The following is a 56,636-nucleotide window of genomic DNA, read 5'->3' as shown; positions in this document are numbered from 1 at the left end:
GCAAAAAATTTTTAATTTTTAATAAAATGCGGGTTTTACCAAAGCTGAAGGGCGCAATCCCCTCCACCATACCTTTTTGGGGGGGTTTGGGAAGGGTTTGTAGCCCTCCACGTGTTTAAACCCAGTTCTGCTTAAAAACCAAGAGCAGTATTGGGTGGGTTGGCGGGGAAGTGTGGGTTCGGGGGCACGCGTTAAACCAACAGTCCCCCGCCTTCGACAGGTTCACGCGGCTGTTGGCAACAGCTGCTGTTGGTGGGTGCCGACCGTTGGTCGGCACGAATGAATTGATTCGACATCTGACAGAAAAAACGTGTCGACCAAGGTCGACACCTACCAACAGCCGCGCGACTCAGTAGATCCACGCCATGCGTGGATGATTCATTCGATATCTGACAGATGTGCCGACCAACGGTCGGCACCCACCAACAGCAGCTGTTGCCAACAGCCGCGTGAACCTGTCGAAGGCGGGGCACTGTGGGTTCACGGCGTCCCCGCGAACCCACAGTGCCCCGCCATCCCACGGAATCCTGCTCTGGCTTTTGACGCAGACGTGGCTTGAAGCAGGTGCAGGGCTACAAGCCCTGCCGAACCCCCCCCACTACGGTAGGGTGGAGCGGATGCCGCGCTGCAGCTTGGCTAACCCGCGCATTTGATTACACTTGAAACTTGTTTGCCCACGACTCCGGACACCCACCCATGAAGCTTGGTTCTTTGAAGGAAGGCGGCCGCGACGGCACCCTGATCGTCGTCTCGCGTGACCTGCGCCTCGGCGTCCGCGCCACCGGCATTGCCGCCACCCTGCAGCAGGCCCTGGAAGACTGGAGCCACATCGCCCCGCGCCTGAACGCCCTGTACGAATCACTGAACGCCGGCGACGCCGATGGCGTGTTCGACCTCGACCCGCAGGCCCTGGCCGCGCCGATGCCGCGCGCCTATGAATTCGTCGATGGCAGCGCCTACCTGCCGCACGTCGAGCGCGTGCGCCGCGCCCGTGGCGCCGAGGTGCCGGAAAGCTTCTACACCGACCCGCTGATGTACCAGGCCACCAGCGCCGGCTTCCATGGCCCGCGCGACGCGGTCAAGGTGGTCAGCGAGGAGTACGGCATCGATCTGGAAGCCGAGATCGTGGTCATCACTGATGACGTGCCGATGGCCGCCACCCCGGAACAGGCTGCCGGCCACATCCAGCTGGTCGGCCTGGTCAACGATGTGTCGCTGCGCAACCTGATCCCGGGCGAACTGGCCAAGGGCTTCGGCTTCCTGCAGTCCAAGCCGCGCTCGGCGCTGTCGCCGGTGTTCGTCACCCCCGATGAGCTGGGCACGGCCTGGCAGGACAGCAAGGTGCACCTGCCGCTGCTGACCCACGTCAACGGGAAGTGGTTCGGTGCGCCGGAAGCCGGCGTGGACATGCAGTTCAACTTCGCCCAGCTGGTCGCGCATGCGGCCAAGACCCGTCCGCTGGGCGCCGGCACCATCGTCGGCTCGGGCACCATCGCCAACGAGGACACCAGCAAGGGCGCCTCCTGCTTCGCCGAACAGCGCGTGGTGGAAACCCTGCGCGACGGCAAGCCGAGCACGCCGTTCATGTCCTTCGGCGACGTGGTGCGCATCGAGATGCTCGACGCCGCCGGCAACAGCATCTTCGGTGCGATCGAACAGCGCATCGAGCAGGCGGCCAGGCCCTGAGCGTGGAGGCGGCGATGGACATCCTGGTTGACGACGGCCCGGTCGACGACGGCCTCGTGCTGTTCACCTACTGGCGATCCAGCGCCGCCTACCGCGTGCGCATCGGCCTGCAGCTGAAGGGCCTGGCCTGGGAGGGCCGGCCGGTGCACCTTGTGCGCGAAGGTGGCGAGCAGCATGCCGACGCCTATGCCGCGCTCAACCCGCAGCAGCTGGTGCCCACCCTGCTGCATGACGGGCACACGTTTACCCAGTCGCTGGCGATCCTCGAATACCTCGATGAGCGCTATCCGCAGGTTCCGCTGCTGCCGGCCGATGCGGTCGGCCGCGCGCGGGTGCGGTCACTGGCCCAGCTGGTGGCCTGCGACATCCATCCGATCAACAACCTGCGGGTGATGCAGTACCTCGAGCGTCGCCTGGAAGCACCGTCCGACGCGCGCACACAGTGGACCCTGCACTGGATGGCCGACGGCTTCGCGGCAATGGAAGCGATGCTCGCGGGCAGTGCGGATACCGGCGTGTTCTGCCACGGCGACCGCCCCGGTCTGGCCGACATCTGCCTGCTGCCGCAGCTGTACAACGCGCACCGCTTCGGCCTGGACCTGGCGCCATACCCGACCCTGCGCCGCATCGAAGCGGCCTGCCAGGCGCTCGACGCCTTCGACCGCGCGCGCCCGGAAAACCAGCCCGACGCCGCCTGACACGCCGCTTCGCTCGCCGGGCATGGCGCGGCGCTACCGGTCGGGCGTCGGTTGTAGCGCTGGGCCACGCCCGGCGGATTCCGCGTCGTCCGCCCGCAAACGGGCCAGGTCATCGCGGAACAGCCGGTAGGCCTCCTCACGCCGGGCGTCGTCGCCTTGCCGCAGCACCCACGCCGGGTGCACGGTGGCATAGCCACGGGTGCCGTCTTCCAGCGTGTGCCAGCGTCCGCGGTCGCGTGACAGCTGGAAGCCCGCGCCGAACACCGAGGAAGCGGCGGTGGCGCCCAGGCAGACGATCACCTGCGGCCGCACCCGCGCGATCTCGCCCAGCAGCCACGGCTGGCAGGCCCGCACGTGCCGGCTCTCGGGGCGCTTGTGCAGGCGCACCTTGCCGCGCCGCTCGTGGTGGAAGTGCTTCACCGCGTTGGTCAGGTACAGCGTGGCGCGGTCGATGCCGAGTTCGGCCAGGGCCCGGTCCAGCAGCTGGCCTGCTGGACCTGCGAATGGGCGGCCGCAGAGATCCTCGGTATCGCCGGGTTGTTCGCCGATCACCATTACCCGTGCATCGGCCGGCCCTTGCCCGAACACCACCTGGGTGGCCGGTTCCCACAGCGGGCACTGCCTGCAGCCGGCGGCTTGGGCACGCAGCGCATCGAGGCTGTCCGCGCTTGATCCCGGTGATGGCAGCACCGCCGGTCGCTGCGGAATCTTCCGCTGCGGGGCCTGCGCGGGACGGTCGTGCATTTCCTGCACGCGGTCGGCCGCATCGCGCACCAGCCCCGGCAGCAGCTGCGCTTCGGGCAGGTGGCGCCAGTACCGCGCCGGCATCTCCTGCAGCATCATCCGGGTGTTCAAGCGGGCGGGATTGAAGATGCTGGCGTAGTAGGTCTGCCACAGCGATTCGCGCGCATCCTCGGCCGGGGCATCTTCGCGACGGGCGCCGGGCCCGAAGGCCAGCGCCTCGCCATCCCAGTACACGCTGCGGCCGGGGGTGAGGATGGCCCAGCGCATGCCGGCGAAGCGGCGCGCGAAGAATGGCGCGACGCGCTCGACGATGTGATGGTCCGGCTCGAACCATGCGATGAAGGCATCGGTCTGCCCGGGCACTTCGCGGAAGCGCACGAAGGCTTTCATCTTGTGGGTGTCGCGGCGCACCGCCTGGGCCAGTGCCATCGCCCGCAGCACGTCCGCATCGGCCGGGTTGGACAGCACGCTGCGCTCGCCGTGGGCGATGCGCCACAGCAGCCGGTACAGCAGGGCCAGGCGCTGCGGATCGCGATGGCACAGGCAGGTTGCGGCCAGCTCCATGAAATCGCGCGGCACGCTGGGCGCGCTGGCGTCGGCGGGCAGGGGAGCCCCCTGCACCGATGGCGCATCCAGCAGCGAGGCGTCGCTGCCTTCCAGCCAGTCCAGCTGCGCCGGTGCCACGCCACGTACCAGCGCCTCGCGGGCGGCATCGCGCCAGGCGTCCAGGGACCACGGCGGGTCCACCCGCAGCGACCAGCGCTGCGCGTCAGGCGGCGGGTGGGGCATCAAACAGAGAGCCCTGTCGTGGCGGCGGGGCCAGCTGCGCGCGCAACGCCGCCGGATCATCCAGCGCCTTGCGCGGGTGGTGGTCGGCCAGCAGCACGAACGGCAGCAGCTTGCTCATCGGGGCCTTCAACCGGGCCACGTCGGCTACCCGCAGGCGGCCATGCCGGCGCGCCATCAGCACCCGCTTCACATTGCGCACGCCGAGCCCGGGCACGCGCAGCAGCAGCTCCTTCGGCGCGCGGTTCAGATCGACCGGGAAGCGCTCGGGGTGGCGGATCGCCCAGGCCATCTTCGGGTCGATGTCCAGGTCCAGCATGCCGTCCTGGGTGGTATCGGTGATTTCCTCAACGCCGTAACCGTAGAAGCGCAGCAGCCAGTCGGCCTGGTACAGGCGATGCTCGCGCTGCAGCGGGGGCGGCTGCAGCGGCAGCTGACGGCTGGCATCGGGAATGGGGCTGAAGGCCGAGTAGTACACCCGGCGCATGCGGTAGTTGCCGTACAGTGCGTCGGCACTGGCCAGGATCTGCTGGTCATTGGCCCCGTCGGCGCCGACGATCATCTGCGTGCTCTGCCCGGCCGGGGCGAAGCGCGGCGGGCGAGGGCGTGCGCTACGGGTGGCCGTTGGCGCGACCACGGCCGGCGCCTTGCGTGCTTCCTTGGCTTCCTCGATGCGCCAGCGCAGTTCGCCCATCGCGCCGCGGATCGAGTGCACAGTCTTTTCCGGCGCCAGCGCACTCAGCCCGGCCTCGGTCGGCAGTTCGACGTTGATCGACAGGCGGTCGGCGTAGCGACCGGCGCTGGCCAGCAGCTCGGGCGACGCCTCGGGAATGGTCTTGAGGTGGATGTAGCCGGCGTAACGGTGTTCCTCGCGCAGCTGCCGCGCCACTTCCACCATCTGTTCCATGGTGTAGTCGGCAGTGCGGATGATGCCACTGGAAAGGAACAGCCCCTCGATGTAGTTGCGCTTGTAGAAGTCCAGGGTCAGCGCGACCACTTCGTCCACGCTGAAACGCGCCCGCGGCACGTTGCTGGACACGCGGTTCACGCAGTAGGCGCAGTCGTAGACGCAGAAGTTGGTCAGCAGGATCTTCAGCAGCGACACGCAGCGGCCATCCGGCGTGTAGCTGTGGCAGATGCCCATGCCTTCGGTGCTGCCGATGCCGCCGCTGGCGCGCGAGTCGCGCTTGCCCGCGCCGCTGGAGGCGCAGGAGGCGTCGTATTTGGCGGCGTCGGCGAGGATGGCCAGCTTGCGGATGGTTTCCATTGAGGAAACCTACGGACAGGCGGTCTCATTGGATGAGACGGCCGCTTAACGCTTCAGGTTCACGCCGGGCACGGCCCGGCGCTACCTTGGGGAACGGGCATGGCCCGGCATTATCCGGGGGAACGGGCGTGGCCCGGCATTATCCGGGGAAACGGGCGGCGCCCGGCGGTTCCGGTAGCGCCGGGCCATGCCCGGCGTCGGTGCGGCTCAGAAGCCGTGGGTGATGCTGGTCTGGGTGGGCGAGGAGAAATCCGCGTACGGATCGTGCTCGCCGCTGCCACCTTCGGACAGGCGGAACTTCAGGGCCAGACCGTCGCGCGAGTCGGCCGCGCGCAGCGCTTCCTCCTGCTCGATCACCCCGGCCTTGGCCAGGCGGAACAGGCACTGGTCGAAGCTTTCCATGCCTTCCTCCAGCGACGACTCCATCGCCGCCTTGATCTCGTGCACCTGGCCGCGGCGCAGCAGGTCGCGGATCATCGGCGTGTTGATCAGCACCTCGGTGGCCGGCAGGCGACGGCCCTCCTTGTTCTTCACCAGGCGCTGGCTGATTACCGCACGCAGGTTCAGCGCCAGGTTCATCAGCACGTTCTTGTGCGCGCTTTCCGGGAAGAAGTTGAGGATGCGCTCGATGGTCTGGTCGGCATTGTTGGAGTGCAGGGTGGCCAGGCACAGGTGGCCGGTCTCGGCGAAGGCGATGGCCGCCTCCATCGTCTCGGCATCCAGGATCTCGCCGATCAGGATCACGTCCGGCGCTTCACGCATCGCGTTCTTCAGCGCGTTGTGGAAGGCATGGGTATCCAGGCCGACCTCGCGCTGGTTGACGATCGACATCTTGTGCTTGTGCAGGTATTCGATCGGGTCCTCGATGGTGAGGATGTGCCCGGTGGTCGTACTGTTGCGGTGGTCGATCATCGACGCCAGCGAAGTGGACTTGCCCGAGCCGGTGGACCCCACCACCAGCACCAGCCCACGCGGGGTCATGATGACGTCCTTCAGCACCTGCGGCAGGTTGAGCTCTTCGATGCTCGGAATCCGGCTGCGGATGGCGCGGATGACCATGCCGACCTCGCCCCGCTGCTTGAACACATTGACACGGAAGCGCCCGGCATCGGCCAGGGCGATGGCCATGTTGAGTTCCAGCTCGCGCTCGAACTGGGGCACCTGGCCCTCGTCCATCAGCGAATAGGCGATTTTCTTGACCATGCCCGGCGGCAGCCCGGTGTTGCCGAGCGGGTACAGCTTGCCCTCGATCTTGATGTAGACCGGCGCACCGGTGGTCAAGAACATGTCCGAAGCGTTCTTTTCGGTCATCAGCTTCAGGAAGTAGCCGATATCCATTGCGAATTTTCCCCAACGAAACTGCCGGCGCCCGTTGCAAGCACGGTGTCGGCTTGACGACAATGGCCGTGAACCGAAAACCGGTACGGCCTCCCCAATGAAACGACTTAGCTTCGCACGAATGCGCCACAGCCTGTATGTGATGGCGTTTGCATTCGCACTCTCTGCTCCCGTCTGGGCGCAGGACGGCGCACAGGAACTGGCCCAGGCCCGGCAGGCGGTGGACAAGGCCACCCAGGCCGACGCCGACCAGTACGCCCCGGACCTGATCGGTCTGGCCCGCCAGGGGCTGGAGCAGGCCCAGCGCGCCGCCGGCGACCGCCGCGAGCGCAAGAACGCCCCGGCACTGGCCCTGCGCGCCGCGGCCGACGCCGATCTGGCCCGTGCCCGCAGCGAGGAAGCCACCGCCACCGCCCAGCTGCAGCTGCGCCGCAACGAGGTCAACCAGCTGCAGCGCCAGCTGTCGACCGGGGAGGACCGCCGATGAAGTCGATCTCCGCCTTGGCCCTGGCCACCGCGCTGGCACTGCCGGCCCTGGCTGTCGCCGCCGACAACCCGATGGTCGGCCAGCTGAGCCAGCGCCTGAGGAACATCCAGGCCAATCCCGACACCGCCGAGCTGGCCGCCTTCGAGCGCATGCAGGCCCAGCAGGCCATCGCCGCCCTGGACAAGGCCAAGCGCCGCGACCAAGAACTGGCCACCTACCTGGCCGAGCGCCGGGTCGAGATTGCCGAAACCAGCGTGCGCGCCGCCCTGGCCGCCCGCGAGGTCGACCGTCTGGACCGCACCCGCAGCGACCTGCTGATCGAGGCCAGCCGCCGCGACGCCGCCCGCGCCCGCCAGGAAGCCGAGCAGCTGCGCATGCAGGCCCAGATGCAGGCCGAGGAGGCCGAGCGCCTGCGCCAGGCCGCCGAAGCCGAGACCCTGGCCCGCCAGGACGCCGAGAACGCCCTGACCAGCGTGGCCGGCAAGCAGCAGCAGCGCCTCAGCTCGGCCCAGCAGAACGCCGCCAAGCTGGCCCGCGAAGAAGCCGAGCTGGTGTCCGGGCAGAAGCTGCCGGGGTCGAAGTTCGATGCCCGCGGCGAGGTTTTCACCCTCGGTGGCGATGCCTTCGGTGCCGGTGCGGCAAGCCTGTCCGGCGGTGCGAAGAACCAAGCCAAGGCCTTGGCCGAATACCTGAACATCGGCAAGAAGGGCCGGGTCCGGATCGAGGCCTATGACAGCGCCAATGGCGTCGGCCAGAAGCGCGCCGAAGCCCTCCGCGATGCGCTGGTCTCAGCCGGTGTCGCCAGCAGCCGGATCCAGGTCAGCGGCAAGAAGGCGGCGTCCACCAAGGCCCGCTCGGCCGAGGTCATCATCGCCCCGTAATTACTTGAATTCGTTTGTTTTTCGTTGCTTTGAGCATTCAGCCTGAACCCCGCCCCGGCGGGGTTCGGTCTTTTTGTCGCGGGGGTCTTGTACCCGGCCCGGAGCAGGCGTAGGGTCAATCGTCCGGGACGCAATGCCGCGGACCGGACGATGGGAGGGCCGGGCCGATGAAAGCAGGGCGCGAACCGCAGCAGACCGACATGCGCAGGCCAGTGCAGCAGGTGGTTGTGGGCACCCATGTGGAAATCGACCGGCGCTCCTCCATGAACAACGCCCCGTGCCTTGCGGCAGGGACGTTCGTGTATCTGTCGAAGGAGGTCCATCATGTTTGAAGATCAGCCCCAGAGCGAGATCGACGCCCGTCGCGCGCGTGATCCGGAGTTCCGGGCACTCCATGACCAGCACCGCAAGTTGAACAAGAAGTGCATGGACGCGGAGCTGGGTGTACTCCCGATCGATGATGTCACCCTGGGTCGCATGAAGCGCGAGAAGCTGCTGGCCAAGCAACGCCTTATGCGGATGTACGAAACACCGCTCGCAACGACGTCCCCCACGCACTGACGCTCCGGTCGCGCCGGGAACGGCGTGACCCCGCCAAGGCACCACAGGCGGTGGTGCCTTGGCGCGCAGGCAACGGCCTGCACCCGTGCATACTCTCAGCCCACCGATGCGGGCGGTACCGGTCTCCTCGTCGATCCGGGGCCGTCCGCATCCCCTTGGGCGTTCAGCCGAGCATGGGCTCGGCTCTACAAAGACTCAGCTGGTGGGTGCCGGCCGTACCGTGGTGGGTGCCGACCGATGGTCGGCACGCCCACGGCTCCTGACTTTCGCAGCCATCCGGCGGATAATCATCTGTCCGGCCCAGCGTGGCGCGAAGCGAAGTTTCCGAATGCCCATCCATTCCTCCGTCCTCGAACTCATCGGCCAGACCCCCATCGTCAAGGCCCAGCGCCTGGATACCGGTGTCTGCGAGCTCTACCTGAAGCTCGAGAACGCCAACCCGGGCGGATCGATCAAGGACCGCATCGGTCTGTCGATGATCGAAGCAGCGGAACAGCGCGGCGACCTCAAGCCCGGCGCGACCCTGGTCGAAGGCACTGCCGGCAATACCGGCCTGGGCCTGGCACTGGTGGCGCAGCAGAAGGGCTACAAGCTGATCCTGGTCGTGCCCGACAAGATGAGCCGCGAAAAGATCTTCAACCTGAAGGCGATGGGCGCCGAAGTGCGCCTGACCCGTTCGGACGTGGCCAAGGGCCACCCGGAGTATTACCAGGACCTGGCCAAGACCATCGCCGACCAGACCCCGGGCGCGTACTTCATCAACCAGTTCGGCAACCCGGACAACCCGGCCGCGCACGAATTCGGCACCGGCCCGGAAATCCTCGAGCAGATGGGCGGTGACCTCGACGCCATCGTGTTCGGCTGCGGCAGCTCGGGCACCATGACCGGCCTGTCGCGCGCCTTCGCCACGCTGTCGCCGAAGACCGAGCTGGTGCTGGCCGATCCGGTCGGCTCGATCCTGGCCGAGTACATCAACGACGGCAACCTGAACGACAAGTCGGGCAGCTGGCTGGTGGAAGGCATCGGCGAGGACTTCCTGCCGTCGATCTCCGACTTCAGCCGCGTCAAGAAGGCTTACGCGATCACCGATGCCGAGAGCTTCCACACCGCCCGCGAGCTGCTGGGCAAGGAAGGCATCCTCGGTGGTTCGTCCACCGGCACCCTGCTGGCAGCGGCCCTGAAGTACTGCAAGGAACAGACCACGCCGAAGAAGGTGCTGGTGCTGGTGTGCGACACCGGCAACAAGTATCTGTCGAAGATGTACAACGACTACTGGATGCTGGACAACGGCTTCCTGGAGCGCCCGCAGCACGGCGACCTGCGCGACCTGATCCTGCGCCCGTATGGCCAGCGCGACACTGTCGTAATCGGCCCGAACGACCTGCTGACCACTGCCTACCAGCGCATGAAGCTGTATGACGTGTCGCAGCTGCCGGTGATGGACGGCGACCAGCTGGTCGGCATCGTCGATGAAAGCGACGTGCTGCTGCATGTCTATGGTGACGAGGCCCGCTTCCGCGATCCGGTCGCCACGGCCATGGTCAGCAAGCTGGACCGCCTGGACGTGAAGTCGCCGATCGAGGCCCTGCTGCCGGTATTCGACCGCGGCCAGGTGGCCATCGTGATGGATGGCGGCACCTTCCTCGGCCTGATCACCCGCATCGATCTGCTGAACTATCTGCGCCGCCGCGTGCAGTAACGCGACGATCCGCGGAATTCGCGCATTCATATTGGTCTATCCGCGTCAAAATCCGTTAAGGCGGCGCTGATAGACTCCCGATCCTTTGACGGCGCCGTCACCGGCGTCCTGCAGGAAACGACATGTCCAACCCTTCTTCGCCCGACCGCGCGCTGGCCCTGGCCACGCTGGCCATCCATGGCGGCCAGTCGCCGGATCCGAGCACTGGCGCGGTGATGCCGCCGATCTACGCGACTTCGACCTATGCGCAGTCCAGTCCGGGCGAGCACCAGGGCTTCGAGTACTCGCGTACGCACAACCCGACCCGCTTCGCCTATGAGCGTTGCGTGGCCTCGCTGGAAGGCGGTACCCGTGGCTTCGCCTTTGCTTCGGGCATGGCGGCGACCTCCACCGTGATCGAGCTGCTGGACGCCGGCAGCCACGTGGTGGCGATGGACGACATCTACGGTGGCAGCTTCCGCCTGTTCGAGCGCGTGCGCCGCCGCACGGCCGGCCTGGATTTCAGCTTTGTCGATTTGACCGACCTGTCGGCCTTCGAAGCGGCGATCACGCTAAACACGAAGATGGTCTGGATCGAGACCCCGACCAACCCGATGCTGAAGATCGTGGACATCGCCGCGGTGGCCGCCATCGCCAAGCGCCATGGCCTGATCGTGGTGGTCGACAACACCTTCGCCTCGCCGATGCTGCAGCGGCCGCTGGAGCTGGGCGCGGACCTGGTGCTGCACTCGGCCACCAAGTACCTCAATGGTCACTCGGATATGGTCGGCGGCATGGTCGTGGCCGGCGACAACGCCGAACTGGTCGAGCAGATGGCCTTCCTGCAGAACTCGGTGGGTGGCGTGCAAGGCCCGTTCGACAGCTTCCTTGCCCTGCGTGGCCTGAAGACCCTGCCGCTGCGCATGAAGGCGCACTGCGCCAACGCGCTGGCCCTGGCCCAGTGGCTGGACAAGCACCCGGCAGTGGAGAAGGTGATCTACCCGGGCCTGCCTTCGCACCCGCAGCATGAGCTGGCTACCCGCCAGATGAACGGCTACGGCGGCATCGTCTCGATCGTGCTGAAGGGCGGTTTCGAGGCGGCCAAGCGTTTCTGCGAGAAGACCGAGCTGTTCACCCTGGCCGAGTCGCTGGGCGGTGTGGAAAGTCTGGTCAACCACCCCGCGGTGATGACGCATGCCTCTATTCCGGTGGCACGGCGTGAGCAGCTGGGGATCAGTGATGCGCTGGTAAGGCTGAGCGTGGGCGTGGAGGAGCTGGGGGACCTGCAGGTGGATCTGGAAAAGGCGCTTCCGGTACATGAGTAACGAGGCCGACCGTTTGACACGCCGTCAAGGCGCCAGGCCCGGCCTGCGCCTGCTCAACCTGTCGGCCTGGATCAGGGAGCAGCGTGTACTGCAAGTTGTCTACCGCCAGCTTCCTCCGCGATGGCGCAACTGGGCGTCGTCCTTGCTCGCGTCGCGCGCGAGTGCAAGCGCCCGGTTCCCGCGCACTCCACGCTGGGATCTGGGTCTGGAGCGCGTCGCTTACCACTCTGTCAGGATGCCGGCAAAGGCGGATGGTCCGGGTCTCAACCTGTTGGGATACATGCGTGGCCAATTTGGCCTGGCTGAAAGCGCTCGCCTGTATGCACGCGCATTGATCGATTACGGCGCGGATGTCGCGCTGTACGATATTGACCTGGCGCTTCCGCATGGCTGGGAAGATGGCAGCCTTGACGCGTGGATAGGCACGGATGCACCGCACGAAGTGAGCATCATCTTCGTCAATCCTGACTATTTGAAGCCGGCCCTGGAGCAGATCGGTGAGGCAAGACTGCGTGGCCGTTATCTGATCGCCTGCTGGTTCTGGGAGCTGGAGAAGATTCCCGACGAGTGGCTTGATGCTTTGGCCTTGGTAGATGAAATCATGGTGGCTAGCGAATTCGTTGAGGATGCTTTCCGACGCGTCACCGAAAAACCCGTGCTGCGCGTCCCCCTTCCATTAAGTGCTCTACCTGACAGCGGCCTGCAGCGTCAGGACTTCGGCTTGGAGGAGGGGAAGTTCACTTTCCTCGCTACCTTCGATTTTAACTCTTGGATTGAAAGGAAAAACCCATTCGCGGTTCTGTCGGCCTTTCGCGCCGCGTTCCCTGCAGATCGGGACGATGTCCGCCTGCTGGTGAAATCGAGTAATGGTTTCCGCCATCCGGAAAAGTTCCGGAAGTTGCTGAGTGCCGGTGAGGGAGATGACCGCATCATTATCCGCGATGACGTCATCGATCGTGCCCATCTGAACGCCCTGCAGCGTTGCTGTGATGCCTATGTGTCTCTCCACCGTGCAGAGGGTTTTGGCCTCGGACTTGCGGAGTGCATGGCGCTTGGCAAGCCTGTCATTGCGACGGGCTGGTCTGGAAATCTTGAGTTCATGGATTCCGAAAGCGCACTGCTGGTGGAATTCCGCAGGATACCTGTGAGGGAGGGGGACTATCCCCACCCCGACGGGGCTGAGTGGGCAGAGGCAGACGTTGGCGCCGCCGCTACTGCCATGCGGAAACTCGCCGACGATCCTGTCGCGGCCTCGCGGCTGGGTGCGCGAGCGCGGACGGCCGTGCTCGCGCGCCTGTCGCCTGAAAATGCGGCGCGCATCATCCTGAACAGAGTCCGGGAAATCAAGGCAGGAATGAACAAAGTAGGTGAGAACCATGGGTGACATGATGCGCTCGATATGGGCATACCGTTTTTTCATCCTTTCCTCGATCCGCAGTGACCTGAAGATCCGGTTCCTGCGCAGCAAGCTTGGCACCATGTGGATGATCATTCATCCGCTGGCCCAGGTCCTCATTTTTGCGCTTATTCTTTCGGAAGTGCTCTCCGCCAAGCTTCCGGGAATCGACAACAAGTACGCCTACGCGCTTTACCTCATGGCGGGCACCCTGGGCTGGACATTGTTCGCCGAGACGATCACGAAATCAGTCAGCCTGTTCATCGACAACGCGAACCTGATGAAGAAGATGGCATTCCCGCGCATCTGCCTGCCCATCATCCTCGCTGGCACGATGCTGGTGCAGAATGCCTTGCTATTACTCGCCATTTTTCTGGTCTTTGCGGCGCTGGGGCACTTTCCCGATGCGCATGCGCTCTGGTTGCCGGTACTGATCCTGATCACTCTGCTCCTGTCGCTCTCGCTGGGCACCCTGCTTGGTGTGTTCAATGTGTTCGTGCGCGATATCGGGCAGGTCGTCCCTGTCGTGCTGCAGGCACTTTTCTGGTTCACTCCCATCGTCTACAGCTTGGAGATCCTGCCGGCCAGCACACAGGCCTGGTTCCGTCTGAATCCGCTGCACCCATTGATAGCGAGCTATCAGAACGTTCTCGTCTATGGTCGCGACCCCTACTGGAGTGACCTGGGGTGGCTGGCGCTGGCTTCGGTCATCATGGGCGTGGCGGCGCTTGTGGTCTTCCGCAAGGCAAATGCAGAAATGGTGGACATGCTATGAGCGGCGAAATCTTCGTCTCCGGTGTCGGCAAGGCATATCGTCATTGGGGCAGCGAGTGGAAGCGCTTTGCGAAATGGTTTGGAGCGAACCCCAAACCCGACTCTGAAACTTGGGTGCTTCGCGGCATCGATTTCGAGGTTGCCCGCGGTGAAGCGGTAGGTATCATCGGGCAGAACGGCGCAGGCAAGAGCACGTTGCTGAAGCTGGTGACCGGCACTGCGCGTCCGACTGAGGGTGAAATCCGCTTGACTGGACGGGTGGCCGCCATCCTTGAGCTCGGCATGGGCTTCAACCCGGAGCTGAGTGGGCGCGAGAACGTCCGCCATGCCGCGGGGCTGCTCGGTTTTTCGGGGGAGGACATCGAGCGGATCGTTCCGGAAGTGGAGAAGTTCGCGGAGATCGGATCCTATTTTGATGAGCCAGTGCGTGCTTATTCAAGCGGTATGCAGGTCCGTGTCGCCTTCAGTGTTGCAACCGCGACCCGCCCGGACATTCTGATCGTGGATGAAGCGCTGTCGGTGGGCGATGCTTATTTCGTCCATAAGTGTTTCCAGCGGATTCGTGACTTCCGTGCCGCTGGCACCACGCTGTTGTTCGTCTCGCATGACCCAACGGCCGTACAGGCGCTTTGCGACCGCGCCATCCTGCTCGTCGCCGGCAAGAAACTGCTCGATGGAGAGCCCCGTGAGGTGTTTGATTACTACAATGCCCTGATCGCCGAAAAAGAAAACAGCAAGCTGCTGACCGTGCGGGAAGAGGGTGGGCCGGTGCAGACGGTCTCAGGGACGGGTGAGGCAAGTTTTGGGTCGATCACTCTGCGTAATTCCGCTGGCGAGGCCGTTGAATACGTGGGTGTTGGAGAGGCAGTGTCACTGGATGTCGCGGTTGAAATACATGAGCCGATCGACAGGTTGGTGTTTGGTTACATGATCAGGGATCGGCTCGGGCAGCCGATTTATGGCACCAACACGCATTACACGGAGCAGGTCCTTGGGGACCTGTCGCCGGGTCAACGTATCCGCTTCAGCGTATCGTTCCATCTCAACCTGGGACCGGGCAGTTATTCCGTTTCGGTAGCCTTGTCGAGCACTGAAACCCACCTTGTGAAGAATTTCCAGTGGCGTGATCTGGCCACGGTTTTTCAAGTTGCCAACATCACCCATCAGCATTTCGTCGGTTCAGCCTGGTTGCCATCACGCATTGAATGGCAGGAAGAGGCTACCGACGGTGCAATTGAAGTGAGGACCATGGAATGACGTCTCCGCACGAGATGAAGGCAGGGGCTTTGATGCAACAGGTGCGTCACGAGCTCGCAATGCGATCGGCCCAGCGCAGCGGCGATGCGCAGCAAGGCCGGGAGCAGGCGCCGCATTGGTCGCCGGACAACGCGCAGATCGCCGATAAGCATCAATACACGCTGCAGGAACTGCTGCAATACGAGGATGTGGACTTCGTCGATAATGCTTACCGTGCAATGCTCGGTCGACCGGTCGACCAAGATGCATTGGCCATGTATACGCAGCGGCTGCGTGATGGCAGCATAACCAAGCTTGAGGTGCTGGGCGCCCTGCGCTGGTCTCGCGAGGGCGAGCAGCGCGGTACCCGCATCCATCGGCTGCGCCTTCTGTGGACACTGCAGCGTTGGAAGCGTAAGCGTCTTGTGGGTCCTGTCATCGAATGGGCCCATGCGGCCATCCGCCTGCCGCGCGCGGCCCGCACCGAGTCGCTGAATCACGCCCACAGCGTTCGCGAGATCCAGCGGATTGGTGAGCTTCTGAATGAAGTTTCGAGCCTCGCCAGTAGCCGCTGCACTCAACTCGAGCGTCAGTTGGGGGAGGTCACGATCCAATTGCAGTTGGCCGAGTCCCGTTCCGGAGTGCGCGATGAGGCGCAGGACGCGCGCCTTGCTTCGCTTGAACTGATCGTCCAATCCGAGTTCGGCCCGGAAGTGCTCCAAGCGACGGCGGCCGGAGTGGACCCTGCTGAACCCGCTAGCGTCCGCAGGCCCAGCATGTTGGTGAGGATGAGCCTGCTGGAGCAGCGACTGGAGGATGACGCGGCAGAACTGCGGCAGTTGAGGGGGCAGCTGGACATGGCAAGGGCATTCGCTGGCGAGCACGAGCAGAGGCTTGAGGCGCTGCGGGTAACTGTCGAGGAAAGTGCTGCGGCGAGGCGTGATCATTACACCCGGTTTGATTTTGACATCAGTGCGATCAATGCACGGCAGAGCCGCGATGAGGATCGCTTGGACGCGCTGGAGCAGGGTGGGAGGCTGCAAGCTGAGCTTGCGCCCTCCTCCGTCAGCACGTCCGGTGCCCTGCCCGGTCCGGAGGCGCAGGGTACTGTGAAGCCGGCATCGGACATGGATGTGATGTACGCCGCGCTGGAGGATTCATTCCGTGGTTCGCGCGACTTGGTCAAGGAGCGTGTCCGCCCCTATCTGAATGAGGTCGAACTCGTCTGTGGTGCCGATCCGTCGAGCGCGCTGGTGCTTGATATCGGCTGTGGTCGCGGGGAGTGGCTCGAGCTGGTTCGCGACGCCGGCTACCCGGGGCGCGGGATAGACATGAATGGAATGTTCGTCCAGACCTGCCGCTCGATGGGATTGGATGTCGTTCACGGCGATGCATTTGAAGTCCTGCGGAAAATGCCACCGGGCTCTGTCTCGGTAATCACCTCGATGCACCTCGTCGAGCATCTTCCATTTGAAACGATGATTGCTCTGATCGATGAATGCCATCGCGTTCTTCGCCCTGGCGGCATGCTGATTCTGGAAACCCCCAATCCAGAGAACCTGAGCGTTGGTGCTTTCTCCTTCTACATGGATCCGACCCATCGCAACCCGATCCCCCCTGACCTGTTGTTGTGGCTTACACGCTCCCGTGGCTTCGCCGACGTGCGAATCGATCGACTTACCCAGGCGCGCGACGTCGTGTTTCCGGAGCTGCTGGACGAGAGTCAGCCGGGCTCCCAGTCGATCAACCGGATCCTCGAACAGTTCAGGGCGCCACTGGACTACGCAGTGATCTCGCGGAAAACCTCGTAAACGGACTCTGTCTGCTCTGCGGCAGTTGGATCGACGAATGCTGGATGTGTTTTCATTCCATGCACGATGTTGTTGCTCAGGCTTGTGTCATTCGCTTGGGGAACCCCGTGTGGAAGCGGTAGGCGTCAAGTGCAGGACGAAATGGCCAGGCGAATGAAGGCGGTCGCGCACCAGCAGTGGCATCGGGTGTCCGGCACCAATCAACTAGGATGTACATAATGCGGATAGCATTGGATTTGCAGGCATGCCAGACGGCATCCCGCCATCGCGGCATCGGTCGCTACACGCTTGATCTTACCGGCGCACTGTTGTCCGGCGGCCAAGGTGTCGATTACTCCATCGGCCTCGACGGCACGTATCCGCGCGAAGCGAATGAAGTGATGGCTGCCCTGGATGGGCGTCTGTCGCGAGACAAGTGGTCGCGCTACTACTACGCCGGTCCGACGCAGCCGCATGGGCATCCTGCCGACTGTCTCCGGCCTGCTGCGGAGGTGCTCTGCATGAACCACTATGCCGGTCTCGCGCCGGACATCGTGCATGCGAACAGCCTGTTCGAGGGGTTCGTGGAACATGCAGGCGGGGTGGCGGGCCTGGCCCAGGTGCCAGGCGCGATCAGCTCGGTGACGGTCTACGACTTCATTCCGCTGGTCTTTTCCGAGCAATACCTGGACAACGCCAGTTATCGCTCATGGTATCAAGCCCGCCTTCAGGCCCTGCAGCGGTTCGACGTCATGCTCTGCATTTCAGAGGCTACGCGCCGGGATGCGATGCGTCTGCTGGGTATCCCCGCCGAACGGCTTGCGGTAATCCATGCTGGTGTTGGCAGCGAGTTCACTGCCAAGGCGTTGGGGGCTGCGGAACGTGAGAACCTGCTCAAGCGCTTCGGAATCAGTGGCCGTTTTGTGATCTACACGGGCAACGGCGACTTCCGCAAAAACCTGATCGGCGCCGTCGATGCGTTCGCGAGGATTGCGCCATCCGAGCGCAACGGCGTGCAGTTGGTTCTTAACCAAGTCGGTGACGAACAGGCGTTGCGTGCCTTCGCACAGCATGCGGGTCTGTCGGCGAATGATCTGGTCATCACCGGCAAGGTCAGTGATGCGGATCTGGTTGGCTTGTTCAGGTCGTGCGAGGCGTTCTTCTTCCCGTCGTTGTATGAAGGGTTTGGCTTGCCTGTACTTGAGGCCATGGCGTGTGGTGCGCCGACCATCTGTGCCGACAACTCGAGCCTGGGCGAAGTAATGGCGCGCAAGGACGCAACATTCGATGCGTCCGATGCTGAGGGGGCGGCGCGCCTGCTGGGTCGCGCACTGAATGACCAGCAATACCGTGGTGAGCTGCGTGAGTTCGGCATCAAGAGGGCCGCGGAGTACACATGGGATCGTTCTGCCGCGCTGTGCGAACAGGCGTGGCGTGAGGCAATGGAGCGGAAGGCAAAGGCGCTGCGCGGGCCGCGCATGGGGCAGGGAGTCCGCCAGCGTATTGCCATGGTTACGCCGCTGCCCCCGCAGAAGAGTGGTATCGCGGACTACGTTGCCGAGCTGCTGACCCCGCTGTCCCGTTATGTCGACATTGATCTCTACACCGATGCGGATCTTGCCGAAACCGGTGATCTTCGTTTCAGATACAGGATCCATCACTGGCGCGATCTTGAGCGCAGTGCGGGACGCTACGCACATATTGTCTACCAGTTCGGAAACTCGCCCTTCCATATGCACATGGTGGAGCTGCTGCGGAAGCATCCTGGGCTGGTTGTCCTCCATGATGTCTATCTCAGCTCCATGTTCTGGTACATGGAGAGCCATGGCGGATATCCCGATGCGTTCAGGAAGGCGCTGCTGACGTCCCATGGCAGATCCGCCCTGGAGGTCCTGAGGGCGCAGGGGCCGCTCGAGGCAAGAATGCAGTTCCCTGCATCGCTCGGGGTCATCGAGGGCGCCGCCGGCATTCTCGTTCATTCCGCACATTCGGCCGAGGTCGTTGATTCGTTCTACCCAGGCGCCTCCCGGGCGATGATCACGCGCGCGCCGATGCCGTTGCGCCTCCCGGAAGACGTCGGCCAGGAAGGAAAGTCGCTCGCACGAACGGAGCTTGGAATCACGCCTGCCGAACAGATGATTGTCAGCTTCGGTTTCATGGCCGACACCAAGCTGAATCATCTTTTGCTCGATGCGGTCGCCTGCCTGCCCGCGGAGCGCCGGGCCGATGTGCGCCTTGTCTTTGTCGGTGGGGGCGACGGTGGCGAGTACGGAGAGCGCATCCAGCGGAGGATCCAGCAGCTGGGCAATGACGTCCGCGTAGAAATCACCGGGTTCGTCGCCGAGGACACCTATCGACGCTATCTGGTCGCGGCCGATGTTGCCGTCCAGCTCAGGGCGGAAAGCCGTGGGGAGACCTCCAAGGCTGTATACGATTGTATGGCGTATGGTGTCCCCACCATCGTCAACGACTACGCTGGGTTCCGTGAGCTCTCCCCGGTGGGGGTGCGAAAAGTGTCTGCCCAGCCAAGCATCAGCGAGCTTGCTGATGCCTTGTCCTTGCTGCTGTCAAGTGAAGCAGCCTGCAGGTCGTTGGGAACCGGCGCCCGTGGGGAAATCCGCCGTCATCATGATCCTGATCTGACCGCCAGAACGTACATGGATGCGCTCTGGTCGTCGGGGCAGACAGTCAAGGTGCGAAACGGCAGTCTGTTGGCCAATTGTCTGGCGGACGTGTTCGAAGAGGCCTCTCCAACAGACCGTGAGTATCACGCGCTTGAAACGTCGGTAGCCAGCACGTTGCAGGCGCGAGGCACTCCGCGTCTGTTCCTGGACCTTAGTGAAGTCGTCCACTCCGACTACGGCACTGGTGTACACCGCGTGGTGCGCAATCTGGCCCGCGAATGCCTGCTTGGCGAACAAGCCACCCGGTTCGTAGTGCACCCTGTAGCGCATGTGGCTGATGGCACGATGGTGTCGGCTGAATCATTCACCCGTGACGTGCTCGGCGTGCCCGACGCAGGCCGCAGCCCAGTGTCAGATATGCGGGCAGGTGACGTCCTGTTCCTGCTTGACTCGGCGTGGGACAAGACTGAGCGCTTTGAACACTCGATCGCAAATACGCATCGTGCAGGGGGGCGCGTGGGAGCAATGGTCTATGACCTCATTCCCCTGCGCCATCCGCAGCACTGCGTGGATTTCATGCCGGCGGTGTTCGAGCAGTGGTTGCGCTACGTCGTTCTCAACTGCGACGTGCTTGTCTGCATCTCCCGTGCCGTGGCAGATGACCTGCAGGCGTGGATCCGGGAAGTCGCGCCCGAGCAGCGCAGTGGCCAGCGCATCGGGCACGTCCACCTGGGCAGCGATCTGGTCGAGCAGGGGGCTAAAGCTGAGCCTTCGCGGGTAGTCCGCAACGCGTTTGCGAAACCTGCCGTCCTGATGGTCGGCACGGTGGAGCCGCGAAAAGGTCACGGACTTGCCCTTGACGCCTTCGAGCTGGCGTGGAAGCGCGGCTCCAGCATGGTGCTGGTGATCATCGGCAAGAAAGGCTGGAACGTGGAGGCCTTGGCGTCCAGGTTGCGTGACCATCCCGAGGCGGGCAAGCGCCTGCTTTGGCTTGAGAAAGTGAGCGATGCCGACCTCGAGCATGCTTACGCCTCTGCCGTGGCGCTGCTGCAGGCATCGTCCGCTGAAGGCTTTGGCTTGCCGATTGTCGAGGCAGCCCGGCACGGCGTGCCCCTGCTGCTCAGTGATATTCCGGTGTTCCGCGAAGTGGCCAGGGAGCATGCAGCGTATTTCACGCTGGATGGTCCTGAGTCACTGGCAAGGCTGCTCGTTTCATCGCTTCCGCCGGCGGCCCCAGTCGACCTTGGCCTGACGTGGTCCGAATCGGCGTCCAAATTCATGCGGCTGCTGCTTAACGGGGGATGGGACTACTGACGCGGGCCTTCGGCAGGCAGTTCCTGCTCGAAAACCCGCCTCGGCAGATGGCGGCAATCCGGCCCCGAATCCGGACGCGGCAGATGCGGTATGATCAATCGTCTGTCTGGCCCGAAGAGAGACGGGTCGGTGTGGGTCGCTGCGAAGACAGTGCGGGACGCACAACTTTCTTAACTAACCGAGTAGAGTGGCAATGAGCATCAGGAAGGCAATCATCACGGGCGTTACCGGTCAGGACGGTGCTTACCTGACCCAGTTGCTGCTTGAGAAGGGCTATAAAGTCTATGGAACGTATCGGCGTACGAGTTCGGTAAACTTCTGGCGGCTGGATGAGGTGGGTGTCACCAACCACCCCGATCTTGAACTGGTCGAGTATGACCTGACGGATCTTGGCGCATCCTTGTCAATGGTGCAGCGGATCCAGCCGGACGAGATCTACAACCTTGCCGCACAGAGTTTCGTTGGTGTCAGCTTTGATCAGCCGAGCACCACGGCCCAGATTACCGGGGTTGGCGCGCTCAATTTGCTTGAGGCGATCCGCCTCGTCAATCCGAAGATCCGTTTCTATCAGGCCTCGACGTCGGAAATGTTCGGCAAGGTGCAGGCCGTTCCGCAGATCGAAGAGACTCCTTTCTATCCCAGGAGTCCCTACGGTGTAGCAAAGCTCTACGCCCATTGGATCACCGTCAACTATCGTGAAAGCTACGATATTTTCGCTTCCAGCGGCATCCTCTTCAATCATGAGAGTCCGTTGCGCGGCCGTGAGTTCGTCACGCGCAAGATTACCGACTCGGTAGCCAAGATCAAACTGGGGCAGCTGGACGTGCTGGAGCTTGGAAATCTGGACGCGAAGCGCGACTGGGGTTTTGCCAAGGAATACGTCGAGGGCATGTGGCGCATGCTGCAGGCCGATGAGCCTGACACGTTTGTCCTCGCAACCAATCGGACCGAAACCGTGCGTGATTTCGTCCGCATGGCTTTCAAGGGGGCAGGCATCGACGTGGAGTTCAAGGGACAGGACATCGACGAAGTTGCAGTGGATGCATCGACGGGCAAGACCGTGATGCGGATCAACCCGAAATTCCACCGCCCTGCTGAAGTCGATCTCCTGATCGGCAATCCGGAGAAGGCCGAGCGCATTCTCGGCTGGAAGCCGCAGACGACGCTTGAACAGCTTTGCCAGATGATGGTTGAGGCGGATCTCAAGAGGAACGAGCGTGGATTCTCGTTCTGACCTGGAAGGCAAGCGTGTTCTGGTCACTGGAGCGTCCGGCTTTACCGGACGCTACATGGTTGCGGAGCTGCGCGCCCAAGGCTGTCAGGTAATTGGCCAGGGGTCACGACGTGGCCCTGATGACCTGGGGCAGTTCGTAGAGGCTGATCTCAGGGACGAGGCTGCATTGACCGCAGCTGTCAGCGCCGCCCGTGCTGACATGGTGGTGCACCTTGCTGCCGTCGCCTTTGTTGCGCACGGCAATGCAGAGGATTTCTACAACGTCAATCTGCTGGGTACGCGAAATCTGCTGTCTGCGCTGGAACGTTGTGAACATCCGATAGAGAAGGTCCTGCTGGCAAGCAGCGCAAATATCTATGGCAATCGTTCTTCAGGAACGTTGGACGAGAGCGCACCCCCCTCACCTGCGAACGACTATGCCGTCAGCAAGTTGGCCATGGAGCATGTCGCGGGGCTCTGGCGGGAAAGGTTGCCTATTGTCATCACGCGGCCCTTCAACTACACCGGTGTCGGCCAGGGGGGGCAGTTCCTGGTGCCGAAGATCGTTTCCCACTTCGCTCGCCGGGCTCCAGTGATGGAACTTGGCAACATCGAGGTATCGCGCGATTTCGGCGACGTGCGGGCGGTGGCGCGTGCCTATCGGCAACTTCTGCAGTCGTCTGATGCAGTCGGTCAGGTCGTGAATATCTGTACCGGGGTTGGCCATACGCTGGCACATATTGTCGAGCTTTGCAGTGCGCTGAGCGGGCACTCGCTGGAGGTGCGGATCAATCCGGCATTTGTTCGTGCAAACGACGTGAAGGTCTTGGTCGGGGACAACCAGCGGCTGCTGCGCCTGATTGGCGGCTGGGACACGCCCCCACTGGAGCAGACGTTGGAATGGATGCTGGCGGCAGCAGCCGCTGAGTAACGCGCGGAACGCTGTTCATACCATACCTGGTTTAAAATAAATCCAATCTACTGGGCAGCACGACTGCGGCTAATGCAGTGCTCGGGCGCCACTCCCTATTCCAAGGACTGCATCAGACATGGCTCACGATCAAAAACGCGTACTGGTAACCGGCGGCGCCGGTTTTCTGGGATCTCACCTCTGTGATCGCTTGATTGACGCAGGGCATGATGTGCTCTGTGTGGATAATTTCTACACCGGCAGCAAGGCCAACGTCGACGGCCTGCTGAAGCATCCGCGATTTGAGCTTATGCGGCATGATGTGACCTTCCCGCTGTATGTCGAGGTGGACCGTATCTTCAACCTTGCATGTCCGGCATCTCCTGTGCATTACCAGCACGATCCGGTTCAGACGACCAAGACGAGCGTGCACGGTGCGATCAATATGCTGGGTCTCGCCAAGCGGGTGGGCGCACGCATTCTTCAAGCCAGCACCAGCGAGGTCTACGGCGATCCGGAGATTCATCCGCAGGTGGAAGGTTATTGGGGACGAGTGAACCCGATTGGAATCCGCAGCTGCTACGACGAGGGCAAGCGCTGTGCCGAGACGTTGTTCTTCGACTACTGGCGCCAGCATCAGCTGGAAATCAAGGTCATGCGTATCTTCAATACATACGGCCCGCGGATGCATCCGAATGATGGCAGGGTGGTGAGTAATTTCATCGTCCAGGCGCTGAAGGGCGAGCCGATTACGATCTACGGTGATGGTACGCAGACCCGCAGCTTCTGCTATGTCGATGACCTTGTCGAGGGTATGTTGCGGTTGATGGATAGTCCGGCTGATTTCACCGGCCCGGTGAACATCGGCAATCCCGGCGAGTTCACCATGCTTGAACTTGCGGAAACGGTGTTGCGGCTGGTCGGCGGAACCTCCAGCATCGAGTATCGCCCGCTGCCCTCCGATGACCCGAAGCAGCGCCAGCCGGATATCCGCTTGGCCAAGGCGACCTTCGACTGGGAGCCCAAGGTCGGCCTCGAGGATGGCCTCAAGGAAACTATCGCCTACTTCCGCCATCGTTTGCAGGGGTGAGAGTGAAGATGATGCGGACCGTCGTGGTGATGCCCGTGTACGAAGATGTGGAAGCATCTTCGATACTGTTTCGGAACCTGGCAGCCAGCCAAGGGTTGGATGCCTACGTCGTGGCCGTTGATGATGGTTCAGTTCGACGCCCACTGGATGTGTCAGCCATTCAGGCGGCTGGTTTGGAAGGCGTAGTCATACGCCTGCGTCGCAACGTCGGGCACCAGCGCGCGATTGCGATTGGCCTCAGCTACGTCGCCGAGACATTCGGCGACGACGTGATCGTGGTGGCCATGGATTCTGATGGCGAGGATACACCGGAAAGTATTTCCCAGCTTGCTGAGGGACTTGCGTCCGATGAGGTTGACGTCGTCGTGGCCACGCGCAGAAGTCGTGTGGAGTCGCTCAAGTTCAAGGCGTTCTATGTCGTCTACAAGTGGCTGTTCTCGCTGCTCAGTGGTCGGCAGATCAGCTTCGGCAATTTCATGGCAGCGAAAATGCCGGCAGTCCGTCGTCTGGCTTCCATGCAGGAGACGTGGACTCATGTAGCTGCATCAGTGCTGAGTTCCAAGCTGCGCATCCAGACATGCGCGCTTGACCGCGGCTCGCGTTATGCCGGTCGCAGCAAGATGAACTTCGTGGGGCTTGCCCTGCACGGCTTCCGTGCCTTGATGGTATTTGCCGAAGACGTGCTGGTGAGGGTGGGGATTGCGTGCACCCTCGTGGCAGGGCTTTCCGTCGTCGGCGGGATAACTGCATTGCTGCTCAAGGCATCCGGGTTTGCAACCCCGGGCTGGTTCTCGCTCGCATTCGGAATCCTGCTGCTTGTGTTCCTGCAGACTGCGGCGCTTACTCTGATCATCCTGCTGCTGTCAGGCATGCTGCGCAGCGGCGGGGTGCTGGGTACGGGCAGCTACCATGAATTTGTGGAAGAAGTGCGTCATGCCCGCCGCTGCTGACGGCGTGCTTGGCGGGCAGGTAGTGCGCTATCTGATAAATGGCGTCGTTGCAACCGCCGTCCATTATGGTGTGCTGCAGTTCAACATTGAAGTGCTCCACGTTCAGTTGGCGAGTGTGGCCAACGCCATTGCAGCGGTATTCGGCATTACGGTCTCATTCATCGGCAGCCGTTACTTCGTGTTCCGGGGCCAGCAGTCGAGCGTCGTCAGGCAGGGTGCGCACTTCGTCCTGGTCTACGTGCTCATCGCACTTCTGCACGCCGCTGTCATGTATGTCTGGGCCGATTACCTGGGCATGGACTACAGGATCGGCTTTCTGCTGGCCACCGGCATGCAGATGGTGCTGAGCTTCCTCGTCAATAAATTCCTGGTATTCAAATGAACAAGTACCTGCGCGCATTTCTTGCGACCGCGATCTTCATCGTTGCATTGCTGCTGATCTATTACATACACATGCGTTACCTGAGGGTCAACGTAGTGCTGTATGCCAGCATCCTGGATGCACTGGTTGCGCTCGTAGTGGTCTTTGCCGGTCTGCACCTGCTGAAGTGGTTCCGTGATTTCAGCCGACTCGAACTGATCCAGTTGGGGGCAATTTGGCTTCTTGGCGGCTATCTGTTCGCGATATCCGTTCCCACCGTGATCGATCGATCGCTTTCGTTCTACATTCTGGAGAAGCTTGACCAGCGCGGCGGCGGTATTCGCGAAGATGCATTTAGGCAGGTGTTCACCGAAGAGTATGTCCGGGAGCATCACCTGGTCGAGGTCCGCCTGACCGAACAGCTGCAGTCCGGGACGATCGAGATTCAGTCCGGTTGCGTGAAGCTCACTCCGCGCGGTAAGCGTCTGGCTGGCTTCAGCCGTTTCTATCGTCAGAACCTCCTGCCTACGCACCGTCTGCTCATGGGTCAATACACCGACGCCCTGACCGATCCCTTCAGAAACAGCCGAATGTCGTCAGACTATCGGTGCCAATAAGCAGCCGGACCGAACAGTATGTCGATCTCCGATCCTCCCGCAAGCGCACGGCCGTACGCTACTGTTGCCTCGCGTTGGTTGCCGCCCCTGTTTCTGTTCGCCGTGGGGTTGATCCTGGTTCCGTGGGCGCATACATGCCAGTTGTCCTGCGTACCGGGTGACATGGCAGATGCTCGATTCAACGGCGTGGTACTGGAGCACTTCTATCGTTGGTTGATCGGGTTGGATGCGAACCTGCTCAGTCCTTCGTTCTTCTATCCAGTCCCTGGAGCACTCACGTTCTCCGACAACCACTGGGGAACGGCCTGGATCTACTCTGCGTACAGGGCGCTGGGTTGGGATCGTTACCAGGCATTCGACCTCTGGTACCTGACAGGGTTCGTCGCGAACTATGTGGTGTGCAACGTTGTCTTCCGTCGGATGCACTTTTCGCCCTTGGCTAGTGCGGTTGGGGCGTTCGCCTTCACCTTTGCCATGCCGGTCCTTGCCCGGCACGGCCACGCTCAGTTGACTTACCGCTTCCTGATGCCGGTTGCGCTGTTGTTGTGGCAGCGTTTTTCTGCCGACGGACGCTGGCGCTGGATCGCCGGGCTGGCCGTTGCGGTGGTCGCCCAGTTCTACATCTCGATCTATCTGGGATACTTTACCCTGCTGCTGCTTGTGGCGTGGTGCTTCGCCCAATGGGCGATCGAAGGCGTGGGTCCGCGTCGGTGGATGGCTCAATGGCTGCAATGGAAGCAGCCATCCGTTCGCCGTGAGCTGGTCCTGGTGGGGATTACCCTCATGGCTGCGGCTGCAGCGATGATCGTGCTGATGTATCCCTACCTTCATTATTCGAAGTTGTATGGATTCGGCCGTGGGGTTGACGAAGTTCTGTCATTGCTTCCAAGGCCGCAGAGCTACCTCTTGGCGGACTTTTCCGCGCTCTGGCATGTTCCAAGCAGCTGGATCGGGCACGACGTTCCGATGCGCCACGAGCAGCAGATATTCTTTGGTGTGGGCATACTGGGATTGGCAGCGCTGGGCCTGCTGCGATCCAAGTCAGGTGTGCGCTGGGTTGCCGCTTCGTCTGTCCTGATACTGGTGCTTCTCACGCTGGCGGTTGGCGGCCGTTCGTTGTATCTGCTGCTGGCTGAGCTGCCGGGAATCGGCTCGATCCGGGCCATGGCCCGGATCGGCCTTGTGCTGGTGCTGCCGCTATCACTGCTGGTGGCACTGGGGATCGAGTCCGTCCGTACCAGCGCACTGCCGTGGAAGATCGTCGCTGCGTTGTTCGCGCTGGTGATGGTGGTGGAAGCCGCAACGCTGCGCACCGACAAGTTCGGCAGGGAGCAGGCGATCGAACGCATCGAGGCACTCCGCCACCAACTTCCCCTTACGCTGCCGGAGCATGCCATCCTGTTCAACCCGGCTGGACCGGAGGTCAACCCCTCCGTTTCCGAGCTGGATGGTGTCATTCTGGCGCAGGAACTCGGTAGGCCCACCCTGAATGGCTATTCCGGCAACATCGCACCGGGATACCAGGCGCGAGACGGTATCGCGCCCTGCGTCCAAGCCCTGTATCGCATTACCGCTGGCACCAGCAACGAGGCAGTAGCCGCGGCGGATAAGGTGGCTTTGGGTGTATTGGAGAATATCGTCGTGATTGATCCGCTGTCCTGCACAGTGCACGCCGGTGAGGTACTGGATCTGGCCAATGCTGCAGGCGTGTCCATTCAGGTTACGTCCATGCGCAAACATGCTTCGGGCGGTTATCTGGTATCAGCACGGGTAACCAACAATACCGCGGTGGCTTTGAATACCCAGGCTGGGCTTCCCCAGCCGCTGCGGCTTTCCTGGCAACTTTTCCACAACGGCGCTGCCCTGGATCCGGGGGCGTGGTCTTCGCGTGTTGAACTTGGCGGCTCTGGGATCCTCGCGCCAGGGGAGGTGCGTGACGTATCGTTCCTGATACCAGAGGCCGCTGCGGGGCAGCAGATCGGGATCAGTGCAGTGCTTGAGGGCCGAGCGTGGTTGCATGATCACGGTCTCGTTCCCACCACGGTTCCTGTTGGTGACAATGAACGCTCCATGCCAGTTCACTGATATCGCGCAAGCCGCCCGAGCGCTGTGCTGCCAAGACGATGAGTCGGCGACGGCCCGAGAACAGCCTACTGCGAGTGCGGCCTGCCGAGTTACGAGCTACTACATGATGATGTCAATCGAGGCACGATGAAAATTGCAATCGCCGGTACCGGTTATGTTGGCCTTTCCAACGGTGTGCTGCTCGCCAAGCACCACGAGGTGGTCGCCCTCGACCTGATCGCAGAAAAGGTCGAGAAGCTCAACCGGGGAGAGTCACCTATTGTGGACGCGGATATCGAGAAGGCGCTTGCCGGTAGGCAACTCAACTTCCGGGCCACGCTCGATCCGCGTGACGCGTACGAAGGGGCTGCGTTCGTGATCATCGCGACGCCGACCGACTATGACCCGGTCACCAACTACTTCAATACGCGTTCGATCGAGTCCGTCATCGCGCAGGTCCTGGAGATCAATCCGGCGGCGACGATGATCATCAAATCGACGATTCCGGTAGGCTTCACCGCAAAGGCGCGCGAGCAGTTCGGGACCCGCAACATCATCTTCTCGCCGGAGTTCCTACGTGAGGGTCGTGCGTTGCACGATAATCTCCATCCTTCCCGTATCATTGTGGGCGACCACAGCGAAGCGGCGAGGAGCTTTGCATCGCTGCTGCAGGAGGGGGCGGAAAAGAAGGACGTGGCGGTACTGTTTACTGATTCCACCGAGGCCGAGGCGATCAAACTGTTCGCCAACACCTACCTGGCCATGCGCGTTTCCTACTTCAATGAGCTGGATACCTACGCACAAACCCACGGGCTGGACAGCCGGCAGATCATCGAAGGGATTTCGCTCGACCCTCGGATCGGCGATGGCTACAACAACCCTTCGTTCGGTTATGGCGGTTACTGCTTGCCGAAGGATACCAAGCAGTTGCTGGCGAATTACCAAGCCGTACCGCAGAACCTGATCCGGGCAATCGTTGAATCCAATACTACCCGGAAGGACTTCATCGCCGCTGATATCCTTGCGCGCAATCCGAAGGTTGTTGGCGTCTATCGACTGATTATGAAAGCCGGATCGGACAACTTCAGGTCCTCGAGCATCCAGGGGATCATGAAGCGGATCAAGGCAAAGGGCATTGAGGTGATCGTGCACGAGCCCGCCCTTGATGCCGACGAATTCTTCAATTCGCGAGTTGTGAATGACCTGGTGGAATTCAAGGCGCAGTCAGACGTGATCATCAGCAACCGAATGGCAGAGGCGCTCGCCGATGTCGCCGAAAAGGTTTACACGCGCGATCTTTTCGGTGACAACTGACCCGATGCGTTTGATTTTCTGACGGGTAAAAGAGAAAGGGCCGGGTATTGCTACCCGGTCCTTTCAGCATTACGGGGCAGGTCGAATCACGCGCGGCCGTAGCTGTCTTCGAAACGCACGATATCGTCCTCGCCAAGATAGCTGCCCGACTGCACTTCGATCAGTTCCAGCGGCAGCTTGCCCGGGTTCTTCAGGCGATGGGTCACGCCCAGCGGGATATAGGTGCTCTGGTTTTCCGACAGCAGGATCACCTCTTCGCCGCGGGTTACTTCGGCCGTGCCGCTCACCACGATCCAGTGCTCGGCACGGTGGTGGTGCATCTGCAGGCTCAGGGTCGCGCCTGGCCTGACGGTGATGCGCTTGACCTGGAACCGGGCGCCGTTGTCGATGGAATCGTACGCACCCCAAGGGCGGTAGACCTTGCGATGGGCGGCGGCTTCGCTGCGGCCATCACGCTTGATCCGGCCGACGATTTCCTTGACGTCCTGCACGCGGTCCTTATGGCCCACGAACACCGCGTCATCGGTTTCCACCACCACCACGTCCTGCAGGCCGACCATCGCGATCAGCCGGTTGCCGTAGGCGTAGCTGTCCTTGCAGTCCAGCACGATCACGTCGCCGTGGCAGGCATTGCCGTCGGCATCCTTGTCGGACACTTCCCACAGCGCAGACCAGGAACCCACGTCGTTCCATTCCGCATCCAGCGGAACGACGGCGGCGTCAGCGGTCTTCTCCATCACGGCATAGTCGATCGAATCGTTCGGGCTGGCGGCGAACGCTTCGGCATCCAGACGGATGAAGTCGTTGTCGCGGGCTGCCTTGTCGAGCGCCTGGCGGCATGCAGCCAGGATCGTCGGCTGCAGCGTCTCCAGTTCCCCGAGGTAGCGCGACGCCTTGAACAGGAACATGCCGCTGTTCCAGAAGTACTCGCCCGAGGCGACGTACTGCTCGGCGGTGGCCAGGTTGGGTTTCTCGACGAAACGATCGACCGCGCGCACGCCTTCGCCGACAGCGGCCTTGATGTAGCCGTAGCCGGTTTCCGGTGCCGTCGGCACGATGCCGAAGGTGACCAGCTTGCCGCCTTCGGCGGCGATGGCAGCCTGCTTGACCGCTGCGTGGAAGGCCGCTTCGTTGCGGACGACGTGGTCGGACGGCAGTACCAGCAGCAGGGCATCTTCGCCGTTGGCAAGGGCCTGCAGTGCGGCGATGGCGATGGCCGGGGCGGTGTTGCGCCCAACCGGCTCGAGAATCAGCGCCTGCGGCAGCACCTTGCATTCGCGCAGCTGCTCGGCCGCCATGAAGCGGTGTTCCTGGTTGGCGACCACGATGGGCGCTGCGCCAGCAATGGAAGCGACGCGCTTCCAGGTCGCCTGCAGCATCGTGTCATCGCCGACCAGCGGCAGGAACTGCTTCGGATAGGCTGCGCGCGACAGCGGCCACAGCCGGGTGCCGGAGCCGCCGGAAAGAATGACGGGAACGATGGAAGTCATACGAAAGTGTCCTGGTCAGTGATTGGCTGGCGTGCCGCCAATCAGGGCGGTCAGCTCGCGGATGCGGTCCTGCAGCAGCGTTTCATCGCCGCGGGTCTCGATGTTCAGGCGCAGCAGCGGTTCGGTGTTGGAGCTGCGCAGGCTGAAACGCCACTGGGCGAAGTCGGCGCTGATGCCGTCGGTACGGTCCAGCTGCGGCTGCTGCGCTTCGAAGTGCGCCAGCACGCGTGCGACGGTCGCCTTGGCGTCATCCACGCGGAAATTGATCTCACCGCTGCATGGGTAGGCCTTCATGCGGTCCGCCACCAGATCGCCCAGCGACTTGCCGGTGCTGGAGACCAGCTGTGCGATCAGCAGCCAGGGAATCATGCCGGAATCGCAGTAGGCGAATTCGCGGAAGTAGTGGTGCGCGCTCATCTCGCCGCCGTAGATCGCATCTTCGGCGCGCATGCGCTCCTTGATGAAGGCATGGCCGGTCTTGCTCATGATCGGCACACCGCCGGCCTGCTCGACCATTTCGACGGTGTTCCAGGTCAGGCGCGGGTCGTGGATGATCTTGCCGCCGGGCTGGCGGGCCAGCAATGCAGTGGCCAGCAGGCCAACGAGGTAATAGCCCTCGATGAAATTGCCTTCGGCATCGAAGAAGAAGCAGCGGTCGAAGTCACCATCCCAGGCGATGCCGAAGTCGGCGCCATTGGCACGCACGGCGTCGCGCGTAGCCGCACGGTTTTCCGGCAACAGCGGGTTGGGAATGCCGTTGGGGAAGCTGCCGTCGGCTTCGTGCTGGATGCGGATGAATTCGAACGGCAGGTGCGGAGCCAGTTCGTCGATCACCAGGCCGGCACCGCCGTTGCCGGGGTTGGTGACGATCTTCAGCGGCTTCAGGCTGGCCACGTCGATGTAGCCCAGGAGATGCTGGATGTAGGCGGCCTTGTCGGCGTCACGGGTGGTCGTGCCTTGGCCGTTGCCCAGCGGTACGTCTGAGGCAGCGAAATCGCGGATGTCGAACAGGCCGGTATCGCCGCTGATCGGCTTGGATTCCTCGCGGACCAGCTTCATCCCGTTGTAGTCCATCGGGTTGTGGCTGGCGGTGACCATGATGCCGCCGGCAGCCTTTCGGTGGAAGGTCTGGAAATAGACTTCTTCGGTGCCGCACATGCCGATGTCGATGACATCGCGTCCGCTGGCGGTGAGGCCTTCAATGGCGGCCTGCAGCAGGGCAGGGCTGCTCAGGCGGATGTCGTGTCCAACCACCACCGGTCCCGGGCCCAGCAACGCCGCCGTGCCAGCGCCGATGCGGCGGGCAAGGCGTTCATCCAGTTCATCCGGAACGCGGCCACGGATGTCATAGGCCTTGAAACACGGGAGCGTCATCGATGCAGTCCTTACACGGGTTGACCCCGGATTATAGCGAGAGGGTGTGCAAGGACGGGTGATCCGGGCCGGCGTCCATGCAAGCTATGAAATGCGAGAGGATGTCGCGTAATCTACTGATTACGCGACATTTTTCAGCGTGGTTCAGTGCAGGGCTGCTTCCAGCTCGGGCAGGATCGTGAACAGATCCCCGACCAGGCCGATGTCGGCGATCTCGAAGATCGGCGAATCCGCGTCCCTGTTGATGGCCACGATCGTGCCGGCATCCTTGATGCCGGTCAGGTGCTGGATGGCACCGCTGATGCCGACGGCCACGTACAGTTCCGGCGCGATGATCTTGCCGGTCTGGCCGACCTGCAGGTCACTGGGCACGTAGCCGGCATCGACCGCGGCGCGCGAGGCACCGACGGCGGCACCGAGTTTGTCGGCCAGCTGGAAGATGACCTTGAAGTTCTCTTCCGAACCGACGCCACGGCCACCGGAGACCACGCGCTTGGCGCTTTGCAGGTCCGGGCGGTCGCTGGCACCGGCGGCCAGGCCGACGAAGCGGGTGTGGGACGGCAGGGCCGCATCGACGCTGGCGGCTTCGACGGCGGCGCTGCCACCCTGGGCCGCTTCCGGCCACGAGGCGGCGCGCACGGTGGCGACCACGATCTGGTCGGCCGGCGCTTCGACGGTGATGATGGCGTTCCCGGCGTAGATCGGGCGCTTGAAGGTGTAGCTGCCTTCCACGGCCATCAGATCGGAGACTTGGTTGACGCCCAGCAGGGCGGCCACGCAGGGCATCAGGTCCTTGCCGAAGGTGGTCGACGGGCCGAAGACGTGGGTGTAACCCTTGGCCAGCTGCGCGATCTGCGGGGCCAGCACCTGGGCGATGGCCTGCGCGTTGGCGGCATTGGCCACGGTCAGGACCTTGGCGACGCCGGCGATCTTCGCCGCTTCAGCAGCCACGGCGGCCGGGTCGGCGGCCAGCACCAGCACGTCGATGCTGGCACCGCTGATGGCGGCGGCCGCGCTGACGGTCTTGGCGGTGGCGGCGTTGAGCTTGCCGTCGTGGTGCTCGGCGATGACGAGAATCTTGCTCATTACAGCAGCCCCTTCTGCTTGAGTGCGGCCACCAGTTCGGCCGCGTCCTTGACCATTACACCCTTGCTGCGCTTGGACGGCGCGGCGTACTGGGTGGTATTGAAGGTATCGGCGGCTTCAACGCCGAGGTCGGCCAGCTGCAGGGTCTCCAGCAGCTTGGCCTTGGCCTTCATGATGTCCGGCAGCTTGATGAAGCGCGGTTCGTTCAGGCGCAGGTCGGTGGTGACCACGGCCGGCAGGTCCACTTCCAGCGTTTCCAGGCCGGCATCGACTTCGCGGGTCACCGTGGCCTTGCCGTCCGCAACGTCCAGCTTGCTGGCGAAGGTCGCCTGCGGGCGGCCCCATAGCGTGGCCAGCATCTGGCCGGTCTGGTTGGCATCGTCGTCGATGGCCTGCTTGCCGAGGATCACCAGGTCCGGCTGTTCCTTTTCGACCAGCTTGAGCAGGGTGCGGGCGGCGGTCAGCGGCTGGATGGCCTGGTCGGTTACGACGTGAATGGCACGGTTCGCACCCATGGCCAGGCCATTGCGCAGGTGCGCCTGGGCGTCGGCCGGGGCGATGGTGGCGACCACGACTTCGGTGGCGATGCCCTTGTCGCGCAGGCGCAGGGCTTCTTCCAGGGCGATTTCATCGAAGGGGTTGGGCGACAGCTTGACGCCGTCGGTGACCACGCCGGAGCCGTCCGGCTTGACCTGAATGCGGACGTTGTAGTCCACCACGCGCTTGTACGCGACGAGGATTTTCATCTGGTACTCGATCCTTGTAGTGCCGACCACTGGCCGGCTCACAGTAACGGGAAACGTCCGGTCCTCGCACAGCAACCGGTTCGGGGGTGGGACCCTGATTCTAACTGGCCTTTGGCGACCATGCGAATGCGTGTGGTTTTGTTGCGCCGCGGCAAAAAAAGCCGCTTCTGCTCCGTCATTCACGTTCTGCACGCAGTCGTGAAGTTCGGCGCCATGTATGCTGTGCCGCTGTATCGAAGCGTGCTGAGCGCTTCCTCTGGAAGAAATCAAAATAACAGGAGATCAGGTAGTGTCCACGTGGCTTGTCACCGGCGGCGCCGGTTTCATTGGCGGTAACTTCGTTCTCGAAGCGGTCGCCCGCGGCATCAAAGTCGTCAATCTCGACGCGCTGACCTACGCCGGCAACCTGAAGACCCTGTCCAGCCTCGACGGCAACCCGAACCATGTGTTCGTGCAGGGCGACATCGGCGACAGCGCCCTGGTGGCCCGCCTGCTGGCCGAACACCAGCCCGACGCGGTGCTGAACTTCGCCGCCGAAAGTCACGTCGATCGCTCCATCGACGGGCCGGGTGCCTTCATCCAGACCAACGTGGTCGGCACCCTGGGCCTGCTGGAAGCGGTGCGTGACTATTGGAAGGCGCTACCGGCCGAACAGGGCGCGGCCTTCCGCTTCCTGCACGTGTCCACCGACGAGGTGTACGGCACGCTGGGCGAGACCGGCAAGTTCAGCGAAACCACCCCGTACGCGCCCAACTCGCCATACTCGGCGTCCAAGGCTGCGTCGGACCACCTGGTGCGCGCGTTCCACCACACCTACGGCCTGCCGGTGCTCACCACCAACTGCTCCAACAACTACGGCCCGTACCACTTCCCCGAAAAGCTCATTCCGCTGGTGATCGCCAAGGCGCTGGCCGGCGAGCCGCTGCCGGTGTACGGCGATGGCAGGCAGGTGCGTGACTGGCTGTTCGTCACCGACCACTGCGAAGCGATCCGCACCGTGCTGGCCAAGGGCCAGGTCGGCGAAACCTACAATGTCGGCGGCAATTCGGAAAAGCAGAACATCGAAGTGGTGCAGGCGATCTGCGCGCTGCTCGATGCACGCCGCCCGCGCGAGGATGGCCAGCCGCGCAGCAGCCAGATCACCTACGTGGCCGATCGCCCGGGCCATGACCGCCGCTACGCGATCGATGCCTCCAAGCTGAAGAACGACCTGGGCTGGGAACCGGCCTGTACCTTCGAGCAGGGCATCGCCTTCACCGTCGACTGGTACCTGGGCAACCAGGAATGGGTCAACGGCGTGCTGGACGGCAGCTACCGCCTGCAGCGCATCGGCACCGCCGCCTGAAACCGGGAGAGAACATGACGCAGCGCAAGGGCATCATCCTCGCCGGCGGCTCCGGCACCCGGCTCTATCCGATTACCAAGGGCGTCAGCAAGCAGCTGCTGCCGGTGTATGACAAGCCGATGATCTACTACCCGCTCAGCGTGCTGATGCTGGCGGGCATCCGCGAAGTGCTGATCATCAACACCCCGCACGAACAGGCGTTGTTCAAGCAGCTGCTGGGCGACGGTTCGCAGTGGGGGATGGACATCCAGTACGCCGTACAGCCGAGCCCGGACGGGCTGGCGCAGGCCTACCTGATCGGTCGCGATTTCCTGGCCGGCAAGCCGAGCTGCCTGGTGCTGGGTGACAACATCTTCCACGGCCACGGTCTGACCGAAATGCTCAGGCGCGCCGACCAGCGAAAGGACGGTGCGACGGTGTTCGGCTACTGGGTGAACGACCCGGAGCGCTACGGCGTGGCCGAGTTCGACCAGACCGGCAAGGTCATCGACCTGGTGGAGAAGCCGGAAAAGCCGCGTTCCAACTATGCGGTCACCGGCCTGTACTTCTACGACGGCAATGCAAGCGACCACGCCGCCGCACTGAGGCCGTCGCCGCGTGGCGAGCTGGAGATCACCGATCTCAACAAGCGCTACCTGGCCGAGGGCCAGCTGCATCTGGAAGCGCTCGGCCGTGGTTATGCCTGGCTCGACACCGGTACCCACCAGTCCCTGCTGGAAGCCTCCAATTTCATCGAGACCATCCAGACCCGCCAAGGCCTGCAGGTCTGCTGCCCGGAAGAAGTGGCCTTCGGGCAGGGATGGATTTCGGCTGAGCAGCTGCACGCGCTCGCTGCGCCGCTGATCAAGAATGCATACGGCCAGTATCTACAGAAGCTTTCGTTGAGGGGCGTCGTTCCGTGAAAGTGATCCACACCCGTCTACCTGGTTGTGCGGTCATCGAGCCTCGCGTTTTTGGCGATGACCGTGGTTTCTTCTTCGAGACATGGAATGCAGAGCGCTTTGCCGAACTGGCATTGCCCACGCACTTCGTGCAGAGCAACGTTTCCTCGTCCAGCAAAGGCGTGCTGCGCGGCCTTCATTACCAGTGGCCGCGCCCTCAGGGCAAGCTGGTCAGCGTGCTGGAGGGCGAGGTCTATGACGTCGCCGTCGACATCCGCCGTGGCTCGCCGACCTTCGGCCAGTGGGAAGCGGTGGTGCTGAGCGCGGAGAACAAGAAGCAGTTCTGGATTCCCGAGGGCTTCGCCCACGGTTTTGCCGTGCTCACCGAAACGGCGCTGTTCCACTATCTCTGCACCGATGTGTATGTGGCGGAAGCAGATGCGGGGATCCGCTGGAACGATGCCGACATCGCCGTGGACTGGCCCATCAGCGCGCCGATCCTGTCGGCCAAGGACGAGAAGGCGTCCTTCCTGAAGGACATCAGCGAGGACCGCCTCCCGGTCTACATCGCATGACTGTGCTGGTGTTTGGCGGCAACGGGCAGGTCGGGCAGGAACTGCTGCGCGCACTGGCCCCGCTGGGACCGGTGCTGGCAACCACGCGCAGTGGCCAGCTGCCCGACGGCAGCGCCTGCGAGGTGGCCGATTTCGGCCAGCCCGACAGCCTGCCGGCACTGCTGGACCGCCTGCAGCCGTCGGTGGTGGTCAATGCCGCCGCCTACACGGCGGTCGACCGTGCCGAGCAGGACGTGGAGGCCGCGTTCGCGGCCAACGCGCAGGCGCCGGGTGTAATCGCGCGCTGGTGTGCGGCCCATGGCGTGCCGATCGTGCATTACTCCACCGACTACGTATTCGATGGCCAGGGCAGCGTCCCCTACCGCGAGGACGAAGCGACCGCGCCGCTGGGCGTCTATGGCACCAGCAAGCGAGATGGCGAGGAGGCCGTTCGCGCAGCCGGTGGCCGCCACCTGATCTTCCGCACGGCATGGGTGTATGCCTCGCACGGCGCCAATTTCCTGCGCACGATGCTGCGGGTGGGCGCCGAGCGTGACCAGCTGCGGGTGGTGGCCGACCAGATCGGCACGCCGACCCCGGCCGCGCTGATCGCAGATGTCACCGCACAGGCGCTGCAGCACCCCGGGCAGTTGTCGGGCACCTGGCACCTGACCGCCAGCGGCCAGACCAGCTGGCATGGGTTTGCCGAAGCGATTTTCGCCGAGGCGCTTGCCACTGGCGTGCTGGCCAAGGTGCCGGCCGTCGAAGCGATTCCCAGTTCCGAGTACCCGACACCGGCCAAGCGTCCGGCCTGGTCGGTGCTGGACAACCGCAGGCTGCAGCAGGATTTCGGCATTGTGCTGCCGTCCTGGCAGGACGGCCTGAAGCGCGTGATGGCTGAAATCGCCTGATGGGGGTAGCGCCGGGCCATGCCCGGCGGGTGCCTGCACGCCGCTGCGCTCGCCGGCCATGGGCCGGCGCTACCGTTAAGCCCGATGGCACCTGATCAACTGCGCCCGTAGGTGTCCTCAAAGCGCACGATGTCATCCTCGCCCAGATAGCTGCCGGACTGCACTTCGATCAGCTCCAGCGGCAGCTTGCCCGGGTTGCGCAGGCGATGGGTCACGCCCAGCGGGATGTAGGTGCTTTGGTTCTCGCTCAGCAGGATCACTTCGTCGCCGCGGGTCACCTCGGCGGTGCCGCTGACCACGATCCAGTGTTCGGCGCGATGGTGGTGCATCTGCAGGCTCAGTGTGCCGCCGGGCTTGACGGTGATGCGCTTGACCTGGAAACGCTCGCCGTTGTCGATCGAATCGTAGGCGCCCCACGGGCGGTAGACCTTGCGGTGCCAGCTGGCTTCACTGCGGCCGTCGGCCTTCAGCTGTGCCACCACGGTCTTGACCTCCTGCATGCGATCGGCCTTGCCGACCAGTACCGCATCGTCGGTCTCCACTACGATCACATCGTCCAAGCCGACCATCGCCACCAGGCGCTGGCCATAGGCGTAGGTATTGCGGCAGTCGATGGCGATCACATCGCCCTGGTGGGCATTGCCGTCGCCATCCTGCTGCGAGACATCGCGCAGCGCGGTCCACGAACCGACATCGTTCCAGCCTGCGTCGAGCGGAATCACCACCGCGTCGGCGGTCTTCTCCATCACTGCGTAGTCGATGGAGTCGGACGGCACCGCGGTGAACGCCTCCTTGTCCAGGCGGGTGAAGTCGGCATCGCGGCGCGACTGCTGCCATGCCGTGCGGCTGCCGGCCAGCATCGCCGGCTGGAAGCGTTCCAGCTCCTGCAGGTAGCGCGACGCCTTGAACAGGAACATGCGCTGTTCCAGTAGTACTGGCCGCTGGCCACGTAGCCGCTGGCGGTGTCCAGGTCGGGTTTCTCGACGAAACGCTCGACGGCGCGAAGACCCTGGCCATCGGCCGCCTTGATGTAGCCATAGCCGGTTTCCGGGCCCGTGGGCACGATGCCGAAAGTCACCAGCTTGCCCGCTTCGGCGGCGTCGGCCGCCGCCTGCACCGCACTGCGGAACGCCGCTTCATTGGTGATTACGTGGTCCGAAGGCAGCACCAGCAGCAGCGCATCGGCACCGTCACGGGTGGCTTCCAGGGCAGCTACCGCGATCGCTGGCGCCGTGTTGCGCCCGACCGGCTCGAGGATGATAGCGGCCGGCGCCGCGCCGACCTGCTGCAGCTGTTCGGCGGCAACGAAACGGTGTTCCTCGTTGGCGATCACCAGCGGGCCGCGGCTGGCGATGGGCGCCACCCGCTGCCACGTGGCCTGCAGCATGGTCAGCTGCCCGGCCAGCGGCAGGAACTGCTTCGGGTAGGACTCGCGTGACAGCGGCCACAGGCGGGTGCCGGAGCCACCGGACAGGATGACAGGCTGGATGTTGCTCATGATCTTCCTTGATTACTGCTGGATAAGGCGGGAGAGCTCGTCGGTGCGCGCCTGCAGCAGCGCGGCATCACCGCGGGCTTCCACATTCAGGCGAAGCAGCGGTTCGGTATTGGAGCTGCGCAGGTTGAAGCGCCAGTCGCCGAAATCGGCGCTGATGCCATCGGTGTGGTCCAGCGCCGGCGACTGTGCGGCGAAGTGCTCCATCACGCGGGCGACGGCGGCCTTGGCATCGGCCACCTTGAAGTTGATCTCGCCGCTGCAGGGGAAGGCCGCCATGCGGTCCTCCACCCAGTCGGCCAGCGAACGGCCGCTTTCGGACACCAGCTGCGCGATCAGCAGCCACGGGATCATGCCGGAATCTGCGTAAGCGAATTCGCGGAAGTAGTGGTGGGCGCTCATCTCGCCGCCATACACCGCGTCCTCGGCACGCATCTTTTCCTTGATGAAGGCGTGGCCGCTCTTGCACAGCACCGGCACGCCGCCGGCCGCTTCGACCATTTCCACGGTGTTCCAGACCAGGCGCGGATCGTGCACGACCTTGCCGCCCGGGTTGCGCGCGAGGATCGCCTTGGCCAGCAGGCCGACCAGGTAGTAGCCCTCGATGAAGCGGCCGGTGTGGTCGAAGAAGAAGCAGCGGTCGAAGTCGCCGTCCCAGGCGATACCGAAGTCGGCACCGTGTTCGCGCACGGCCTCGGCGGTGGCGGCGCGGTTTTCCGGCAGCAGCGGGTTGGGGATGCCGCTGGGGAAGTTGCCATCGGGTTCATGGCAGATGCGGATGAATTCCAGCGGCAGGTGCGGCGCCAGCAGGTCGACGATAGCGCCCGCACCGCCGTTGCCGGCGTTGACCACCAGCTTCAGCGGCTTGAGCTTGCTGGCGTCCACGTAGCTGAGCAGGTGGTCGATGTAGGCGCTCTTGTCGTGGCGCGCGGTCTGCGCTGCGCTCGCCGGCTGCGCGCTGCCGGTATCGGCGGCCACGACGTCGGAGATCGCGAACAGGCCGGTGTCGGAGCTGATCGGCCGCGCGTTTTCCTTGACCAGCTACATCCCGTTGCAGTCCATTGGGTTGTGGCTGGCGGTCACCATAACGCCACCGGCGGCGCCCAGGTGGTCGGTCTGGAAATAGACTTCCTCGGTGCCACACAGGCCGATGTCGATCACTTCGCGGCCGACGCCACGCAGGCCGGCGGCGAGCGCGTCCTGCAGGGCCGGGCTGGTCAGGCGGACGTCATGTCCCAGGACCACCGGGCCCGGCGCGAGCTGAGCGGCCAGGGCCACGCCGATGCGGCGGGCGAGGTCTTCGTTCAGTTCTTCCGGCACGCGGCCGCGGATGTCATAGGCCTTGAAGGCGTGCAGGGGCATCGGTCAGTTCCATTGTGGGCACAGCCCGCGGTTGTAGCGCCAGCCCTGTATGGGAATCGTTTTCATGCCGCAATGGCACCTGACCGGCCGGCGCTTCAGGCCCGTGCCGGCCGCTCCCGCTTGCCCTTCGGCACCACCCCCGGCAGCGGTGCCAGCAGTGCTTCCAGGTCCTCATCGTTGAAGCGCGGACCGCTGGCGTTGCCACCTTCAAGAATGGAATCGGCCAGCGCCGCCTTGCGCTGCTGCAGCTCGGCGATGCGCTCTTCAATGCTGCCGGCGGCGATCAGCCGATAGACGAACACCGGCTGCTGCTGGCCGATGCGGTGGGCGCGATCGGTTGCCTGGCGTTCGGCAGCCGGGTTCCACCAGGGATGGAAGTGGATGACCGTATCTGCCGCGGTCAGGTTCAGGCCGACACCACCGGCCTTCAGGCTGATCAGGAAGATCGGCACCTCGCCCGCCATGAACTGCTGCACCGGCGTGGCCCGGTCCTGGGTATCGCCGGTCAGCTGCACATGGGCCAGGCCCATCTCATTTAGTGCCTGTGCGATCAGCGCCAGCATGCTGGTGAACTGCGAGAACAGCAGGATGCGCCGGCCTTCTTCCACCATCTCCGGCAGCATCTCGCGCAGCAGGTCCAGCTTGGCCGACGGCGCACTGCGCTTGCCGGTCTCACCGGGCAGCAGCCGCGGGTCGCAGCAGACCTGGCGCAGTTTCAGCAGGGCGTCCAGCACCAGGATATGACTGCGGCCCAGGCCCTGCGCGGCCACGGCTTCACGAACCTTGGCTTCCATCGATGCGCGCACGGTTTCATACAGATCGCGCTGTGCGCCTTCCAGCGCCACCGTGCGGGTGATCTCGGACTTCGGCGGCAGCTCGGCCGCCACCTGGGCCTTGCGCCGGCGCAGCATGAACGGGCGCAGGCGCTGGGCGAGCAGGTGCGCCCGCTGCGGGTCGCTGCCGCGCTCGATGGGATGGCGCCAATGCTGGTTGAACTGCTTCTCGTTGCCCAGCAGGCCGGGCAGCAGGAAATCGAACTGCGCCCACAGCTCTCCCAGGTGGTTTTCCAACGGTGTACCGGTCAGGCACAGGCGATGGCGCGCGTGCAGCGTGCGCAGGGCGATAGCCGCCTTCGATTTTGCGTTCTTGACCTGCTGTGCCTCGTCGAGGATCAGCAGGTGATAGTCGTGGGCCAGCAGCGCCTCTTCATCGCGCCACACCAGCGGGTAGGTGGTCAGCACCAGATCGTGTTCGCCGATGCGATCGAAGTGGGTGGCGCGGTCGGCGCCATGCAGTGCCAGCACGCGCAGGTCGGGGGTGAAGCGGGCCGCTTCACTGGTCCAGTTATGCAGCAGCGAGGTGGGCACCACCACCAGCGCCGGCTGCTGCAGCCGGCCCTGTTCCTTTTCCAGCAGGATATGGGCCAGGGTCTGCAGTGTCTTGCCCAGGCCCATGTCGTCGGCCAGCACGCCGCCGAGGTCCTGCTGCCGCAGGTACTGCAGCCAGGCCAGGCCCTGCAGCTGGTAAGGACGCAGGGAGGCGGCCAGCCCGGCCGGGGGAGTGACCTCGGTTGGCGCCGGAGTCTGGATCAGCCGCTGCACCAGCGCACGGGTGTCCTGGTGGCCCTTGAACTGCAGGCGCGCATCGTCCTGCAGGGCGCGCAGGCGGCCACGGTCACGCGCCGATACCCGCAAGGGGGCATCGCGCTGGGTGAACAGATCGGCGAGCAAGGCAATGACCGGCTTCAGGCGCGCGGCGCGAATCGCCAGATGAGTGTTGTCGTCGGCCGACAGCATCACGTGCTCGTCGTCATCGATGGCATCGATCTGCCCGCGCAGCCAGCGCGGATCGGTCTGCAGCACCGTGTGCAGCAGCGGAGCCAGCGGCACGGTGCGGCCATCGACCTGGATGTCCAGGCCGAGATCGAACCAGCCGTCTTCCGTCTGGCTGGGCTGGATGTCCAGATCGATATCGTCGATCAGGGTGATGCGGTGGCGGAAATCGTCATCCACCTCCACTTTCCAGCCGAGCGCTTCCAGCTGCGGCACGTCCTGCAGCATGAGCCGGGTCCAGTCCTGGCTGCGCAGGACGAACTGCGGTCCTGCGCCCTCCAGCGAGGCGCGGGGCGCCGTATCGCGGTGCAGGTGGAAGCCGCGCAGTTCGCGCTCGCGGCGCGCCTCTTCGGCAGGGTCGCGCGGCAGCAGGGCCAGCTCGCCGTTGGCGTCGTGAACGAACACGTTGGGGTCATCCAGGAAGCGCACGTGTTCGTCGTATTCGAAGGCAACGGTCGCAAAGTCCGCCCACCGCGAGGGCCCGCGACGGCTCATCCATGCCGGGCGGTACTCGAAACTGTGCAGGCGCAGTACGGGCGTCATCGCGCTGATCTGCAGCGTACGCATCGCATCAACCGAACCGGGGCGCGGCAGTGCCGGGTCCATCTGCTTCAGCACCTGCGCCACCACCGGCGCTTCGGTGGGCAGCAGGGGCGGCAGGGAGAGAAAGAAATCCGCATCCTGGATGCTCACATCGAGCAGCAGCGGCCCCACCTCGCCGGTAACGGGGTCGAGGTAGCCGGCGGCATTGCCCAGTACTAGGCCCTCGGCATCGCCGTCCAGGTGCAAGGAAGGAAACGACAGAAGCTCGCCATCCACCTCGTCCACCTCCCAGTGCAGCATGCCCTGGCGCGGCGCGCCGGCGCGTGCGGGCACGCGATCCCGCCCGCAGAAGACCCAGCCGTGGCCGCTGGCAACGATCAGTGCCAGCGTGGCGCCGATGTCGATGCGCGGCTCAGGCGTAGTGGCACGGCGCTCAGCCCAGAGCTGGGCGATGACCGATATGTCCGCCGGAGTCAGGTAATTGGGCGGGGTGAGCAGCATCTCGGCGGTGATTTCGGTCCACTTGCCGAACTCGATGCCGCCGTCGCCACGGTACTTCACCTTGCGCATCAGCACCGACGGGCGATGATTGACCGTGGACAGCTCAAAGACCACGCCATTGCGGACCGGCTTGGCCGGCTGGCTGCGCATGGCCTGCCAGCGCGACAGTTCCGCAAGCAGCTGCGGGCGCACGGGCTGCTCCAGTCCGCCTTCGGTCCCGGCACCTACCGGGAACCATTCATCATCTTCGATGGCCCCATCCAGCAGGTAGACCATCAGCGTGGCGCCCATGTGTTTGCAGTTCTGGCCGACCGGGCAGGAGCAGTCTCCCTGCAGGCGGCTGCGGGGCGTGCGCATGCTTGCCGCCAAGTCGATCTTTACGCGGTAAGGCCGCGCGGCGGTGCCCTGCACCTCGGCGATGAGCACATCGCCGTGGCGTTCCAGCTGGCTTACTCCGCCCATGCACCGCTCGCTGCGGGTCAGCGTGGCGTCATCGAACCAGCGGGCCAGATCCTCATCGGTGTAGTGCAGAGACATCGTTTCCAGTGCCGGCGGCAAGCTCCCGTCGATTCGCCATTCTAGCGGGAGCTTGGCAGCAGGCCCATAAATGCTGCGGCGCATCCCAGCCATAGGGCGGGCCCCGGCTAGAATGCGCTGATTCTTCCCCCGTAGGGCTGTAGAAATGGAACACGCAACTTCCAGCGGCAAGCGCAGCAAGCGCTTCGCCTCGGCGGCGGAGGCCCTGCAGGGCGTCATCGCCGATGGCCAGACCCTGGCCGTGGGCGGCTTCGGCCTGTGCGGCATTCCCGAGGCGCTGATCGCCGCGCTGCGCGACAGCGGTGCCAAGGGCCTGACCGTGATCTCCAACAATGCCGGCGTCGATGGCTTCGGCCTCGGCCAGCTGCTGGAAACGCGGCAGATCAAGAAGATGATTTCGTCCTATGTGGGCGAGAACAAGGAATTCGAACGGCAGTTCCTGGCCGGTGAGCTGGAGCTGGAGTTCAACCCGCAGGGCACGCTGGCCGAGCGCCTGCGCGCCGGCGGCGCGGGCATCCCGGCGTTCTTCACCGCCACCGGATACGGCACCGTGGTGGCCGAAGGCAAGGAAACCCGCGAGTTCGACGGCAAGCACTACGTGATGGAGACCGCGCTGCGCGCCGACGTGGCACTGGTCAAGGCCTGGAAGGCCGACGAGGCTGGCAACCTGGTGTTCCGCAAGACCGCGCGCAACTTCAACCCGGCCTGCGCGATGGCCGGCAAGGTCTGCATCGTGGAAGTGGAGGAGGTGGTGCCGGTCGGCGCGATTGATCCTGACCAGGTGCACCTGCCGGGCATCTACGTGCATCGCATCGTGCACAACGCGCATCCAGAGAAGCGAATCGAACAGCGCACCATCCGCACGGAGGGCAACTGACATGGCGTGGACCCGAGATGAAATGGCCGCACGCGCGGCGCGCGAGCTGACCGATGGCGCCTACGTGAACCTGGGCATCGGCCTGCCGACGCTGGTCGCCAACCATATTCCCGACGGCGTGGATGTATGGCTGCAGTCGGAGAACGGCCTGCTCGGCATTGGCCCGTTCCCGACCGACGCCGAGGTCGACGCCGACCTGATCAACGCCGGCAAGCAGACCGTCACCGCACGCGCCGGTGCCAGCTACTTCGGCAGCCACGACAGCTTCGCGATGATCCGCGGTGGCCACGTCAACCTGGCCATCCTCGGCGCCATGCAGGTCACCGACAAGGGCGACCTGGCCAACTGGATGGTGCCCGGCAAGATGGTCAAGGGCATGGGCGGCGCGATGGACCTGGTGGCCGGCGTGCAGCGCGTGGTGGTGCTGATGGAGCACACCGCCAAGAACGGCGAGCACAAGATCCTGGCCGAATGCACGCTGCCGTTGACCGGCGTGGGCGTGGTCGACCGCATCATCACCGACCTGGCGGTGTTCGACGTGACTGACAACGGCCTGTTGCTGGTGGAGGCCGCGCCGGGTGTCAGTGATGACGAGCTGAAGGAAAAGACCGGCGTCGCGTTCCGTTAGTAGGATCTGCCCACGGCTACATTGCCACGGCCACTGAAGTCGTCTTCGGTGGCCAAATCCTGCAGCCAGGCGCCTGCCTGCCAGGTGCCCTCGGCGAGCAGACGTAGCGGCTCCAGTACGCCGCCTTGATCGAGCGTGACGCTGGCAATGTCCGTATTGACTGCCGAGCACACATCGCTGATGAATGCGAGCGCGCCATTCTGCACTGCGGTGAGGGCGTCCAGCCCATGGCCCCCCAGGGTCTGTTCGCCGAATTCGCCGTGCACCATTCCACTCTTGTCGCGGAAATAGCCGTTGAACTGACCGTGCGGGGCACTTAGCAGTGCTTCCAGCAAGAGGTCGTGCTCCAGGATCAAGGATGAGCCTGAGGGATCGTTGCGGCCGTCGAAGTAGCGTGCTTCAGCCCAGCCTAATCCGTTCAACTGCTTGGCCGTTTCCCGCAATGCAAAGTACTGGCCGCCTATCGGTTCGCCGCTAAGGCGGATCAGATTGCGCTGGATGGTTCCTGCATAACCCAGGTCGACAACCATCGCCTGTTGCCCGCCGGTGGCTTCTGACAGGTGCTCTAGCCAGATCTGTCGGCTCTGACCGGCCAGCTCAAGGAGGGATGGAAGTGCAGGTTGCAACCAAAGAGAGACCGTGTCTGCCATTTCAGGTAGAAAAACATCGCGCTCCAGCAGCGTAGGGTCAACCCGGGCAATGACTTCCGTGGCCTGCGTGCCAAGGCGTGCCACAAGAAGTTGCCGCATGCTGCCGTTGAAGCTGCCGGCCAGCACGGCAGATAGATCTGCATCCGCTGCCAGCGCCGGCAAGGCAGTGGAGCGCCGTGATGCCAGAAAATACTCCGTGCGCAGCGCTTGCATTCCGGGATGGACCTTGGCCAACAGCGTCCAAGCCTGCTGCAGTAGATGGCCTTCACGAGCGAGCAGCAGGATTGAACCGACATCCCGCCGGCGGGCGGTAGCAGCGGTCGTCAACAGGAAATCAAGCAGGATGGGGCCCAACACGCAATAGCCCGCGTCCTCCGCTGCAAGTTGTGGCGACGGGTACACACGATACGGGGCAGTGTCGGCCAAGTACGTCAAACGATTGGCCAGCAACCCACGCCATAGCTGCTCAGGCCAAGGTGCCTGCGCTCCTGAGCGATGGCGCAGGGTACGCAGTGCGGGGACCATGTCGAACAGTGCGACGGGACGTAGCACATGGACCGGATTGATCAGGCCGGCACGTTGCGGCAACTGGATATCCGAATGTTCATTGTCGCCCACATGCAGCCAATGATTCCGAGGTGTTGCCAGCTGTTCCGCCCATCGCGCCCAGCTGTCATCGGCATCCTTGCGACGCCCGGTTTCGCAGGAGATCCACCAGGTGTCGGTTACGGCTTCCACCGCTGGCGGCAGTACGCTGCGCAGTACAGTTGCGGGCAGGTACATGTCCGACAGAGCGATCAGCCGTTTTCCGGCCAACACTGGTAGTGCTTCCAGAAGCCCCTGGCGCGGGCGCAACAGCGCCCGCTCCGTCTGCACTTCCAGTTCCAGCAAACGCTGCACCATGGCGCCGTCAAGGTGCCCGATGCGTCCCACCTGCTGGTAGATTTCGGCTAGTTCCGGATCGCGGCCCAAGCGTTGCCGTTCTGCGACCTCCGCGTCCTCGCGGATCTCGGCGAACGCAATCAATCCCGATATGCGTTCAGCACGAAGTGCCAGCAGTTGGCGCGCGCCATTTGGCGTCGTGAAGGGACGCAGAACCATCGTGTCGAATACATCCAGCGTCACTACCCTGGCTTCGATGGCTGCCATCCTTAGTTGCTCTGCCAGCGGATACCTGAAGGCAGCGCCGGCATTACGCTCACCTTCGGTGGCCATGTGGCGGCTGCCATCGGCCGGCAGTACGCCGATTCGATAGCCACGATCTCGAGCGATCAATGCGAAGAGACGTTCGATTGCATGCTGCAGAGTGCCATCGATCTGTCCCTCTTCTGCCGGAAACTCTTCCAGCGAAAGTCCCAGCTCAAACAGAGGCCGTAGGGCATCCACTCGCGCCCAGAACATCGAGCCGGCGGGGTAATCGAAGTAGCCGGTGCCGTCCCATCCCAGACCAAGACGAGCGCTCAATGCGCGACCAATTGAAGCGTTGGAAAGCCATGTATGTGCCCATGGCGGCAGTGACGCATGGGTTTCAGGGTAGACAAGCCCCAAATCCGGGGCCGCCTGCAGTACGCCGAGCAACCAAGCCAAGCGATCGCGGTCACCAAACAGCGACGACAGTAGATAGCGCCGCCACTGCTCCTGGACACCGCCGGTGTAAAGAGATTTCTTGGTGTGTATGTGGCCCACCACGTCCAGCTCTTGGATGCTGCTTTCAAATGCGAGCATCAGCGGCGCGATGTCGCGGCCCCGATTGGCTACCTTCGCTACCTGCAGGTCGATAAGTTTGGGGAGCTGAGCAAGCCTTGCACGAACCTGCTCTGCCGCGACGTCATCCACTACCGAGACCATAAGCCGGTAGGGAACTGGCATCTGTTCCAGCGACGAGGCCAGCTCTTCAATCAGGTCCGGATAGAAGATATGCGCCATCACTCCGACCTTCAATGAAATCAGCTCCAGGGGAACTGGCGCCGGCAATGGTTTGTCGCATAGTGGTGGAGTACTCGCGTGCTTGGTTGCGCTGGAAGTGCGCACGCGGCGCAGCAGTCCACCGATACCCATGGCGCGCGCGATCTTCAATGCGCGACGGATCACCGACCAAAGCCCAGGCAGCCCGCCTCCGTGGCGCTGAACCGAGCGTTCGATTGCATTCAGGTAACAACGAAGCCTCACCGTTCACTCCGGTGGTCAGATGCAGGGCAGGATTGGCAGGGTGAAAGGCGCGGCATCAGTTGCATCGGAAGGCTATGTCGGGATGGAGCATTGTCCCGCCTGTGACTTAGCCGGGCAAATAGGCCAAGCTGGGGGCTAAATTCATCTTCGGGCATAGCCCCATGCTTTTCCCCCACGACCTGCCCGACGCCGACGTCCAGCACCTGCCGGGCTGGCTGGCCGCAGCCGACGCCGACCGGCTCATGGGGGCGCTGCTGGCCGACGTGCCGTGGGAGGTCCACCGCATCCGGATGTTCGGCAACTGGGTGGATTCGCCGCGGCTGAGCTGCTGGATCGGCGATCCGCAGGCCCGCTACCGCTATTCCGGTGCCGAGTTCGTGCCGCACCCCTGGCCGCCCGTGTTGCAGGCCGTGCGCGAACGCCTGCAGGCCGAAGGCCACGGCCGCTTCAACAGCGTGCTGCTGAACCGCTATCGCGGCGGGGGGGACTCCATGGGCTGGCACAGCGATGACGAGCCGGAGCTGGGACCGGCCCCGGTGATCGCGTCGCTGAGCCTGGGCGCCGCGCGCCGTTTCCTGCTGCGCCGACGCGACGATACGGCGCGCAAGGCCGAATTCGTGCTGGGCCACGGCGACCTGCTGCGGATGGCCGGGCAGACCCAGCGCTTCTACCAGCACGCGCTGCCGAAGATGGCGCGGGTGCAGGGCGAGCGGATCAACCTGACCTTCCGCTGGATTACGCCGCGGTGACGAAGAAGGGGTCAGATCCCTTTCCGGCAGGCAAGGGATCCGACCCCGTAACTCGCGTGCCCGGCGAATGCGGCGATCAGCGCGCGACGGTCGGCTGATCGGCCTGCCCGCTCACCAGCGTCCAGCCCACCACATCCTGCGCCAGCTGCTGCAGGCCACGCTCGAACGCCGCGGTCACCGCCGGTACGTCGGTACTGCCGACCGGCTGCGCCTGGCGGAAAGTGCGGTCGGCCACCACGCGCTGGTCGGCGACGTGGATCAGCTTGGCGTTGACTTCGATCACCACGGTCGGCGTGGCCTGGCCCTGGTAATCCGATTCGAAGCGGCGCACGTCGGTGGACAGCTTGTAGTCGGCACGGATGCCGGCGGTGCTGCGCGCCACGCCGCGGATGCGGCCGGAGTCTTCAAAGCCACGCAGCAGCGTGTCCTCGATCATGTCGGTGGCCGGCTGCGCCCAGCTGGCGCCCTTGTAGATCTCCAGCTGCGAGGGCGTCGGCCGCACGTTGATGCGCGGGCTGTCGACCAGGCGCGCGGCGCTGGGCTTGGCCAGCACCAGCTGCCAGCTGGCCTGCGGCCACGCCGGGTCCGCCTTGACCTGCACGGACGGCGAGTACAGCGTCACTGCGGTTTTCTCGCTGCTGCCGAGGATGGAGCAGCCGCCCAGCAGGCCGACCATCGAAGCGGCCAGCAGCAGGCGCGGAAGGGGGGGCGTGCTCATTGGGGTTCGAACTCCTTCGGTGCGTCGCGGCCCAGCAGGTAGCGCGCGGGGTTGTTCTCGAGGCGGTCGCTGACCCGGCGCAGGTCGCGGATCAGGCCGCGCAGTTCGGTCAGCGTCGGGCCCAGCTGGACGAGGCCATCGTTGGCGAAGCTGTTGATCGCGGCGCGGTTCTCGCCAAGGATCGAATCGGCGTTGCCGGCGGCCGAGTCGAGCTTGGCCAAGGTCGCGTCGAGCTTGTCGATGATGCCGGGCAGCTGCTGCACCAGGTTCTTGTCCAGGCGCTCGATGGTGCCGTTGGTGGTCTTCAGCGTGGTGTCCAGGCTGCGGGCGGCATCGCGCGCGCTGAGCAGCAGCGCCTGCGTGCCCTGGTCGCGGTCGGCCAGGCCGCCGCTGATCGTCTCCAGGTTGGCCAGCGTGGCGTTGATCGAGGCCACGTTGCGGTCGCTGAGGATCTGGTCCATGCGCTCGACGATGCGGTTGGCCACATCGGTGATGTTCTGCAGCGCCGAGGGCGTGGTCGGGATGATCGGTGCCGGATCCTTGTTGACCGTGGTCAGCGCCGGCGACTGCGGCGTGCCGCCGCTGAGCTGGATGATCGACGGACCGGTCAGGCTGGTGATCGCCAGCTTGGCGCGGGTATCGGTCTTGACCGGCGTGTTGGAGTTCAGGCGGATGCGCGCGACCACCTGGCGCGGGTCGTCGGGCACCAGGTTCAGTTCGGTGATCGAGCCCACCGCGATGCCGTTGTACTGCACCGGGCTGCCCACCGACAGGCCGGTCACCGCCTCGCGGAAGACCACGCGGTACTCCTGCCAGGTGCGGTCGGAGGAGTATTTGGCCGCCCACAGTCCGAAGGCCAGCAGGGCCAGGCCGGTGATCAGGGTGAACGCGCCGATCAGCACGTAGTTGGCTTTGGTTTCCATGGCTCAGGCACTCTCGATCTGTTCGCCCCGCGCGGCGCGCGCGCGGGGTCCGTGGAAGTATTCCTGGATCCACGGATGATCCAGTTTCTCGATGTCCGGCAGCGGCGCATTGGCCACCACCCTGCGGTCGGCCAGCACGGCGACGCGATCGCAGATGGCGTACAGCGTGTCCAGGTCGTGGGTGATCAGGAACACGGTCAGCCCCAGCGCTTCCTGCAGGGTCTTGATCAGGCGGTCGAAGGCGGCCGCGCCGATCGGGTCGAGGCCGGCGGTGGGTTCGTCCAGGAACAGCAGCGGCGGATCCAGCGCAAGCGCCCGCGCCAGGCCGGCGCGCTTGCGCATGCCGCCGGACAGCTGCGAGGGCAGCTTGTTGATCGCATCGGCGGGCAGGCCGGCCAGCTTCACCTTCAGCAGCGCCAGTTCGTAGTGCCAGCGCTCGGGCAGCTCGCGGTGGTGTTCCTTCAGCGGCACCTGCACGTTCTCGCCCACGGTCAGCGAGGAGAACAGGGCGCCGTCCTGGAACAGCACGCCGGTGTTGCGTTCGATGTGCAGGCGGCTCTCGGCGTCGTCGGCACGCGCGTCGCGGCCCAGCACTTCGATCTGGCCCTCGTCGGGCGTGCGCAGGCCCAGGATCGAGCGCATCAGCACCGACTTGCCGGTACCGGAGCCACCGACCACGCCCAGGATCTCGCCGCGGCGCACGTCCAGGTCAAGGTCTTCGTGCACGGTCTGGCTGCCGAAGCGGTTGACCAGGCCGCGCACGCGGATGGCCAGCTCGTGGCCGTCGCCATCGCGCATGTCGAGCGTTTCAGGGGAAGAGGAAGTGCTCATGTCACCAGTCCATGTGCATGAACCACAACGCTGCGAAGGCGTCGATGATGATCACCAGCGAGATCGTCTGCACCACGCTGGAGGTGGTGCGCTCGCCGACCGACTGCGCGGTACCCTCGACCTTCAGGCCCTCCAGGCAGCCGATCAGGCCGATCACCAGCGCGAACACCGGCGCCTTCGACAAACCCACCAGCAGGTGCCGCACTTCCATCGTCTCGTGCATGCGCGCGATGTACATCTGCGGCGGGATGTCGAGGTCGAACGCACCGACGGTGATGCCGCCGGCCAGGCCCGCGATCATCGCGATGAAGGTCAGCAAGGGCAGGGTGACCAGCAGCGCCAGCAGTCGCGGCAGCACCAGCAGGTCGACCGGGTCCAGGCCCAGCGTGCGCATCGCATCGATCTCCTCGCGTGCCTTCATCGCGCCGATCTGCGCGGTGAACGCACTGGCGGTACGGCCGGCCAGCACGATCGCGGTCAGCAGCACGGCGAACTCGCGCAGGAAGGCGATGTTGACCAGCTCGACCACGTAGATCTCGGCGCCGAAGTCGCGCAGGATGGTCGAGCCGAGGAACGCGATCACCGCGCCCACCAGGTAGGACAGCAACGCCACCAGCGGCACCGCATCCAGCCCCACCTGTTCCATCTGATGCACGGTGGCGGTCAGCCGGAAACGGCGCGGTTCCTTGACCAGCCGGGCCGCCTTGACCAGGTTCTCGCCGAGGAAACTGCACAGGGCCTTGATGTTGTGGCCAGTGGCGTGGACGCTGACACCCAGCCGCTCCAGTGCCGCCAGCACGCCGAAATCGCGCTTGGCCCTGGGCCGGTCATCGGCCACTTCCTCGATGGTGCATACCAGCGCCTGGTGGTCCGGGCGGAACTGCAGCGCGTCTTCGTGGAGATCGGCGCGATGGGCCACGCGCAGCACCTGCAGCACGCCGGCCGAATCCAGCTGCTCGATGCCGGTGGCATCGATGCCGGTCAGCTTGTCGGGAACGCCGTGCAGGACCTCGGCCGCGGCCAGCGCGGTCTTCAAGGTCCAGGTGCCGGACAGGTGGATCAGGCCCGGGTCATGGGCATCCTGTTCGAGCTGGGGGGCGAGGTTCGGGGTGACGTGGGCCATTCGGGTCGCAGCATAACCGTTCTGTCCTGGGCATCGCGTCGAACTCGGATGAATTTCTCCGGTAAGCCCCTGCCTAGGTAATACTACGGCGCATGTCCGCAGATGCTCACACGATCCCCACGCCCCAGGCCACCTACGCGCAGCGCGTGGCCTTCGTTTCCGAGATCGCCGGGCGCCTGCACAGCTATGGCACCACGGCCCAGCGCCTGGAGACGGCGGTGGTGGCACTGGCCCGCCAGCTCGATCTGGATTGTGAACCGTGGTCGAATCCCACCGGTATCATCCTCAGCTTCAGCGACCCGGCGCAGGCCATCGGCTCCAGTGACATCACCCGCGTGATCCGCCTGGCGCCCGGTGAAAACGACCTGCACAAGCTCAGCGTTGCCGACCATATCGCCGAAGAAGTGTCCAACGGGCGGATGAGCATCGCCCAGGGCCACACCGCCCTGCGGCAGCTGGACAAGGATCCGGGCCGGCGCGGCAAGCTGCGCACGATCCTGTCGTTCACCCTGGGTGCGGCTGGCGTGGCCGGCATGTGGAAGCTGCCGTGGCTGGACATCGCCACCGCCGGTGTCATCGGCCTGATGATCGGCCTGCTCGGCATGGTCACCGACCGTCGCCCGGCCACCCGCGAAGCCGCCGAGGCACTGGCCGCGCTGCTGGCCGGCATGGTTGCCACCCTGGTGGCGTCCTTCATCGGCGCGCTCAACCTCAATACGGTGATCATCGCGTCGCTGGTGGTGCTGCTGCCCGGCATGTCGCTGACCAATGCGGTCAACGAACTGGCCAGCCAGCACTGGGTATCGGGCACCGCGCGCTTTGCCGGCGCGCTGACCACCATCATGAAGCTCAGCGTCGGCGCGATGATCGCGGTGACCCTGGCCGACGTGCTCGGACTGGACCCGGTGATACGGGCGGCGCGACCGCAGGGACCGTGGGTGGAGTGGGGTTCGCTGCTGACCGCGGCCTTTGCGTTCGCGATGCTGTTCAAGGCCAACCGCCGCGATTACCCGTGGGTGATCGCCGCCTCGGTGGCCGGCTATGCGATCTCCAAGTTCGGTGGCCACGCCTGGGGCGCGCCGGCCGGCATCTTCCTGTCGGCGATGCTGCTGACTGCCGGCGGCAACCTGTTCGGTCGCCTGGTCGGGCGTCCGGGCGCGATCATCCGCCTGCCCGGCATCATCATGATGGTGCCCGGCAGCACCAGCCTGCGCGGTGTGCTGACCCTGGTCCAGCAACAGGATGTCGGCGCCGGCCAGAGCGTGTTCCTCACCGTGCTCAACGTGGTGATGGCGCTGGTCGCCGGCCTGCTGTTCGGCAACCTGCTGATGCCGGCGCGCAAGACCCTGTGATGATGTCGGTGGGTGTGGACCTCGGTCCACACACCGGAGAATGAAAAACGCCGGCGTCCGCCGGCGTTTTTCATTGCATCCCGATCCGGCCTCAGGCCTTCTTGATCAGGAAATCTTCCGGCTTCTTGTTGCCCTTGGCGGTCAGTTCAGCCATCCAGCGCGGCTGCTTGCCACGGCCGGTCCAGGTTTCCTTCGGATTGGCCGGGTTGCGGTACTTCGGTGCCACCTTGCCCAGCTTGCGGCCGGCGGTCTTCGACGGCGCCTTGGCGGCCGGGGCGGCCTTGCGCGCACGCGTGGCCGGGGCGCTGCCGAACAGTTCTTCGATGGTGTAACCCTCGGTCTTGGCCAGCTTGGTCAGCTGGGCCCGGACCTTGGTGATCGGCCGGCGCTTGGCGACGATGGTCTGCTGCTTCTTGGCGGTACGGATCAGGGCGCCCAGCTCGCGTGCTGACAGGCCGGTCAGGTCAATGCTCATTTACGGTTACTCCGGAAACTAATGTGTGGACGGGACAAGCCAGTCCATGGCGTCGGCGGACAGAATAGAGATGAATTAATCACAGCACAAATGCAGGCGGGTCATGCCGTGGCGGCATGCAGGCGCCGTCGCGGTGATTTTGACCGGATTATGTCCGCTGCAATATCGGGGAAGGCCGCGGCAGACAAAAAAAAACCGGGGCAGGCCCCGGTCTTTTTGCCGATCAGCCCTGCAGGCGCTGCAGCAGGGAGGCCTTGTCCAGGCTTTCCGCTTCGCTGGCGCGGCGCGAGCGGTATTCGTAGGTGCCGGCGGCCAGGCCACGTTCGCTGACCACCACGCGATGCGGAATGCCGATCAGTTCCATGTCGGCGAACATCGCGCCGGGACGCAGGCCACGGTCGTCAAGCGCGGCGTCCAGGCCGGCGTCGCGCAGTTCCTGCAGCAGGCTGGCCGCGGCATCGGCCACGGCGGCATCGTTCTTCGGATTGATCACGCACACCACTACCTGCCACGGCGCCATCGCGTCCGGCCAGATGATGCCGGCCTCGTCATGGTTCTGTTCGATCGCGGCAGCCACAACCCGCGAGATACCGATGCCGTAGCAGCCCATCGCCATCACCGCTGCCTTGCCGTTCTCGTCCAGCACGGTGGCGTCCAGCGCCTCGGCGTACTTGCGGCCGAGCTGGAACACATGGCCGACCTCGATGCCGCGGGCGATCTTCAGTTCGCCGCCGTCCACGGCACGGTCGCCGGCACGCACGTTGCGGATGTCGGCCACTTCCGGTTCCGGCAGGTCGCGGCCCCAGTTGACGCCGGCCAGGTGGAAACCGGCTTCGTTGGCGCCGACGACGAAGTCGGCCATCGCCGCTACTTCGCGATCGGCGACCACGCGGATGGCCTTGGCCGGGGCGACCGGGCCGAGGAAGCCCGGCACGCTGCCCAGGTGCTCGGCGATCTCTGCCTCGCTGGCGAAGCGCTGCTCGTCCAGGCCGGCGACCTTGGCCAGCTTGATCTCGTTGACTTCGTGGTCGCCACGCACCAGCACCAGCACGAACTGCTGGGCCTCGCCTTCGCCGGCGATCAGCGCCACCGACTTCACCGTGCGCTGCAGGTCGATGCCGAGCAGGGCAGCGACGTCCTCGCAGGTCTTCTGGGTGGGGGTATCCACCTTGCGCATCGCTTCGGTGGCGGCGGCACGCGGTGCCGGATCGGCGGCGATCGCCGCTTCCATGTTGGCCGCGTAGTCCGAGCCGGTGGAGAACACCAGCGCGTCCTCGCCCGAATCGGCGATCACGTGGAACTCCTGCGAGGCATCGCCGCCGATCGCGCCGGAGTCCGCCTGCACCATGCGGAAGTCCAGGCCGAGGCGGGTGAAGATGCGGCTGTAGGCCGACTTCATGTTCTCGTATTCGCGCACCAGGCACTCATCGTGCAGGTGGAACGAATAGGCGTCCTTCATCAGGAATTCGCGCGAACGCATCACGCCGAAGCGCGGGCGGATCTCGTCGCGGAACTTGGTCTGTACCTGGTAGAAATTCACCGGCAGCTGCTTGTAGCTGGACAGCTCGCTGCGCGCGAAGTCGCAGGCGGCTTCTTCGGCGGTCGGGCTGTAGCAGAACACCTGGTCCTTGCGGTCCTTGATCTTCAGCAACTGCGGGCCGAACTTCTGCCAGCGGCCGGTCTGCTCCCACAGTTCCTTCGGCTGGATGGTCGGGATCTGGAATTCCACCGCACCGGCCCGGTCCATTTCCTCGCGCACGATGCGTTCGACCTTGCGCAGCACGCGCAGGCCCAGCGGCGACCAGGTGTACAGGCCCGATGCCAGCTTGCGGATCATGCCCGCGCGCAGCATCAGCCGATGGCTGGTCAGCTCGGCGTCGCTGGGGGTTTCCTTGGTGGTGTGCAGGTGGAACTGGGAGAGGCGCATCGTCGGCTTCGGATAACGGCAGAGACCTCTATTCTGCCAGCCCGGCCGGGGGGAGGGGTATCGGCAGGGCCGCGCCCTGCACCTGCGGTAGTGCCGGCCGCTGGCCGGCAACCTCAGAAGCAACAGCCGAAGCAACAACGGGTTATGCGGCTCACGCCCCCCAACCGGACCCACCCCGCCTTCGACAGTTTCCTGCGAGCTGTCGGAATGGCTCCCGGGGTGGGGGGGGGGTTTTGGCACCAAAAACAAAACCCCCCCCCACAAAAAAATAAAAAAACAAAAAATAAAAAAAACATACCTGGGTTTAAAAAACCAAACCCCCCAACCAGATAATTTTTTAATATACACACACCCCATAAAAAGCCATATAATATTTTTTGTGTTTTGGTTTGTTTTTTTTGTGGGGGGGGGGGGGGGGGGGGGGGGGGGGGGGGGGGGGGGGGGGGGGGGGGG

At 64.1% G+C, this 56,636-nt stretch carries 43 protein-coding genes and 2 pseudogenes; 28 read left to right on the top strand and 17 right to left on the bottom strand.

The genetic code is table 11. The features are described from left to right. Positions 1–696 precede the first annotated feature (696 nt). Both WDC87_RS15005 and maiA read left to right on the top strand, forming a co-directional pair. Positions 697–1,686, top strand: a complete 990-nt coding sequence (locus tag WDC87_RS15005) for a fumarylacetoacetate hydrolase family protein (RefSeq protein ID WP_164082356.1) — start codon at positions 697–699, stop codon at positions 1,684–1,686. A 14-nt stretch (positions 1,687–1,700) separates the two neighbouring features. Then, positions 1,701–2,384, top strand: a complete 684-nt coding sequence (gene maiA / locus WDC87_RS15000; RefSeq protein ID WP_164082355.1) for a maleylacetoacetate isomerase — start codon at positions 1,701–1,703, stop codon at positions 2,382–2,384. Between the two features lie 33 nt (positions 2,385–2,417). On the opposite strand, the gene WDC87_RS14995 is transcribed toward maiA, so the two are convergent. From WDC87_RS14995 to WDC87_RS14985, 3 genes are all read right to left on the bottom strand, one after another. Continuing rightward, a complete protein-coding gene (locus WDC87_RS14995; protein WP_164082354.1) occupies positions 2,418–3,917 on the bottom strand; it encodes a UdgX family uracil-DNA binding protein in 1,500 nt (499 codons plus the stop codon). After that, positions 3,898–5,181 (bottom strand): putative DNA modification/repair radical SAM protein, encoded by a 1,284-nt coding sequence (locus WDC87_RS14990; RefSeq protein ID WP_164082353.1) that lies wholly within the window; start codon positions 5,179–5,181, stop codon positions 3,898–3,900. Before WDC87_RS14990 ends, WDC87_RS14995 begins: the two co-directional genes overlap by 20 nt. Positions 5,182–5,388: 207 nt before the next feature. After that, on the bottom strand, positions 5,389–6,519 hold the full coding sequence (locus WDC87_RS14985; protein ID WP_108767636.1) for a PilT/PilU family type 4a pilus ATPase: 1,131 nt from the start codon (positions 6,517–6,519) through the stop codon (positions 5,389–5,391). Between the two features lie 121 nt (positions 6,520–6,640). Here WDC87_RS14985 and WDC87_RS14980 point away from each other — a divergent pair, with 121 nt between their 5' ends. From WDC87_RS14980 to WDC87_RS14895, 18 genes are all read left to right on the top strand, one after another. Further along, positions 6,641–7,006 carry a DUF4398 domain-containing protein gene (locus tag WDC87_RS14980; RefSeq protein ID WP_079220525.1) on the top strand — a complete coding sequence of 122 codons (366 nt, stop codon included), beginning with the start codon at positions 6,641–6,643 and terminating at the stop codon, positions 7,004–7,006. After that, positions 7,003–7,887: a hypothetical protein gene (locus WDC87_RS14975; protein WP_164082351.1), complete on the top strand. Its 885-nt coding sequence runs from the start codon at positions 7,003–7,005 to the stop codon at positions 7,885–7,887. The genes WDC87_RS14980 and WDC87_RS14975 overlap by 4 nt, the downstream gene beginning before the upstream one ends. Positions 7,888–8,211: 324 nt before the next feature. Further along, entirely contained in the window at positions 8,212–8,448 is a 237-nt protein-coding gene (locus tag WDC87_RS14970; RefSeq protein ID WP_004141535.1) for a YdcH family protein, read from the top strand. A gap of 328 nt (positions 8,449–8,776) precedes the next feature. Beyond that, entirely contained in the window at positions 8,777–10,147 is a 1,371-nt protein-coding gene (locus WDC87_RS14965) for a pyridoxal-phosphate dependent enzyme (protein ID WP_108767639.1), read from the top strand. Between the two features lie 122 nt (positions 10,148–10,269). Next, the gene (locus WDC87_RS14960; protein WP_164082350.1) at positions 10,270–11,451 is read left to right on the top strand and encodes a cystathionine gamma-synthase; all 1,182 of its coding nucleotides are present in this window, start codon (positions 10,270–10,272) and stop codon (positions 11,449–11,451) included. Next, positions 11,444–12,835 (top strand): glycosyltransferase family 4 protein, encoded by a 1,392-nt coding sequence (locus tag WDC87_RS14955; RefSeq protein WP_164082349.1) that lies wholly within the window; start codon positions 11,444–11,446, stop codon positions 12,833–12,835. Before WDC87_RS14960 ends, WDC87_RS14955 begins: the two co-directional genes overlap by 8 nt. After that, the gene (locus tag WDC87_RS14950; protein ID WP_004141616.1) at positions 12,828–13,622 is read left to right on the top strand and encodes an ABC transporter permease; all 795 of its coding nucleotides are present in this window, start codon (positions 12,828–12,830) and stop codon (positions 13,620–13,622) included. The genes WDC87_RS14955 and WDC87_RS14950 overlap by 8 nt, the downstream gene beginning before the upstream one ends. Next, positions 13,619–14,878 (top strand): ABC transporter ATP-binding protein, encoded by a 1,260-nt coding sequence (locus WDC87_RS14945; RefSeq protein WP_004141619.1) that lies wholly within the window; start codon positions 13,619–13,621, stop codon positions 14,876–14,878. The genes WDC87_RS14950 and WDC87_RS14945 overlap by 4 nt, the downstream gene beginning before the upstream one ends. Continuing rightward, a complete protein-coding gene (locus tag WDC87_RS14940; RefSeq protein WP_252744561.1) occupies positions 14,875–16,668 on the top strand; it encodes a methyltransferase domain-containing protein in 1,794 nt (597 codons plus the stop codon). Before WDC87_RS14945 ends, WDC87_RS14940 begins: the two co-directional genes overlap by 4 nt. 218 nt (positions 16,669–16,886) lie before the next feature. After that, entirely contained in the window at positions 16,887–20,585 is a 3,699-nt protein-coding gene (locus WDC87_RS14935; protein ID WP_204323517.1) for a glycosyltransferase, read from the top strand. A 193-nt stretch (positions 20,586–20,778) separates the two neighbouring features. Continuing rightward, complete coding sequence (gene gmd, locus WDC87_RS14930; protein ID WP_004141629.1) at positions 20,779–21,819, top strand: GDP-mannose 4,6-dehydratase; 1,041 nt, start codon at positions 20,779–20,781, stop codon at positions 21,817–21,819. Continuing rightward, complete coding sequence (locus tag WDC87_RS14925; protein ID WP_164082346.1) at positions 21,803–22,729, top strand: NAD-dependent epimerase/dehydratase family protein; 927 nt, start codon at positions 21,803–21,805, stop codon at positions 22,727–22,729. Before gmd ends, WDC87_RS14925 begins: the two co-directional genes overlap by 17 nt. Positions 22,730–22,847: 118 nt before the next feature. Continuing rightward, entirely contained in the window at positions 22,848–23,798 is a 951-nt protein-coding gene (locus WDC87_RS14920; RefSeq protein ID WP_004141633.1) for a UDP-glucuronic acid decarboxylase family protein, read from the top strand. An 11-nt stretch (positions 23,799–23,809) separates the two neighbouring features. Continuing rightward, on the top strand, positions 23,810–24,748 hold the full coding sequence (locus WDC87_RS14915) for a glycosyltransferase (RefSeq protein ID WP_164082360.1): 939 nt from the start codon (positions 23,810–23,812) through the stop codon (positions 24,746–24,748). Further along, entirely contained in the window at positions 24,732–25,130 is a 399-nt protein-coding gene (locus WDC87_RS14910; RefSeq protein WP_239505192.1) for a GtrA family protein, read from the top strand. The genes WDC87_RS14915 and WDC87_RS14910 overlap by 17 nt, the downstream gene beginning before the upstream one ends. Further along, complete coding sequence (locus tag WDC87_RS14905; RefSeq protein ID WP_004141639.1) at positions 25,127–25,726, top strand: hypothetical protein; 600 nt, start codon at positions 25,127–25,129, stop codon at positions 25,724–25,726. The genes WDC87_RS14910 and WDC87_RS14905 overlap by 4 nt, the downstream gene beginning before the upstream one ends. Positions 25,727–25,888: 162 nt before the next feature. Further along, entirely contained in the window at positions 25,889–27,811 is a 1,923-nt protein-coding gene (locus WDC87_RS14900) for a hypothetical protein (RefSeq protein WP_252744562.1), read from the top strand. A 126-nt stretch (positions 27,812–27,937) separates the two neighbouring features. After that, positions 27,938–29,104 (top strand): nucleotide sugar dehydrogenase, encoded by a 1,167-nt coding sequence (locus WDC87_RS14895; RefSeq protein ID WP_164082343.1) that lies wholly within the window; start codon positions 27,938–27,940, stop codon positions 29,102–29,104. 86 nt (positions 29,105–29,190) lie between these two features. Here WDC87_RS14895 and WDC87_RS14890 read toward each other — a convergent pair whose 3' ends face one another. The 4 genes from WDC87_RS14890 to WDC87_RS14875 all read right to left on the bottom strand — a co-directional run bounded on the left by WDC87_RS14890 (position 29,191) and on the right by WDC87_RS14875 (position 33,800). Continuing rightward, positions 29,191–30,594 (bottom strand): mannose-1-phosphate guanylyltransferase/mannose-6-phosphate isomerase, encoded by a 1,404-nt coding sequence (locus WDC87_RS14890; protein ID WP_252744563.1) that lies wholly within the window; start codon positions 30,592–30,594, stop codon positions 29,191–29,193. Positions 30,595–30,609: 15 nt separating this feature from the next. Further along, the gene (locus WDC87_RS14885) at positions 30,610–31,968 is read right to left on the bottom strand and encodes a phosphomannomutase (protein WP_164082341.1); all 1,359 of its coding nucleotides are present in this window, start codon (positions 31,966–31,968) and stop codon (positions 30,610–30,612) included. Between the two features lie 144 nt (positions 31,969–32,112). Further along, complete coding sequence (locus WDC87_RS14880; RefSeq protein WP_164082340.1) at positions 32,113–33,054, bottom strand: electron transfer flavoprotein subunit alpha/FixB family protein; 942 nt, start codon at positions 33,052–33,054, stop codon at positions 32,113–32,115. Beyond that, entirely contained in the window at positions 33,054–33,800 is a 747-nt protein-coding gene (locus WDC87_RS14875; protein ID WP_164082339.1) for an electron transfer flavoprotein subunit beta/FixA family protein, read from the bottom strand. Before WDC87_RS14875 ends, WDC87_RS14880 begins: the two co-directional genes overlap by 1 nt. 289 nt (positions 33,801–34,089) lie before the next feature. Between WDC87_RS14875 and rfbB the strand changes: the two genes are divergently transcribed. The 4 genes from rfbB to rfbD are packed head-to-tail and all read left to right on the top strand — an operon-like array spanning position 34,090 to position 37,491. Next, positions 34,090–35,145 (top strand): dTDP-glucose 4,6-dehydratase, encoded by a 1,056-nt coding sequence (gene rfbB, locus WDC87_RS14870; RefSeq protein ID WP_164082338.1) that lies wholly within the window; start codon positions 34,090–34,092, stop codon positions 35,143–35,145. Between the two features lie 14 nt (positions 35,146–35,159). Then, positions 35,160–36,047, top strand: a complete 888-nt coding sequence (rfbA, locus tag WDC87_RS14865; RefSeq protein WP_164082337.1) for a glucose-1-phosphate thymidylyltransferase RfbA — start codon at positions 35,160–35,162, stop codon at positions 36,045–36,047. After that, the gene (rfbC, locus tag WDC87_RS14860; protein WP_164082336.1) at positions 36,044–36,601 is read left to right on the top strand and encodes a dTDP-4-dehydrorhamnose 3,5-epimerase; all 558 of its coding nucleotides are present in this window, start codon (positions 36,044–36,046) and stop codon (positions 36,599–36,601) included. Before rfbA ends, rfbC begins: the two co-directional genes overlap by 4 nt. Continuing rightward, positions 36,598–37,491, top strand: a complete 894-nt coding sequence (rfbD, locus tag WDC87_RS14855) for a dTDP-4-dehydrorhamnose reductase (RefSeq protein WP_164082335.1) — start codon at positions 36,598–36,600, stop codon at positions 37,489–37,491. Before rfbC ends, rfbD begins: the two co-directional genes overlap by 4 nt. Positions 37,492–37,586: 95 nt before the next feature. Here the strand turns inward: rfbD and WDC87_RS14850 are convergent. From WDC87_RS14850 to WDC87_RS14840, 3 genes and pseudogenes are all read right to left on the bottom strand, one after another. Then, positions 37,587–38,989 (bottom strand): annotated as a pseudogene (locus WDC87_RS14850) (mannose-1-phosphate guanylyltransferase/mannose-6-phosphate isomerase). A 12-nt stretch (positions 38,990–39,001) separates the two neighbouring features. Beyond that, a pseudogene (locus tag WDC87_RS14845) lies at positions 39,002–40,348 on the bottom strand (phosphomannomutase). A gap of 95 nt (positions 40,349–40,443) precedes the next feature. Then, positions 40,444–43,761 (bottom strand): DEAD/DEAH box helicase, encoded by a 3,318-nt coding sequence (locus WDC87_RS14840; protein WP_252744564.1) that lies wholly within the window; start codon positions 43,759–43,761, stop codon positions 40,444–40,446. Positions 43,762–43,906: 145 nt separating this feature from the next. Between WDC87_RS14840 and WDC87_RS14835 the strand changes: the two genes are divergently transcribed. Together WDC87_RS14835 and WDC87_RS14830 are read left to right on the top strand one after the other, a co-directional pair. Then, positions 43,907–44,638, top strand: coding sequence for a CoA transferase subunit A (locus WDC87_RS14835; protein ID WP_164082333.1), 732 nt, complete (start codon positions 43,907–43,909; stop codon positions 44,636–44,638). Position 44,639: 1 nt separating this feature from the next. Then, a complete protein-coding gene (locus tag WDC87_RS14830) occupies positions 44,640–45,266 on the top strand; it encodes a CoA transferase subunit B (RefSeq protein WP_164082332.1) in 627 nt (208 codons plus the stop codon). On the opposite strand, the gene WDC87_RS14825 is transcribed toward WDC87_RS14830, so the two are convergent. After that, the gene (locus WDC87_RS14825) at positions 45,263–48,007 is read right to left on the bottom strand and encodes a rhamnan synthesis F family protein (RefSeq protein WP_336331310.1); all 2,745 of its coding nucleotides are present in this window, start codon (positions 48,005–48,007) and stop codon (positions 45,263–45,265) included. The two genes, WDC87_RS14830 and WDC87_RS14825, sit on opposite strands and share 4 nt — an antisense overlap. Before the next feature lie 239 nt (positions 48,008–48,246). Here WDC87_RS14825 and WDC87_RS14820 point away from each other — a divergent pair, with 239 nt between their 5' ends. Next, complete coding sequence (locus WDC87_RS14820; protein WP_164082330.1) at positions 48,247–48,834, top strand: alpha-ketoglutarate-dependent dioxygenase AlkB; 588 nt, start codon at positions 48,247–48,249, stop codon at positions 48,832–48,834. A gap of 76 nt (positions 48,835–48,910) precedes the next feature. Here WDC87_RS14820 and WDC87_RS14815 read toward each other — a convergent pair whose 3' ends face one another. From WDC87_RS14815 to WDC87_RS14800, 4 genes are read right to left on the bottom strand one after another with little or no spacing between them, the layout of a single operon-like run. Next, entirely contained in the window at positions 48,911–49,552 is a 642-nt protein-coding gene (locus tag WDC87_RS14815; protein WP_053505572.1) for an ABC-type transport auxiliary lipoprotein family protein, read from the bottom strand. Next, positions 49,549–50,475 (bottom strand): MlaD family protein, encoded by a 927-nt coding sequence (locus WDC87_RS14810; protein WP_252744566.1) that lies wholly within the window; start codon positions 50,473–50,475, stop codon positions 49,549–49,551. The genes WDC87_RS14815 and WDC87_RS14810 overlap by 4 nt, the downstream gene beginning before the upstream one ends. Positions 50,476–50,478: 3 nt before the next feature. Then, a complete protein-coding gene (locus WDC87_RS14805; protein ID WP_049465310.1) occupies positions 50,479–51,306 on the bottom strand; it encodes an ABC transporter ATP-binding protein in 828 nt (275 codons plus the stop codon). A gap of 1 nt (position 51,307) precedes the next feature. After that, complete coding sequence (locus tag WDC87_RS14800; RefSeq protein WP_049465308.1) at positions 51,308–52,429, bottom strand: ABC transporter permease; 1,122 nt, start codon at positions 52,427–52,429, stop codon at positions 51,308–51,310. Between the two features lie 92 nt (positions 52,430–52,521). On the opposite strand from WDC87_RS14800, the gene WDC87_RS14795 reads away from it, so the two are divergent. Then, positions 52,522–53,781 (top strand): threonine/serine exporter family protein, encoded by a 1,260-nt coding sequence (locus WDC87_RS14795; RefSeq protein WP_046428410.1) that lies wholly within the window; start codon positions 52,522–52,524, stop codon positions 53,779–53,781. Between the two features lie 91 nt (positions 53,782–53,872). Here WDC87_RS14795 and WDC87_RS14790 read toward each other — a convergent pair whose 3' ends face one another. Together WDC87_RS14790 and WDC87_RS14785 are read right to left on the bottom strand one after the other, a co-directional pair. Further along, on the bottom strand, positions 53,873–54,256 hold the full coding sequence (locus WDC87_RS14790) for an H-NS histone family protein (protein ID WP_010480700.1): 384 nt from the start codon (positions 54,254–54,256) through the stop codon (positions 53,873–53,875). A gap of 223 nt (positions 54,257–54,479) precedes the next feature. Next, positions 54,480–56,183, bottom strand: a complete 1,704-nt coding sequence (locus tag WDC87_RS14785) for a proline--tRNA ligase (protein ID WP_164082329.1) — start codon at positions 56,181–56,183, stop codon at positions 54,480–54,482. Between the last annotated feature and the right edge of the window lie 453 nt (positions 56,184–56,636).

Source organism: Stenotrophomonas maltophilia group sp. Smal12, from assembly GCF_037079935.1.
Taxonomy (GTDB): Bacteria; Pseudomonadota; Gammaproteobacteria; order Xanthomonadales; family Xanthomonadaceae; genus Stenotrophomonas; species Stenotrophomonas sepilia.
Note: the sequence above shows the minus strand (reverse complement) of the source record. Positions and strands in the feature narration are given on the sequence as shown.

What these genes read in the sequence shown, in the direction of transcription:
- WDC87_RS14945 (WP_004141619.1), top strand. Translation starts at nt 13,619, where the DNA reads ATGAGCGGCGAAATCTTCGTCTCCGGTGTCGGCAAGGCATATCGTCAT.
- WDC87_RS14965 (WP_108767639.1), top strand. Translation starts at nt 8,777, where the DNA reads ATGCCCATCCATTCCTCCGTCCTCGAACTCATCGGCCAGACCCCCATC.
- WDC87_RS14920 (WP_004141633.1), top strand. Translation starts at nt 22,848, where the DNA reads ATGGCTCACGATCAAAAACGCGTACTGGTAACCGGCGGCGCCGGTTTT.
- WDC87_RS14785 (WP_164082329.1), bottom strand. Translation starts at nt 56,183, where the DNA reads ATGCGCCTCTCCCAGTTCCACCTGCACACCACCAAGGAAACCCCCAGC.
- WDC87_RS14955 (WP_164082349.1), top strand. Translation starts at nt 11,444, where the DNA reads ATGAGTAACGAGGCCGACCGTTTGACACGCCGTCAAGGCGCCAGGCCC.
- WDC87_RS15005 (WP_164082356.1), top strand. Translation starts at nt 697, where the DNA reads ATGAAGCTTGGTTCTTTGAAGGAAGGCGGCCGCGACGGCACCCTGATC.
- WDC87_RS14935 (WP_204323517.1), top strand. Translation starts at nt 16,887, where the DNA reads ATGCGGATAGCATTGGATTTGCAGGCATGCCAGACGGCATCCCGCCAT.
- WDC87_RS14970 (WP_004141535.1), top strand. Translation starts at nt 8,212, where the DNA reads ATGTTTGAAGATCAGCCCCAGAGCGAGATCGACGCCCGTCGCGCGCGT.
- WDC87_RS14895 (WP_164082343.1), top strand. Translation starts at nt 27,938, where the DNA reads ATGAAAATTGCAATCGCCGGTACCGGTTATGTTGGCCTTTCCAACGGT.
- WDC87_RS14790 (WP_010480700.1), bottom strand. Translation starts at nt 54,256, where the DNA reads ATGAGCATTGACCTGACCGGCCTGTCAGCACGCGAGCTGGGCGCCCTG.
- WDC87_RS14880 (WP_164082340.1), bottom strand. Translation starts at nt 33,054, where the DNA reads ATGAGCAAGATTCTCGTCATCGCCGAGCACCACGACGGCAAGCTCAAC.
- WDC87_RS14905 (WP_004141639.1), top strand. Translation starts at nt 25,127, where the DNA reads ATGAACAAGTACCTGCGCGCATTTCTTGCGACCGCGATCTTCATCGTT.
- WDC87_RS14840 (WP_252744564.1), bottom strand. Translation starts at nt 43,761, where the DNA reads ATGTCTCTGCACTACACCGATGAGGATCTGGCCCGCTGGTTCGATGAC.
- WDC87_RS14985 (WP_108767636.1), bottom strand. Translation starts at nt 6,519, where the DNA reads ATGGATATCGGCTACTTCCTGAAGCTGATGACCGAAAAGAACGCTTCG.
- WDC87_RS14820 (WP_164082330.1), top strand. Translation starts at nt 48,247, where the DNA reads ATGCTTTTCCCCCACGACCTGCCCGACGCCGACGTCCAGCACCTGCCG.
- WDC87_RS14810 (WP_252744566.1), bottom strand. Translation starts at nt 50,475, where the DNA reads ATGGAAACCAAAGCCAACTACGTGCTGATCGGCGCGTTCACCCTGATC.
- WDC87_RS14910 (WP_239505192.1), top strand. Translation starts at nt 24,732, where the DNA reads ATGCCCGCCGCTGCTGACGGCGTGCTTGGCGGGCAGGTAGTGCGCTAT.
- rfbA (WP_164082337.1), top strand. Translation starts at nt 35,160, where the DNA reads ATGACGCAGCGCAAGGGCATCATCCTCGCCGGCGGCTCCGGCACCCGG.
- WDC87_RS14815 (WP_053505572.1), bottom strand. Translation starts at nt 49,552, where the DNA reads ATGAGCACGCCCCCCCTTCCGCGCCTGCTGCTGGCCGCTTCGATGGTC.
- WDC87_RS14915 (WP_164082360.1), top strand. Translation starts at nt 23,810, where the DNA reads ATGCGGACCGTCGTGGTGATGCCCGTGTACGAAGATGTGGAAGCATCT.
- WDC87_RS14950 (WP_004141616.1), top strand. Translation starts at nt 12,828, where the DNA reads ATGGGTGACATGATGCGCTCGATATGGGCATACCGTTTTTTCATCCTT.
- WDC87_RS14960 (WP_164082350.1), top strand. Translation starts at nt 10,270, where the DNA reads ATGTCCAACCCTTCTTCGCCCGACCGCGCGCTGGCCCTGGCCACGCTG.
- WDC87_RS14805 (WP_049465310.1), bottom strand. Translation starts at nt 51,306, where the DNA reads ATGAGCACTTCCTCTTCCCCTGAAACGCTCGACATGCGCGATGGCGAC.
- WDC87_RS14800 (WP_049465308.1), bottom strand. Translation starts at nt 52,429, where the DNA reads ATGGCCCACGTCACCCCGAACCTCGCCCCCCAGCTCGAACAGGATGCC.
- WDC87_RS14975 (WP_164082351.1), top strand. Translation starts at nt 7,003, where the DNA reads ATGAAGTCGATCTCCGCCTTGGCCCTGGCCACCGCGCTGGCACTGCCG.
- gmd (WP_004141629.1), top strand. Translation starts at nt 20,779, where the DNA reads ATGAGCATCAGGAAGGCAATCATCACGGGCGTTACCGGTCAGGACGGT.
- WDC87_RS14990 (WP_164082353.1), bottom strand. Translation starts at nt 5,181, where the DNA reads ATGGAAACCATCCGCAAGCTGGCCATCCTCGCCGACGCCGCCAAATAC.
- WDC87_RS14980 (WP_079220525.1), top strand. Translation starts at nt 6,641, where the DNA reads ATGCGCCACAGCCTGTATGTGATGGCGTTTGCATTCGCACTCTCTGCT.
- WDC87_RS14795 (WP_046428410.1), top strand. Translation starts at nt 52,522, where the DNA reads ATGTCCGCAGATGCTCACACGATCCCCACGCCCCAGGCCACCTACGCG.
- WDC87_RS14940 (WP_252744561.1), top strand. Translation starts at nt 14,875, where the DNA reads ATGACGTCTCCGCACGAGATGAAGGCAGGGGCTTTGATGCAACAGGTG.
- WDC87_RS14885 (WP_164082341.1), bottom strand. Translation starts at nt 31,968, where the DNA reads ATGACGCTCCCGTGTTTCAAGGCCTATGACATCCGTGGCCGCGTTCCG.
- WDC87_RS14835 (WP_164082333.1), top strand. Translation starts at nt 43,907, where the DNA reads ATGGAACACGCAACTTCCAGCGGCAAGCGCAGCAAGCGCTTCGCCTCG.
- maiA (WP_164082355.1), top strand. Translation starts at nt 1,701, where the DNA reads ATGGACATCCTGGTTGACGACGGCCCGGTCGACGACGGCCTCGTGCTG.
- WDC87_RS14900 (WP_252744562.1), top strand. Translation starts at nt 25,889, where the DNA reads ATGGCAGATGCTCGATTCAACGGCGTGGTACTGGAGCACTTCTATCGT.
- WDC87_RS14830 (WP_164082332.1), top strand. Translation starts at nt 44,640, where the DNA reads ATGGCGTGGACCCGAGATGAAATGGCCGCACGCGCGGCGCGCGAGCTG.
- WDC87_RS14995 (WP_164082354.1), bottom strand. Translation starts at nt 3,917, where the DNA reads ATGCCCCACCCGCCGCCTGACGCGCAGCGCTGGTCGCTGCGGGTGGAC.
- rfbD (WP_164082335.1), top strand. Translation starts at nt 36,598, where the DNA reads ATGACTGTGCTGGTGTTTGGCGGCAACGGGCAGGTCGGGCAGGAACTG.
- WDC87_RS14890 (WP_252744563.1), bottom strand. Translation starts at nt 30,594, where the DNA reads ATGACTTCCATCGTTCCCGTCATTCTTTCCGGCGGCTCCGGCACCCGG.
- WDC87_RS14875 (WP_164082339.1), bottom strand. Translation starts at nt 33,800, where the DNA reads ATGAAAATCCTCGTCGCGTACAAGCGCGTGGTGGACTACAACGTCCGC.